Origin of the sequence: Xylanibacter rarus, from assembly GCF_001275135.1 — a bacterium.
Classification (GTDB): domain Bacteria; phylum Bacteroidota; class Bacteroidia; order Bacteroidales; family Bacteroidaceae; genus Prevotella; species Prevotella rara.
Genome location: NZ_LFQU01000024.1, coordinates 1 through 54,382, shown reverse-complemented (window position 1 = coordinate 54,382; position 54,382 = coordinate 1). Strand labels below are relative to the sequence as shown.

22 protein-coding genes and 3 pseudogenes are annotated in these 54,382 nt (G+C 49.5%); 8 read left to right on the top strand and 17 right to left on the bottom strand.

Features of this window, described 5'->3' with window-relative positions; translation table 11 throughout:
* The first annotated feature begins 682 nt into the window (after positions 1 to 682).
* The 6 genes from ACU52_RS11490 (at position 683) to ACU52_RS11465 (ending at position 11,292) form a co-directional block, all read left to right on the top strand.
* Positions 683 to 1,030, top strand: coding sequence for a hypothetical protein (locus tag ACU52_RS11490; RefSeq protein WP_053398873.1), 348 nt, complete (start codon positions 683 to 685; stop codon positions 1,028 to 1,030).
* A gap of 114 nt (positions 1,031 to 1,144) precedes the next feature.
* The gene (locus ACU52_RS11485) at positions 1,145 to 3,454 is read left to right on the top strand and encodes a TonB-dependent receptor (RefSeq protein WP_053398872.1); all 2,310 of its coding nucleotides are present in this window, start codon (positions 1,145 to 1,147) and stop codon (positions 3,452 to 3,454) included.
* A gap of 65 nt (positions 3,455 to 3,519) precedes the next feature.
* Positions 3,520 to 3,723 (top strand): cysteine peptidase family C39 domain-containing protein, encoded by a 204-nt coding sequence (locus tag ACU52_RS15920; RefSeq protein WP_053398871.1) that lies wholly within the window; start codon positions 3,520 to 3,522, stop codon positions 3,721 to 3,723.
* Between the two features lie 716 nt (positions 3,724 to 4,439).
* Positions 4,440 to 5,663 carry a peptidase T gene (gene pepT, locus ACU52_RS11475; protein ID WP_053398870.1) on the top strand — a complete coding sequence of 408 codons (1,224 nt, stop codon included), beginning with the start codon at positions 4,440 to 4,442 and terminating at the stop codon, positions 5,661 to 5,663.
* Positions 5,664 to 5,950: 287 nt separating this feature from the next.
* Positions 5,951 to 8,227 carry a cation:proton antiporter gene (locus tag ACU52_RS11470; protein WP_053398869.1) on the top strand — a complete coding sequence of 759 codons (2,277 nt, stop codon included), beginning with the start codon at positions 5,951 to 5,953 and terminating at the stop codon, positions 8,225 to 8,227.
* 233 nt (positions 8,228 to 8,460) lie between these two features.
* On the top strand, positions 8,461 to 11,292 hold the full coding sequence (locus tag ACU52_RS11465; RefSeq protein ID WP_053398868.1) for a putative LPS assembly protein LptD: 2,832 nt from the start codon (positions 8,461 to 8,463) through the stop codon (positions 11,290 to 11,292).
* A gap of 845 nt (positions 11,293 to 12,137) precedes the next feature.
* Here the strand turns inward: ACU52_RS11465 and ACU52_RS11460 are convergent.
* Positions 12,138 to 14,845: pseudogene (locus tag ACU52_RS11460) on the bottom strand (family 78 glycoside hydrolase catalytic domain).
* A 372-nt stretch (positions 14,846 to 15,217) separates the two neighbouring features.
* Between ACU52_RS11460 and ACU52_RS11455 the strand changes: the two are divergent.
* Together ACU52_RS11455 and ACU52_RS11450 are read left to right on the top strand one after the other, a co-directional pair.
* Positions 15,218 to 16,450, top strand: a complete 1,233-nt coding sequence (locus ACU52_RS11455; RefSeq protein ID WP_021855011.1) for a Cof-type HAD-IIB family hydrolase — start codon at positions 15,218 to 15,220, stop codon at positions 16,448 to 16,450.
* A gap of 145 nt (positions 16,451 to 16,595) precedes the next feature.
* Positions 16,596 to 17,768 (top strand): iron-containing alcohol dehydrogenase, encoded by a 1,173-nt coding sequence (locus tag ACU52_RS11450; protein ID WP_053398867.1) that lies wholly within the window; start codon positions 16,596 to 16,598, stop codon positions 17,766 to 17,768.
* A 248-nt stretch (positions 17,769 to 18,016) separates the two neighbouring features.
* Here ACU52_RS11450 and ACU52_RS11445 read toward each other — a convergent pair whose 3' ends face one another.
* The 16 genes and pseudogenes from ACU52_RS11445 to ACU52_RS11375 all read right to left on the bottom strand — a co-directional run.
* Entirely contained in the window at positions 18,017 to 20,236 is a 2,220-nt protein-coding gene (locus ACU52_RS11445; protein ID WP_147630853.1) for a DUF5703 domain-containing protein, read from the bottom strand.
* Positions 20,237 to 20,473: 237 nt separating this feature from the next.
* The gene (locus tag ACU52_RS11440) at positions 20,474 to 22,039 is read right to left on the bottom strand and encodes an ATP-binding protein (RefSeq protein ID WP_053398865.1); all 1,566 of its coding nucleotides are present in this window, start codon (positions 22,037 to 22,039) and stop codon (positions 20,474 to 20,476) included.
* Positions 22,040 to 22,956: 917 nt separating this feature from the next.
* Positions 22,957 to 24,366, bottom strand: a complete 1,410-nt coding sequence (locus ACU52_RS15160; RefSeq protein WP_239684919.1) for a sialate O-acetylesterase — start codon at positions 24,364 to 24,366, stop codon at positions 22,957 to 22,959.
* Between the two features lie 45 nt (positions 24,367 to 24,411).
* Positions 24,412 to 27,543, bottom strand: a pseudogene (locus tag ACU52_RS11435) (glycosyl hydrolase); the annotation flags it as partial.
* Positions 27,543 to 30,353 (bottom strand): glycoside hydrolase family 2, encoded by a 2,811-nt coding sequence (locus tag ACU52_RS11430; protein WP_053398864.1) that lies wholly within the window; start codon positions 30,351 to 30,353, stop codon positions 27,543 to 27,545. The gene ACU52_RS11430 and the pseudogene ACU52_RS11435, both read right to left, overlap by 1 nt.
* 10 nt (positions 30,354 to 30,363) lie before the next feature.
* Positions 30,364 to 33,450: pseudogene (locus tag ACU52_RS11425) on the bottom strand (glycoside hydrolase family 2 TIM barrel-domain containing protein).
* Between the two features lie 335 nt (positions 33,451 to 33,785).
* Positions 33,786 to 37,829: a beta-d-glucuronidase/beta-L-arabinofuranosidase gene (locus ACU52_RS11420; protein ID WP_053398863.1), complete on the bottom strand. Its 4,044-nt coding sequence runs from the start codon at positions 37,827 to 37,829 to the stop codon at positions 33,786 to 33,788.
* Positions 37,830 to 37,847: 18 nt separating this feature from the next.
* On the bottom strand, positions 37,848 to 40,490 hold the full coding sequence (locus ACU52_RS11415) for an alpha-d-galacturonidase (RefSeq protein ID WP_053398862.1): 2,643 nt from the start codon (positions 40,488 to 40,490) through the stop codon (positions 37,848 to 37,850).
* Positions 40,487 to 42,568: an alpha-L-rhamnosidase-related protein gene (locus tag ACU52_RS11410; protein WP_053398861.1), complete on the bottom strand. Its 2,082-nt coding sequence runs from the start codon at positions 42,566 to 42,568 to the stop codon at positions 40,487 to 40,489. The genes ACU52_RS11415 and ACU52_RS11410 overlap by 4 nt, the downstream gene beginning before the upstream one ends.
* Positions 42,552 to 43,928: an MFS transporter gene (locus ACU52_RS11405; RefSeq protein WP_053398860.1), complete on the bottom strand. Its 1,377-nt coding sequence runs from the start codon at positions 43,926 to 43,928 to the stop codon at positions 42,552 to 42,554. Before ACU52_RS11405 ends, ACU52_RS11410 begins: the two co-directional genes overlap by 17 nt.
* Before the next feature lie 70 nt (positions 43,929 to 43,998).
* Entirely contained in the window at positions 43,999 to 45,759 is a 1,761-nt protein-coding gene (locus ACU52_RS11400) for a right-handed parallel beta-helix repeat-containing protein (protein WP_053398859.1), read from the bottom strand.
* Entirely contained in the window at positions 45,738 to 47,819 is a 2,082-nt protein-coding gene (locus tag ACU52_RS11395) for an aceric acid hydrolase (RefSeq protein ID WP_053398858.1), read from the bottom strand. Before ACU52_RS11395 ends, ACU52_RS11400 begins: the two co-directional genes overlap by 22 nt.
* Before the next feature lie 36 nt (positions 47,820 to 47,855).
* Complete coding sequence (locus tag ACU52_RS11390; protein WP_053398857.1) at positions 47,856 to 48,521, bottom strand: DUF3826 domain-containing protein; 666 nt, start codon at positions 48,519 to 48,521, stop codon at positions 47,856 to 47,858.
* The gene (locus ACU52_RS11385) at positions 48,518 to 49,384 is read right to left on the bottom strand and encodes a sugar phosphate isomerase/epimerase family protein (protein ID WP_053398856.1); all 867 of its coding nucleotides are present in this window, start codon (positions 49,382 to 49,384) and stop codon (positions 48,518 to 48,520) included. Before ACU52_RS11385 ends, ACU52_RS11390 begins: the two co-directional genes overlap by 4 nt.
* A gap of 450 nt (positions 49,385 to 49,834) precedes the next feature.
* Positions 49,835 to 51,781 carry a RagB/SusD family nutrient uptake outer membrane protein gene (locus tag ACU52_RS11380; protein WP_053398855.1) on the bottom strand — a complete coding sequence of 649 codons (1,947 nt, stop codon included), beginning with the start codon at positions 51,779 to 51,781 and terminating at the stop codon, positions 49,835 to 49,837.
* 13 nt (positions 51,782 to 51,794) lie between these two features.
* Positions 51,795 to 54,382, bottom strand: a 2,588-nt coding sequence (locus ACU52_RS11375; protein ID WP_053398854.1) for a SusC/RagA family TonB-linked outer membrane protein, incomplete at its 5' end; no start/stop codon positions are given.

Below are 54,382 nucleotides of genomic sequence, written 5' to 3'. Positions count from 1 at the left end.
GTGATTTTCGGTTGAAGGCAAGAATTCCGTAAAACGGATTTTAGCCATTGCAACATAACCTGAATAAAATAATCTTTCGAACACTAGTGATATGCTATCCGACAGCATTAAGTATCAGGATCTGTGATCCGAAATTCATACAAAAATTAAAATAGGAAGCAAGCGGATTGAAAATCCTTATACTTAATTCCGGCAGATTGCAAATCAGCCGGCACATTAGCTTTGTTGGTTCATATCGGTTGTACAGGCGGTTAAATGAAAAGTGAAATAACAATAATCCACAAGAGTATCGAATTTTTCACTCTTCACTTTTCGTTCTTCACTTAAACATGCTCCTTTAACCACTGAAAGTTTTATTTTCTCTTTTCCGGGTATGCATACTGTCTAATTTTTATACACCACTGTCCAAGTTTTAGACATGTACGCAAATGGGGTGTTAGTCTATCTTTCTGATATACAGCAAAATACGTTTTATGGCATAGTTTTGGCAGTTTAAATATTGTACAAATTAGAAAATTGCCCATAAAAGCACAACCTTAGTGTCTGCCGACTTGCAGTTAGCCTTGCATCCCGTATGCATACACATAACAGACGAGGTAATATTTAATCCATATCTTTCAAAAACACGATATGGAAAATCGTATATAAAAATATTGACAGAAAGAACAATAAAATTATAAATATGAAAAAACTTACAATACCAATTATCATGCTTCTTGCACATACAAAAGCCAATACACAGCAGATAAAAGGCAAGGTGGTAAAGAATCTATGTATGTCTATGGAATATTCCAGCATGGCACTGATAAAAACAGCTGACTCGAATCTGATAACAAGAGAACTTACGGACAAAGAAGGTAAATTTGTTGTAAACGACACTAAATACAACGATACTCTGACTGTGAGAACAACACCGCTGGGTTATGAAACGGCTTATGCCGACATACCGCTGAACAGAAAATCCTTATACTCAATTCCGGCAGATTTTCTGTTGAATTCAATTACTCGTACAAATCAAACGGTATATTAACCTTTGTGGCTACATATCAAATTGCACGGGTATAATTTAAATTGACTAAGGCAAGATAACAATACCTGTATTGTATGCCTTAAATATAACTTTCAACAAAAAAGATAATGAATTATGAGAACATTTGCTTTAATTTTTATATTAATACTAACGTCAACGTTGTACGCACAAAACAATACAATAGTTTTAGATGGAACCGTTCAGGATGATAAAAACAGGTCTATATCCAATGCGACAATAATTATTTCATCAAAAAACGACAGCAAGGCCACATTTCAGACAGTATCCAATAAAGAAGGCAAATTTAAGATAAAAAACATATCGATTGGCTACTACAACATGAAGGTATCCCATTTGGAATATGAGACCTATAATAATGATTTATCATTGAAAAAAGACACATCCACCAATGTGCTCCTCATGACTAAAGTTTCAGAAATGCTCGATGAAGTTATAGTCATGGCAAAATATTCAGACATAAAACCAAACGGAGAAACAAGTATTCGTGTGAAAGGAAACCCTCTTGCCAAGGGGAAAACTCTGTCTGAATTTTTACAGTTTATACGCGACCTTGATGTCTCAAACGATGAAATAAATGTCCGCGGACGTAAAAACACGTTATACTATCTTGACAATCAGCCAATATCGTTTGAACAGCTGAAAAACATTCAGCCGTCAATGATAGCGCACATAGACATCATTCCACATGCGGATGCCTCCTACGGCATTAATGCAACAGGAGGTGTTATAAAGATATTTTTACGTGAAGAAGGAGGCGTTCTCGGATCAGTTACACTTGCAGGTAAAGCAGACTACAATGGAATAAAAAGCACGAGCCCCATGGCCACCATTTTGTATAACCGCGGAAAATTTAGCGTGAAGAACTTTTTATCAGGAGTTCCTTATAGCCGCTCAACATCAATGTTCGAACAACAGACAGAAACAGCACAAAACAAGACTGTTACTGATACAAAAAATAATAACCGTTTCAAAAGTTTGAGAGACAACCTTTCATTAAGGTATTCTTTCAATAAAGTAACGTGGCTTGATGTTTACGGTGGAACTGATTTCAGCTGGCTCCGCTCCGGCCAAAACAGCACGGACGGCAATAATATTCTTTCAACATCAGGGAAAAATAAAATTTCTGGATATAATGCCGGCATACAATATCAGCAAGGTTTTGGAAAAGACAGCCTCAACTATTTTAGATTACGTGCAGAATATTCAAAAAACAAAGAAAACGGGAATGCTGATTATTTATATAACGGCATTGCTGATAATGCTGCGCTAAAAAGCAATTCAGACCACTTTTCTGTGCAACCAATAGTACATTTTAAAACAACAGCCAACTCAGGCTTAAACATCGGATTGGAATATTACTATCTTATAGACAGACACGAAGACAATGGAACCACAACTCTTGGATATATTCCTACCGGGCACTATACAAATAAAGGATATGATTATGGCGCATGGATTGATTACAATATTTTAATAAAAAAGAAATTCTATGTGTATTTTGCGCTACAATATCACGGCACACAGAACATATACAGTGATTATAGGTCGCCTGAGAATAGCACAAGGAGTTGGGAAGACGGTGTATATCCGTCGTTATTCGCACAATGGCTTATAAACTCAGCAAAAGGACGTTATTTGACATTCGGGTTTAAGCACTATTATTCATTACCCAATTATAATTACCGGATTCCTTCCGTCGTATGGCAAAGCAACAACCTTTATAGTATAGGTAATACAAATCTGAAGAAAGAGAACTTTTACAATATGGAAATATATTATTCTTTTAATTCAAACTGGCTTGCCAGTTATAATCTGACTTATTGTGATGACGCGATAAGAATCATGACCTATCAAGACGAAACCCGCAACGGGACTTATTATACAAAGCCAGAGAATAAGGGAATATCCGTAACTCATACTTTTAGAATTGGATATACAACTAAGCCATTTAAATTTTGGTATAACAAAAACGGATTGTATGTTACACTTACACATGAAAGTATGCCAGGAAAAAGCATAAACAATGCAAGTATATTTTTCAGAAGCGATAACAATTTCACTTTATGCCGGTGGCTGGATTTAACACTGGGAATACAGGCAGAGAACAAAGGTAAATCACTTGAATATGATTATAACGGCGGATTCTGGCTGAACGCAGGAGCATATATGTCATTTTTCAACAATAATCTAAATGTAGCATTAAAATGCAACCAGCTGATATACACACGCAATAAAAAAACGATATATGGCAGCGACTGGACTTCAATACAAAAGAACTTGTCACACAACACACAGATAAATCTGCAGGTTACATGGAACTTCAATGCAGGAAAGAAAATAAGAAATAAAAATCTACCTTCTGTAAACAGTATGCAAAGGAATGTACCAACATTGATGAAATAAAAATGAAAGACTTTAAGATATACCTTCAGCACGACGTGCAGTAGTGCTGCACAGTATGCTTGTGTATGATATGCAGCCAATATGGGGCAGATTACAGCTTCGACAGTCTGTCGAAGCTGTGCTTCGCCACGTCAGAAAGCGTGTCGCTTGCTATTAGGGTGACCCATATTTGGATCTTGATGGCAATGCACCTTGATGCCACCCTTCTTCCTGCTCGTCTTAGGATGCCGCTCGACACCCTTGAATATAGCGTTGGAGAAAAGACTTAGCGTTGTTGAATCGGTGATTTTCAGCCGTCTAATCCACTCTTCACTGCCATTCCTACGGCTGTCCAACGAAATGTGTACTTTTACCCATGGTTAAATCTTTTTTTTGTTTGGCGACTTCAAAAGATAACCAAAATGGCTGACATCATTCTAGATGCCAACCCTTAATTTTAATGGGTTATCGGATTGTTTACCGGACAGTAATAACATTAAAATAATGTAGTTCACATCAAAAGCGGGCCAGGATAACTGAAAGGCAGCATTTGTGAAGCCACTGTGGGCGTTGAATAAAAACTCAACACGGCACAATACTTCACAAAATGCCGCCGCGATATTTTATCAACAGCAAAGACACCAAGCATCACACTGGCAATGACAGCGGCAGCAACGACATCATATAGGTACAGTCTACGCTGCAATTGTCATTAACCAGAGGAAATTCACAATGAACGCCAAACTATGTTACGCACAATGCATGAGACATGGCACAATGCATCTACATGAAGATTTTTTATGTCTGTCAGCAATATTAATCTCAGACAGAAACGACAAGGATGCTTACAATACGTAAAAAGTTAAACAGTTAAGACTAATTAACCTGTAAAAACACTGACGTATCTCAATAAAATTTCATATATTTGCATTCTGATAACCCGCACCATGATATGGTGGGGTGTAGCATGTACTTTTGAAAAACAACTGAATAATATAAAAATATCATGGACATAGTTGAAAGATTTTTGAATTACGTAAGCTTCGACACACAGTCGGCCGAAGACAGCCAGACCGTGCCGAGCACAGCCAAACAGCTTGATTTTGCAAAATATCTCAGAGATGAACTCAAGGACGAGGGCTTTGATGATGTTGAGATGGATGACAACGGCTACGTTTATGCCACACTGAAATCTAACATCAAGAAGGAAGTTCCTACTATAGGTTTCATCAGCCACTACGACACGTCTCCAGACTGCAGCGGCAAGGATGTGAAGCCTCGCATTGTCAAGAACTACGACGGAAAGGACATCGAACTGTCACCGGGCATAATATCATCAACAAAGAAATTCCCCGAACTGCTGCAGCATGTAGGCGAAGACCTTATCGTTACCGACGGCCACACTCTGCTGGGAGCTGACGACAAGGCTGGTATAGCCGAAATCGTACAGGCCATGTGCTGGTTGCGCGACCATAAGGAGATTCCTCACGGCGACATACGCATGGGCTTCAATCCTGACGAGGAGATTGGCATGGGCGCTCACCACTTTGACGTTGAGAAGTTTGGATGTGAATGGGCATACACAATGGACGGCGGCGACCTGGGCGACCTCGAGTTTGAAAACTTCAACGCTGCTTCTGCCAAGATAAACATTAAGGGCGTTAGCGTTCATCCGGGATATGCCAAGGGCAAGATGATAAACGCCAACCGCTTGGCTGCCGAGTTTGCAGCAATGCTGCCGGCTGACGAGACACCGGAGACAACAGAAGGTTATGAAGGATTCTATCATCTGCTGGGCATCGAGTCGAACATAGAGAACGCCAAGCTGTCTTATATCATCCGCGACCACGACCGCGATAAGTTTGAGGAGCGCAAGGCCTTCATCGAGAAATGCGTTGTTGAGATGAACAAGAAGTATGGCGAAGGCACTGTTACTGCTGACGTGAAAGACCAGTATTACAACATGAAGGAGATGATAGATCCGAAGATGCACGTTATCGACATCGTGCTCAAGGCCATGCAGGACAGCGGTGTGCCTCCTAAGGTAGAGCCTATCCGCGGCGGAACCGACGGAGCTCAGCTGTCGTTCAAGGGTCTGCCGTGTCCTAATATCTTTGCCGGCGGCGTAAACTTCCATGGACCTTACGAGTTTATTTCTGTTCAGGTTATGGAAAAGGCCATGCAGGTAATCGTGAAGATATGTGAGATTACGGCCGAATATAACGACTGATAACATATCGTGCAGCATGCGCGCACGCCTTGTCTTGCCGTTGCATGGCATAATTCAGCCTGCATGCGGTATGGCCGGCGACGACATGCGGCAGTGGCATCATAAGCGGCACGCCTTAGCACATTGCGGTGTAAGGTGAGCCGCCACTTATACAAATACTTTTACAGGACTGAAAGCAGAATGTGGTTTTGTGTCTTGCCTGTATATAATCATGCAGGAGACAGTGTTGATAACTTCTGCTTTCAGCCCTGAACATTTAAACATATTGACAAAAACAGACAGTAAGAATGGGCGAACTTCCACACCTCGTGAAAGACCTGGCACTTATTCTTGTGGTGGCAGGCATAGTGACCATAGTTTTCAAGAAGCTTAAACAGCCGCTTGTGCTGGGGTATGTCGTGGCAGGATTCTTGGTAAGTCCGCACATGCCTTACATAATGTCGGTGGCTGACAGGGCCGACATCAGCACGTGGGGCGACATAGGCGTGATGTTCCTGCTCTTTTCGTTAGGTCTGGATTTCTCGTTCAAGAAGATACTTAAGATGGGCGCTTCGCCCATAATCTCCACGTGTTCCATCGTGTTCTGCATGATGATGCTGGGCATAGTCACGGGGCATCTGTTCGGCTGGAGCCGTATGGACAGCATCTTTCTCGGCGGTATGCTCGCCATGAGTTCCACCACCATTATATATAAAGCCTTCGACGACCTTGGCCTTAGGCAGCAGCGCTTTGCCGGACTGGTTATGAGCGTGCTGATACTTGAGGACATACTGGCCATTGTCATGATGGTTATGCTCTCGGCCATAGCCAACGGGTCGAATCCCGACGGAGGACAGATGATAGGCAGCCTGATGAAGATAGGCTTCTTTCTCATCCTGTGGTTTGTGGTGGGTATCTTCCTTATTCCGCTCATGCTTAGGTCAATGCGTAAGTTTATCAACAACGAGACGCTGCTCATCGTGGCTCTCGGTCTGTGCTGCGCCATGGCCGTACTGTCTACCAAGGTAGGCTTCAGCAGCGCCTTCGGGGCATTTGTCATGGGCTCAATCCTTGCCGAGACTATAGAGGCCGAGCGCATAATAAAGGTTGTAGAGCCTGTGAAGAATCTTTTCGGAGCCGTGTTCTTCGTGTCTGTCGGCATGCTTGTCGATCCCGCCATTCTTGTAGAATATTCATGGCCGATAGTAACTCTTGTGCTTGTAATTATTCTCGGGCAGGTTATTTTTGGCAGTTTGAGCTTCCTTATCGGCGGCCAGTCGCTCAAGTCGGCCATGCAGTGCGGTTTCTCCATGGCTCAGATAGGCGAGTTTTCGTTCATCATAGCCTCGCTTGGTCTTTCGCTCGGGGTCATCGGCAAGTTCCTTTATCCCGTTGTGGTTGCCGTTTCTGTGATAACCACTTTCCTTACACCCTATATGATACGCATGGCCACCCCAGCTTACGGCATGCTCGAACGCCGTCTGCCCAAAAAGTGGATTATGGCCATGAACAATCTTACGCTTGCCAAGCAGACCACGCAGCCTGAGGCAAAATGGCGCACCCTGATAAAGCAGATGGTGCGCATTACGGTGATTTATTCCATACTTTCGGGCGCATCCATAGCCCTTATGTTCACCTTCTTCCTGCCTTTCGTGCATCAGCTTCTGCCTCACTGGTGGGCAAATGCGGCATGCGGACTGCTCACGCTGCTGTTTATATCTCCTTTCCTGAGGGCTATAATGATGAAGAAAAACCACAGTGAGGAGTTTAAAGCTCTTTGGAACAGCAATCCCTACAACCGTCTGCCGCTCATTCTGACAATCATTGTGAGAGTGGCCGTGGCTTCGGCGTTTGTGTTCTATATATGCTATTATCTTACACGCTTCACCAATGCGCTGATGATAAGCATAGCGCTTGCTGCCGTGGCACTTATGATAATATCGCGCTCGCTGAAGAAGAGAAGCATAAAGATGGAGCGCTTGTTCATGCAGAACCTGCGTTCAAGAGAGATTGTTGCCGAGGTGATGGGCCGTAGGCGTCCGCTGTATGAAGGCCGCCTGCTCGACCGCGACGTGCATATCTCTGATTTCACCATTCCCGAAGATTCTCTATGGGCAGGCAAGATGCTGCGCGAGCTGGAGTTCAGAAACAGATATGGGGTGCACATCAGCAGCATATTGCGTGGCAGCCAGAGAATAAACATCCCAAACGGAGGAACAATATTATTTCCCGGAGACAACATTCAGGCTATCGGCAGCGACGACCAGCTTACAGCCTTCAGCGAGGCCTTGAACACCGAGCTGCATGATAAAGACCCGGAGATAGAGAAGCGCGAGATGAAACTCCACCAAGTGGTGATAAACCGCAACGGCATCTTTGCGGGCAAGACGCTGCGTGACAGCGGCATACGTGATGTGTACAACTGTATGGTCGTAGGACTCGAGGAAGGCAAGGAGAACCTCTCGCAGATGGACCCGTCGCACAAGCTGCGTCACGGCGAGGCTATCTGGATTGTCGGCGAGCAGGACGACATAGAGCGCTTCTGCAGGGACAACGACCATGCGTCTGACTGCACGGCAGGCTGACCTTGTTCATGTCGCAAACAGCTATTGGGCTGGCAGGGCGGGCCAATGGCTTCTTAGATGCAAAAATGCATAACCGTCTAAGGCACAGATATATGTGCCGATTATGTTTTCATATTTGTATAAATGCTGGTGCAATAGGCATACGGGTGCACGTAAAACGTTAAATATTAAATAAAAAGGCGATTTTGGTGTGCTATTAGGTTTAATTTCTGTAAATTTGCACCCTGCATTATATGAGAACTAAAACCGTAATATTTGTATTGCTGTTTGCCTTCATATTTGTGATGGCAGACACCTCCTTGCCTTTGTTCAAGGAAAATGACAACGGGCGCGCGCAGAACGACTCTCTGAGTGTGGGCGACACGGTGTCGTCTGACTCCGTTCCGGCAGATTCGACAGATAAGTCAGGCGAGCCCGACACCACCAACATGGACTCGCTTCAACTCGCCATATATCACCATAACAAACAGGTGGACGACTCGATCAGGCTCGACAGCATAAACCGCAAGAAGTCGGGAGCGTTAGACGCCCCCGTAACCTTCTCGTCTGAAGACTCTATGGTCTATGATGCAAAGAGCAAGGTGGCGAGGCTATACGGCAACTCAAACGTGAAATATCAGAACATGGACCTCAGCAGCGACCGCATACAGATGAGCCTCGACAGCAGTCTGGTGCGTGCAACGGGTACTGCCGACTCAACCGGAGCCATATCCGGCACTCCGGTGTTCACCATGGGACAGGACAAATATGAGAGCGACACCATGGCCTTCAACTTCAAGACCAAGAAAGGCTTTATATATAATGTATATACTGAGCAGGAAGACGGCTACCTGTCGAGCCAGCACTCAAAGCGCGACTCGAGCGGAGTGCTCTATCTTGAGCATGGACGCTACACCACATGCGACCAGCCTCACCCTGACTTCTACATAGCCCTGTCGCGTGCAAAGGTGCGCCCCGGCAAGGATGTAGTGTTCGGTCCGGCCTATCTCGTAGTGGCAGATGTGCCGCTGCCGCTGGCCATTCCTTACGGATTCTTTCCGTTCACCAAGAGCTATTCAAGCGGATTCATCATGCCGAGCTACGGAGACGAGAGCTCGCGCGGCTTCTATCTGCGTGACGGAGGATATTATTTTGCGATGAGCGACAAGTGGGACCTTAAGCTGCTTGGCGAAATTTACACAAAGGGATCGTGGGGATTGTCAGTGGCAAGCAACTACCGCAAGCGCTACCGCTATAACGGAAGTTTCTTCTTCAGCTACCAGAACACCAAGAACGGCGACAAGGGTATGCCCGACTATACCGAACAGACCAGCTTCAAGCTGCAGTGGAGTCATCGTCAGGATCCTAAGTCAAACCCCTTCAGCAGCCTTTCGGCGAGCGTCAACTTTGCATCTACGAGCTATGAGCGCAACAACCTCAACAGTATGTATAATCCGCAGAGCTACACGCAGAGTCTGCGAACATCAAGCGTCAACTGGAGCACATCGTTCTCGAGCCTTGGCATGACCATCAGCGGATCGGCCAACCTCAGTCAGAACATGATAGACTCTACCGTGAGCCTCACGCTGCCTGACCTCAACATTTCTGTGAGCCGCTTTTATCCGTTCAAGCGCAAGCACATGGCCGGCAAAGAGCGCTGGTATGAAAAGATTTCTATGAGCTATACCGGACAGTTCAGCAACTCTATCGATACGAAGGAAGACAAGCTCTTCAAGTCGAACCTCATAAAAGACTGGCGCAACGCTTTCCAGCACAATATTCCTATCAACGCCAACTTCACGCTGTTCAACTATATCAACATCAACCCCTCGTTCAACTTCACCGACCGCATGTACTCCAACAAGGTGATGAAGTCGTGGGATGAGCAGGCACAGACAGAGCGCGCCGACACAACATACGGATTCTACAACGTATACAACTGGAGCATGAGCATCGGTGCCTCAACAAAGATGTACGGCTTCTGGGTTCCGTCGAAGAAGATTTTCGGCGACAAGATACAGGCCATACGCCACGTGCTGACGCCTCAGGTTACGTTCAGCTATGCGCCCGACTGCGGCTCGAGATACTATGAGACCTACCAGAAGACCGATGCCGACGGCAATGTAAGCCTCGTTGAATATTCACCATTTGAGAACGGCTTGTTCAATGTGCCGTCGAGGGGAAAGACGGGAAGCGTAACCTTCGACCTGTCGAACAACATTGAGATGAAGGTGAAGTCGGACAAAGACTCTACCGGATACAAGAAACTCAGCATTATAGACGAACTCGGATTCAACATGGGCTACAACATGGCCGCAAAGGAGAAACCTTGGAGCGACCTTACCGTAAGGCTCAGGCTGAAATGGTGGAAGAACTATACATTTAACCTCAATGCCGTGTTTGCAACCTATGCTTACGAGCTTGACGATAACGGAAGACCATACGTCAGCAACCATACAGAGTACAGCAAGGGCCGCTTTGGCCGCTTCCAGGGTCTGTCGCAGAACATATCGTTCACCCTTAATCCCGAAAAGCTGAAGAAATGGTTCGGCGGAGGAGATGACGAAGAAGACGCCACGGAGGATGATAACAACACGGAGGACGACGACACCGGAATAGAGTCGAACGTTGACGACGACATGGTGAACGGACAGAATGGTGCAAGAAAGAAGAATGCAGGCAAGGCCGAGACCGACGCAGACGGATACATGAAGTTCTCAATGCCATGGTCGCTCACATTCGGCTACGGAATAACGATGCGTGAGAACACAAGCGGAAAGTTCAACACCAAGACCATGCGCTATCCTTACGCATTTACGCAGACCCTGAACTTCAGCGGAAACATACGCATCAGCGACGGATGGAACATCAGCTTCTCTTCCGGTTACGACTTTGAGAACCATGACCTGTCTATGACCACTGCATCGCTGAGCCGCGACCTCCACTGTTTCAACATGAGCTGCTCTGTGGTGCTGGCTCCATACACATCTTACAACTTCTCGTTCAGATGTAATGCCGCCACTCTTACCGATGCACTTAAATACGACAAGCGCAGCGGCTACAGCAACGCCGTGCAGTGGTATTGATGTGAGGCGCAACCGCGTTAAACTTTAACATTGAGCTGAAATAACAGTATTATAATAACAAGCCAGCTCGTTACATCCTTATTTATAGTCAGTATTTCCTGATGATGGATGTAGCGAGTTGGCTTTTTTTATTCTTTATTTTCTGTATAGCTGCCGGCTATATATCAGACAGCTGTAATGCCTCTGTCGGCTTTAGTCTCTATCTGTCATTTTGTCCAAAATATGATGCTTTATTTCATACCTGCCGGCATCGGTTGATACAGATGTTGGCGGAGCATGGGCAGGCCAATGATTTGCCTTTGTTCTGTCAGATCCGTGCTATGTCTACAGACCGAAAATTGCTGTAGAATTTTTTTTAGGTCAAAAAACTGAAAGTAAAATATGTCTTCGTTGTTAACGGAAGGTCTGAACTGCGGTTTGCATTATACGGACTGTAAGCAAAATGACGTGATTAGGTTTCAAATCATTAACCTATCGTTTACGGGTCGTAAGTGGGCCGTTTTTGATGCAAAAGTGGCCGTTTTTTTGTCGTAAATGAATGGCTTTTTGTGGCAAGTCCGGTGTCCTTTGGTCTGTTAAGGTGGGCATGACAAAAACTTATTATTTATTCTTGTGCCAGTGTCGCCTCATTTTGCCGGAAATGTGGGGCAGGCTGTGGGGTGCTGAGAGGGCTGTTAGGATAAGTCGTAATAATCTTGCACATGTAAAATAACAAACCGGGCAAAACATGTTGTGGATAATGTTCTGCCCGGTTTTATTATGTTTCAGATTTTCTTATTGGCCATATAGGCTTCAGATGCCCGTCAGGTGTTGTTGCCGTCAGGGCCGTCTGTATGGATATGCATTCAGAAGTTGAACGTGTGTTTGCCCGATCCAACCTGCTTTTCGGTGCCGTCGGGCAGCACTATGGTGGCGTCTGAGCCTACGGGTATGTCAACGGTGAGCGAACTGCGTGTGCAGCTGACGCTGATTTTGCCGTAGAGCGACTCTGTGCTTGCATTGACATATTTGAGGTCGCCCACGAGCGTTGGCTTTATCAGCAAGTGGCGCAGTCCGTAGGTGCCTGGGCGGTTTTGATGCCTGCGAGAGTCTTGAAGAGCCATTCGTCTATCTGTCCCATCATGAAGTGGTTGAGCGACGAGCCTTGGTTGGGGTCCCACTGCTCGGTCAGCGTCGTGGCGCCGTGGCGCAGCTGGAAGCCGTAGCCCGGCGTCTCATAATGGTTCAGCATGGAGTAGAGCAGGTCGTTGAGTCCGTTCTGCGCAAGCGTCTGAAACAGATAGCGGTTGCCCACGTCGCCCGTTGTCAGGCGTGTGCCGTGTGCCTTGATGTCGGCCACGAGACTGTTGAGCACGCCCTGCTTGTTGTTGCCCGTAAGTCCGAGATACAGCGGCAGGGCGTTGGATGTCTGGCTGCCCGTGCCGTAGGTGCATGAGTCGGCTTTGAAGAAGCGGCTGTTGAAGGCATCCGTGGCGTATGCCAGCAGCTTGGAGTATTTGTCTGCGTCGGCCGTGTTGCCCGTCATGCGTGCGGCGCGCGTCATCAGTTGTAGGTCGAAGATGTAGTGGGCCGTTGCCACAAGTGGTACGGGAGTGTTCTTTGAGAAGCCTGCACGCCATGGACCATAGTCGTACCAGTCGCCAAGTCCGTGGCTCACAATGCCGCTGTCGGCGCGCGACGTCAGATAGTCGACATATCGGCTCATGGCTCCGTAGTTGGCGGTGATGAGCGTGCTGTCGCCATACTGCTCATAATACATGAACGGCATGATGATGAGCGTGCTGCCCCATTCGGGCGAGTCGTCAAACAGATTGCCGAACGACACATACTGTGGCGCCGTGGTGGGCACCATGCCGTCTGATTTCTGTGTGTCGGTTATGTCGCGTATCACCTTTGGCGCAAAGCGCGTCATGTCGTAGTTGTAGAGAAGGCTTGGGCCGCACAGATGGTCTTGCTCTAGCCATCCCAGCTTTTCGCGGTGAGGGCAGTCGGTCAGCACGGCCTGCATGTTGCTGCGCTCAGCCCTTTCTATGAGGCGGTGAGTCTTGGTGAACAGCTCGTTTGAACATTCAAACGACGACACCTCTCTGGCAGAGTTGTAAACGAAGCAGCTGCTGAGTTTCTTCAGTACGGGCAGCCCCTGCGGGTTTGGCTCTCCCTCGCGCACCGCCCCCTCCACCTGTATGTAGCGGAAGCCGTAGTAGGAAAAGCGCGGATGCCATGTCTCCGTGCCGTCGCTGCCCAGGGTATATTCGTAATAATGCTGGCGTCCGGTCTGCCTCTGGTCGCAGGCTCCCTGCTGAGTGAGCTTCTCGGCCACGAGCATTGTAACCTTTTGTCCGCGCTTGCCTTCGATTGTTATTTCGGGAAATCCTGCAAGATTCTGTCCCATGTCGGCAACAATCACAGACGGGTCTATTTCTCGTTTTGTGGCCTTTGACGCTGCTGCCAGCGAATCTGTATGTATCTTCATCCACGACTTCACGCCGTAGCGCTCCATTATCTTCACGGGCTGTGCAGTCTGTGGCGTCAGCGTGCCCGTTGGTCCCTCCACCTGCACGGCGTCATGCCATCTGCTGTCGTCGAATCCGGGCATATCGCAGCCGGGCTGGCAGAGCCTTGCGTCGTAAGATTCGCCTCCGTATATGCTGTTGAATGTTATCGGGCTCAGCGTGTACTTCCAGTCTTCGCCGCTCTTTATCACCTGGCGGCTGCCGTCGCTGAAGTTTATTTCCATGCGCATAATCATCTGCGGCGGGCCGAAGCTGGTCTGCAGCTTGCTGTAGCGGCCCATGCGCTGCACGTTGAAGAATCCGTTGCCCAGCAGCACGCTTATGGCGTTGCGCCCCTCTGCGAGTAGCTGTGTCACGTCGTAGGTGTTGTAGTAGACGGTCTTGCTGTATTCGCTCCAAAGCGGGGCAAATTCGCTGTCGCCGACCTTACGTCCGTTTATCTTCATCTCGTAGTGTCCCAGTCCGCTTATGTACACCACGGCATCTGTAATCTTCCTCTTGCCGGTGCTGAACTCTTTTCTCAGTATTATGCTTTTAGCCGACAGCGTGTCGGTGTCTTGCCATTTTGTCTTGAAGCTGTCTTTCTTGAACACTGAGTTTGCCCATCGTCCTTCGGGCAGCTTTGCGTCCGCTTTGGTTATGGCTCCAATCCATTTAGCCCCGAGGTCTTCGGGCACCACTCTCACATATTGTCTCTGGCTCCATGCCGACTTCTTGCCGGCGGCGTCCCACACGCACACCTGCCAGTAGTAGCCGTGGCGGTTGCCTTTCAGCGGCGGCAGCGATATCAGCTGGCTCTCGGCCGATGCCGTCTTGCCCGAGTCGTAGACACTTTTGCCGGTTATGTTCTCAAAAATCCTTATGCGGTAGGCAGTCTGCCTGTCGCCGTTGGTGTCGGCCTTCATCTGCCAGCCCACGCGTATGTCGCCGGCTGTTACGGCCAGTCCGTCCTGATAGTTGCACGTAAGTTTCGTAACGGTGAGCTTCGCGCTCATGCTGCACGATACGAGCAGAAGGATAGATAACAGAAAATTTCTCATCTCTTTCAGTGTTTGTGCCCTTGCCTTTGCGGCAGGGCTGCGTTGAATTTGTCTTATTTATATGATGACGCCTTCAGTTGTCGGTTGTAACTTCTTTTGCGGCAGCTTTGTCGACTTTTGAACGTAAATTTGCTCTCTGCACCTTTGGCAACCCTTTTTTAGATATATTTATAAAGGTGGAGGCAAAGGCGCGGCATTCCTTAAAAAACTGAAACGCCGTTACAAAAATAGCCTGATAAGTGAGAATATGAAAATGTTTTTACGTATTTTTGTAAGAAAGATAAAGGCCGTGCCGCCTGCCGGCTGAAGCAGCATACGGCGGCAGGATATGAGCTTTGTCTTGTTTTGACATAACCCTTAAAACATTGAGCTATGAAATATAAGATGCTTGTTCTGGACGTTGACGGAACATTGTTGAACGACAACAAGGAGGTAAGCAAGCGCACGCTGGCAACGCTGCGCAAGGTTCAGCAGATGGGCGTGCGAATAATGCTGGCGTCAGGGCGTCCGACATACGGACTGCTCGGACTGGCCAAGATGCTCGAGCTTGACACCTACAACGGATATGTGATGGCGTATAACGGCGGACAGGTTATAAGGGCTGCTGACGGCGAAGTGATATTTGAGCGCCGCATTAATCCCGAACTGATACCTTATCTTGAGAAGAAGGCCGACAAAAACGGATTTGGCATCCTTACTTATAATGAGGACTGTATTGTTACGAACATGCCTGACAATCCGCACATCAAGGCCGAAGCCGAGCTCAACGGCATGAAGATTGTCTATGAGGAGCATTTCTCCATAGCCATCGACTTCATTCCGTGCAAGTGCATGCTTGTCAGCGACGACGAGGAGGCTCTCGTAGGACTGGAGAACCACTGGAAGCGCCGTCTCGACGGTGTGCTCGACGTGTTCCGCTCAGAGCCGTTCTTTCTCGAGGTGGTAGGCTGCCGCGTCAACAAGGCCAACACGCTGGCTGCCGTAATGGAGATGGAGGGCATAAAGACAGACGACATCGTAGTCTTCGGCGATGGCGTGGCTGATGTTACCATGTTGCAGCTGGCAAGTCTCGGAATAGCCATGGGCAATGCGCCAGGATCTGTGAAGCGTTGTGCCGACTATATCACACTGTCTAACAATGAAGACGGTGTGGCTGTGGCTGTTGAGAAGGCGTTCTTGGCTGAGGTGCGTCCGAGCGAGATTCCGCTTGATGAACTCAATGCCCAGTCGAAATCTACGCTTATGGGCAACCTCGGCATACAGTACACCTATGCCTCTCACGACCGCGTTGAGGCCACTATGCCTGTTGACCACCGCAACCGTCAGCCGTTCGGCATCCTGCATGGCGGAGCCACGCTTGCGTTGGCAGAGACAGTGGCAGGGTTTGGCTCTATGATAATATGTAATCCCGACGAGTATGTTGTCGGAATGCAGGTAAGCGGCAACCATATATCTTCGGCCCATGAGGGCGATACGGTGCGTGCCGTGGGCACCATTGTGCATAAGGGCCGCTCGTCTCATGTGTGGAATGTCGACGTGTTCACGTCTACCGGCAAACTCGTTTCATCGGTGCGCGTAGTGAACAGCGTCATGAAGCGTAAATAGGCAGACATTGCAATCAGGAGTATAATGTTTTTATATAAGCATAAAGCTGCTTGTCGGTTTTAATTTAAAATTAAATTCATATTTATTCTTTTGTTTGTAATAGATTTATTATATTTGCTTTTGAAAACTTTAAATTAATACGATCATGAACAAGAACCTTGTATTTAATCTGCACATTCCTACAAAATTATTGTTCGGATGCGGCGAACTCAGAAGGCTGGCAACAGAAAATTTGCCTGGTAAGAAAGCGTTGATTGTTATTTCTGGCGGAACTTCAATGAAGAAGTATGGCTATTTAGATAAAGTGGTAGGCTATCTTAAGGAGAATAATGTTGAGAGCGTTGTCTTTGATAAGATTCTTCCCAACCCGATCAAGCAGCATGTAATGGAGGCAGCTGCGCTGTGCCGTGAAGAGAAGTGCGACTTCGTCATCGGTCTTGGCGGCGGAAGCTCTATCGACTCTGCAAAGAGCATCGCCATAATGGCATGCAACGAGGGCGATTACTGGGACTATATTGCCGGAGGTACAGGCAAGAACAAGCCCGTTGAGAAGGCTCTGCCTATTATTGCCATCCCAACAACGGCCGGCACAGGTACAGAGGTTGACCCTTGGACTGTTATTACCCATGAGACAGCTCACGAGAAGATTGGTTTTGGCTGCAAGCTGACATTCCCGACAATGTCTATTGTTGACCCAGAACTCATGCTCAGCATCCCGCCAAGACTTACGGCTTATCAGGGCTTTGACGCATTCTTCCATGCAGCTGAGGGCTACATAGCAAACTGTGCCACTCCGATAAGTGACCTTTATGCTCTCGAGGCTATCCGTCTTATCTACAAGTATCTGCCTGTGGCAGTGGCTGACGGACGCAACTTGAAGGCAAGGACAAAGGTTGCATGGGCAAGTACGTTGGCCGGTATGGTTGAGTCTACATCAAGCTGTACGTCAGAACATTCAATGGAGCATGCCATGAGTGCCCTTTATCCTGAACTGCCTCACGGCGCAGGACTGATTTGTCTGTCGCAGTCTTATTTTGAGACATTCCGCAATGACAGTATGAAGCGCTACATGAAGATGGCAGAGGCCATGACTATGGAGCCGAGTAAGCGTCCGTCTGACTTTATTGATGCTCTCGTCAAGATGCAGAAGGCCTGCAAGGTTGACGACTTGAAGTTGAGCGACTGGGGCATTAAGAAAGAGGATCTTCCTGAAATGGTTAAGAATGCAAAGGAAACCATGGGAGGCTTGTTCCAGCTTGACCCGCGCATGCTGACAGAAGACGAAATACTTGCTATTTATGAGAAGGCATACCGCTAAACCGATGCGGTGATATGATATGAAACAAGGCCTTGCGCAAAACCGATGCGCAAGGCCTTGTTTATTGTCTCAATACAGTTTGAATGTATGATGTCGTAGCGTGTCAACGTGTATTGTCCGTCTCTTTTTGCTGTTATAGGTTGCTTGTGCTTTGGCATATATGCGGCTTTCATGGTTAGTCTTGCCGCAGCTTACGCATCATTATACATTCTTCTTTTATTGTTTATCTTGTGGCAGACAAGTGGTTTTTATTTTGTTTTCTCTGTCTCAACCTTTATATTTCCGTCCTTTATCTCCGCATTGACTATTCTTCCGCCTGTCGCATGAAGTCTGAATTTCACGTTCCATTCGCGCGGCCATGCCTGGAAGAGTAGCAGTTGACCGTCGGGTGTTTCCTGAAGCAGCATTTCCTGCAAGCCTATCATGGCTGCACCACCGCGGTTGCAGTCGGGTGCCCAGTCATAGCCAGGGTCCCAGAAGGCAGGGAAGCGGTAAGGCCCGTCGGCAAATTTCTCAAGGTTAAGGCGTGCCGCATCGTCGGTAAGGCCGAGGCATGCAGCCCAGATATTGTCTTGTTTCCAGCCGATGTGTGTGCGCATCTTTAGTGCGTGCGGATCTTTAAGATAAGTGTTGCGTGCAATATTTAATCCGGGGCGCCCCATGCCGTATATTCGCCATGGGAATACCGGATACAGTTGCGGCGTCTCAACGTTCTGTATTCTGGCCCATACAATGGCAGGGGCTATGCATGTGTCGCCCTCGATGGTGCGCAGCGGCATGTCGGGTATGCGGCTTATGAAAGTAGAGTCAAGGGCATAAGCAGATGTGTCTTGTATGCCTTTGGCTGCCTTGTATGCTTCAAACTGCTCTGTCACCGTGCGCAATGCTGCCACCACGCTCGACGGGTTGTATGCCATTTTGTATGTCTCGCATCCGGATGAAGGGTAGAGTATAAGCTTTCCTTCACCGTCGAGCGCCTTTACTCCGCGCTGTTTTGCAAGATACTGATAATGTTCGTCAAAGAATTGCAGGCATTGTACAATCAGCGGTTCATACTTCGTGATGTCCATTCCGGTGTAAAAGTGCGCCTGTAGTATCATTGAGCAGAATTCCAATGATGTGTCCCACTGATATTCAAGCCATGCGTTTCGCTCCATACCGTAGTCGTCGCCGGGCTTGTGCTTGCCGTATTCGGCAGGATTTGGCAGTCCGAAGTTTTCTATCTGTTCGGTAAACGACGCCCCGCCGTGTCCCCAATAATGCTTTGTGCGTGCAACGGCCGTGGGCAGCAGTCGCAGATATGTGTCAAACTGCGATGCCATCATGTCTGTATCTCCACTCTTTAGCATAGGCCAGTAAACCAGTCGCTGGTTCTGAGCCGTCATGGTTCCGCCTCCCCATTTGCGGTAGTCTGGTGTGAAAGGCGTCTTCGGGTCTACGTATACGGGGTCGAAGGTGAACAGTCCGCCGTTGAATTTAGAGGGCCATTCTCCGTAGGCGTTGCATCCGAGCATATAGCGGAACAGTTCGTAGTTGCGCAGTATGCCTTGCCATTTGCTCGTCGGATTGTCCGTGTTGTCGTTTCTGTCGGCCGGTATGATATAACTTCTTTGCCAGTAAGCATGCCACCATGCAGCACTTCTTCTTTTCGACTCTTTCGCTGTAGGTATTTTCGGGGCCTTGTCGCCGTCATATAGGTTTAGCGTTATCGTGGATTTCTTTATGTCTTCAGCCTTAAAGTTCCATGCACGGAAGTCTGTTGAGGCATAGGTGCCATCGGTAGTGCCGCAGAAAGTGAAGCCTGGGGCAACGAGTTCACCACCGAATCGCAGGCCGCCGATGGGGTTGTACAGATTGTTTTTAATGCCGTCTAGGTTTTCTTTGTTTACAGTAAAGTCGAACACAGTCTGTTCGCGGTTCTTGTGCCAGAAAACAAGTGTGTTGCCCTTTGCACGTATCGAATCCTGATATGTGGTGCAGTCCTTTGGCAAATTCCATTTGTATGAGCACTGCTGGCATTCGGCTTTTGTAACAGGTCTGTCTTTATATCGCCAGCTTTCATAGCTTAGGGTGGCGTCTGTCTTTGTCTTTGAACTTATCTCTGCAAACACGGCAGATGTCTCCACATCTGCCCACAGGCGTATTTCTGTGTCTTTTCCCTTTATGTAAACAGCGCCGTCGTCAAGCTTCAGAGTCTGGCTGAAGCCTGCATCTGCACCGTTAAACGGGTTGGGCGTAAGGCGCAGTCTCAGTCGTCCGGCTTTCAGCAGTGTGTTGTTCTCGTCGAACATTCCGCTACGTGCCACGTATATCATTACGTCGCCGTTCTCCACCCATACGTTCATGCCCACGTCGTGTCCGCCGCATGGCATTGATTCAGATGAATTTTTGCTCTGTGTCGTCCATGTGTAGTCTGCCGGAACATAGTCTTTCCCTCTTGCCGCTTTACCGGCTGCATCTGCCGGCATGCTTGTTGTCACTGCTGTTAAGACAACTGCAAGCACCAACATCGCATAGTAAGTGAAATGTGACAGACGGCCGTGCCGGTTTGCGTTTAAGGCAAAATGTTTTTCTTGACTTGTTTTTTCGATAGCGTTCTGTAGTACGTTTTTTTCATATTGCTTTTATCAAAAGTAGGAAATTATCGTTTGTTATCTTTTTTCGGTAGGCTATTGCGGTTGAAATGCCATTTTGAACGTTCTGTTTCAGACACAAATCCAGTCGGATATAGTCCCCGTCTCCGACGAGAAGCTGGCGCCGATCTTGAACACACGGCGGCTGTCTGATTCGTATTCGCGCGCATAGCCCTTGTCTTCAATCTGACTGAGAGCCTCGTCTGCCGTGCCGTCGAGCTTGAACTCAAAGATATAGACATACTGCGGAGTCTCAACCACGCAGTCAACACGCCCCTGGCTCTGCACTTTCTCCGTGTAAACGGTGTAGACGCTGATAAGCCGCATGATGAGATAGAACGTGTACTGGAAATAACGTTCGCGCTCCGCCTCATTCTCCTTGCGGCGCATGGTGTAGGGGATGCTCGACAGGAAGGAGGTAAACAGCGTGTGCAGACTGTCGGCCTCGCCGGCCTCCATGGCGTCAATCACATCGAATATCCAGCCGTTGAGACGCTCGCGCGGCTGAAGATACGAAGAGGCTATCATCGTGAGAAATCCCTTCTTTACCTCGTCGTTGGGGAAGTCGAGAAGGAATGTGTTGTGGCGCATGTTGTAGTCCTTTATCGTGAGGTAGCCGCTCTGATATATCATAGGCAGCGGGCGCTCCACGTCGGCTTTATAGTCTATGAACTCCTCCATGGCGTAATATTTGCCCGTAAGCTCGTTCATGTTCTCGTTGAAGTGTGCAAGTAGGCGGATAAGATAGGTAGGAGTGCCCGAGCGGAACCAGTAGTCGTCAACGCTAAGACTGTCAAGAGCGTTGAGCAGACTGAAAGGATTGTAGACGCCCTTCATACGCTTGCTGAAGTGATAGCCGTCATACTGGCGTCTGAGCCTCTGGCGCATCTCATCCGGAGTGCATTGGTATTCAACGGCAAGGTCGGATATAGGACTGCTGAAATAATGCTCAAGTTCATCCTGCGTTATGCCGCACAGCGTCTCGTAGCGTGCATCCATGCTGATGTCCTTGGGCTGGTTGAAGCCGCTGAACACGCTGACCTGCGAGAACTTGGTTACGCCCGTTAGGAGGACAAACTGCAGATGGGCGTCGGCTCCCTTGAACACGGAGTAGAAGGCCTTGAGAACGTTGCGGTGTCGGTCTTCAAGCTCGCGGCTCATGTCAAGCACGTCGAGTATCGGTTTGTCATACTCGTCTATCAACACCACAGCGCGGCGGCCTGTCTTGGCATGCGCAGCCTCCAGAATCTTTATGAACCTTCCGCCAAGGTCGAGCGTGTCTCCGTCAGACACCACGCCGTATTCTTTCTCCCAATCGGAAACATAACCGTTTATACGTTTCTCCAGAACACCGGCCTGCGTGAAGTCGGAGCCGTTGAAGTCAACATGGAACACAGGATAAACGTTCCACTCCTTCTCCATGCCGTCGATGGCAAGACCCTTGAAAAGATCCTTGCGGCCAAGGTAGTAGTTCTTCAGCGTAGACACAAGCAGACTCTTTCCGAAGCGGCGCGGACGGCTCAGAAAGTAGATTTTTCCTTCATGCGTGAGGTCATAAATCATGTCCGTCTTGTCTACATAAACGTATCCGTCTTCTATTATCTGATCGAAGCTCTGTATTCCTATTGGGTATTTCATCTTTGCGTTTCTCCTTTATATGATAGTTCTCTGAATGAACGGCCTGTGGCTCGTCTGATATGCCAATATAGTGAAAGGCGAGAGCAACGCAAAAACAAAAATGCGTTTCTGGTATTAGCATTGCCGAGCCGCATCCTATATATTTTAATGCAAATATACGCAATTTTGTTTGAATACAGACATTGTAGGGCATGCGAAAAACAAAAATAATGGCTGTGTGTGAACTGAGTTATAAGCGTCAGTGAACGAATGGCGATAAGGCCAGGCGTCAAGATGAAAAAATTGGCTAAGATGGCAGAAAAATTGCGTTGAATTTTATATGTTATGAGGCTTGATAATGTAATAAAAAATTACCATTTGGGATACGTTTGACGCTTCCAGAATAGCGATGCTCTGCGCATCAGTGTGATTTTATGCGAAAAAGGCTCAAAATCGTGTGTTTTTGCTAAGTTGTTGACTTACAGCTTCTTATGTGATTTTAGACTTAAAACCCAGACCGTTAAAAAATATTACTCTGCCGTTTACGGTGCAAAAGTGGGCCTTTTACGCTGCATTACATGCCTGTTTTTCACTCGTTAGCCATGCTTTTGCATCAAAAAATCCATGCTTTTGGCCCGTTATTTTGTCTGATATTCAAATAAATGTTAATGATGTGCCTTGTTTAATGCTTCTACATTAACATAAATTTAATGTCCGTTTTCTAGATTGAAAAATATTTTTGTCATGACTTTTTACCTAAATATGATATCGGAATTTCGGGGCATATCAATATTGTCTGCATGAAAAAATCATACTCAGAAAACATGGTTGACAGAAAAGCAAAATCGTTACATTTATGAGTTGCCTTACATCCGGCAGTCATAAGTGTAACGATTTTGCTTATAATGAATGATGTCTGTAACGTTGTTACGGCAGGATTATTCGTCCCAGTTGTCTGTGCGGAACGAGCTTACGGGCAGGCCGTCGCAGAACAGATCGCCGTCGGCCCAGTCTTTGAAGGCGTATCTTACGGCCACAGGCTTCTTCACAGAGTCGCTCTTTACGTACATCTTGCTGCGCTCTATCCATGCTTTTGCGGGATGGAACACGCGGTCTTCGCCTGCCACTTCAAACAGGTCGCTCTTCAGTCCGTTGCGTCCGTATATCCACATGTTGGCGCGGTTGAACGTAACCACGGCCGTGTCGTTCTTGAACGTTACGTCCTTATAGTATGCGCTTTCGGCTGTCAGACCCTCAACACCGTAGGTCTTGCTCAGTGCGAGCAGTGCGAGGCGCATGCCGGCAAGGTTCTTCTTGCGTGGATGTATGCCGTATTCAAGTCCGGCATCCATAAGCACAGCCATGCCGCAGTTGGTGTTCATCAGTTCGGCCTTTGCCTGCTGTTCGCGCAGCAGGGCGCTGTTTATCGTATAGTTGATCAGCTTATAGTCGTAAGGAGCAATCTGGCAGTAGTAGAACGGGAAGTCGCCCAGTCCCCACTGTGAGCGCCAGCCTTTAATCATTGCCGTCATCATGTCGGCGTAAGTCTGGTAACGCGTAACGTTGTCTTCGCCCTGATACCATATCACTCCGCGCATGGTGTAGCCGATGAGCGGATGAAGCATGCCGTTGTATAGCACTGTCGGCGTGCGGTTTTTCGACTTTATGTCTTCAGGCGATGCCGGAATCTTGGCGTCTGGAAAAGCCTTCAGCCAGTCGGCTGTCATCCATGCCTCGCAGGCAGAGCCGCCCCATGCAGCAACGATAAGTCCTACGGGCACGTTGAGAGCCTGGCGCAGTTCGTGGCCGAAGTAGTAAGCCGTTGCGCTGAACTCACGCACTGATGCCGGGCAAGCCTCTTTCCATGAACCGCTTACGGTGTCTACGACGCTGAATTGGCTGTTGCGCTTCACTGTAAACAGGCGCAGATTGCTGTCGCTGCTGTGCAGTATGTCCTCAACGGCGTTTTCTACAGGCTGATTCTTAAAGCCTTTCATCGGCATCTCCATGTTGCTCTGTCCCGAGCATATCCACACTTCGCCTATAAGGATATTGTTTAGAACGGTTTTCTCGCCGTCGCTTAGTGTGATAGAGTAGGGGCCGCCTGCTTCGGGAGTGCTTACCGATGCCTTCCATTTTCCGTTGCTGTCGGCCTTCACTGAGTATGTTTTCTTGTTCCACGACGTAGTGATTTTCACAGTGGCAGATGCCTTTGCCTCTCCCCACAGGTTGGCGTTAGTCTCGCGCTGCATCACCATTCCGTCTGCGAACATCTTTGGTAGCGTAACCTTCGCGCTGATGCCAGTAGCGGCAAACATGGCACCAAGGATTAATGCAAGTCTTTTCATGTAGTATATATGTTTAATTTTACTTTTAATTTTACTTTTAATTACCACCGGTCCCACCAGTCCTGCCGGCAGCAGTTCCTTGCTTGCGCGGCGGTATTTGCCGTTAGTCCAAATGCCTTCAAACGGCGGAGTGCCCTGGTCGTTGCCCTGCAGGGCGTTTGCCCATGTGTTCACTACAACTATTTTCAGCTCGTTCTTGCCCTTCTTCACAGCCGGTGTTATGTCAACGTTGTATGGAGGCATCCATGCCGTTCCGCATATCTTTCCGTTTACATACACTGTGGCAATGTCGGCTACTTCGCCAAGGTCGATGAATACGCTGCCCTCAGGCTTGCCCTTATACTTGAATGTTGTTTCGTATGTGGCGTGTCCCGAGTAGAATTTTACGCTCTGGTCGTCGGCCTTGCTCCAGTCGAAGAGCTTTTCCGTGGTTACCTGTTTACCGGTTTTCTCAAACTTCACGGTCCATTTCTTGTCGTCAAGGCTTATAGCCGTGTCATATTTGCTCATGTCAGGCATGTCTTCGGCATCAATATTTTGGTCGGTCAGCACAACAAAGAGCGATGCTCCGGCAGTCAGTGTAAGCTGGTTTTGTGCGTTATACACTTTTCCTGTCATCGGGTCGGCAATATATTTGTTGGCTTTTACGGCTCTGAACTCAGGTACAAAGGTTACAGTACTGTCGGTTTGGTTGCTCATGAAGTAGATGTCGGCATCGTCGGCATGGCGATGAACATAGTCGATACCTTCAGGCAGCGTGATGTCGCGCTTGATGCCTATTGACGAAAGGTCGCTCTGTGTCCATGGCTTGCGTATCACGCGTGCGCCTTTAGCCTCGAGCGAGTCTATCACGTTCCAGCATGTAATGATGCGGTCGGGGTTCATCGGGCGTGCCTGCGGAATAACGAGTGCACCATATTTTGTGCCGCCTTCTGTTACAATCATGCCGTTCTCAACGCGGGCTTTTGTCAGCACGTCGTGGTTGAACGAGTCGTAGCGGTAGCCTCTCAGCGGATTGGTCCATGCGTCGGCCTTGGTCATGTTGGCAGTGTGTGTAACTCCTACAGGACTAACTTCTAGCGGCTGGCCAACGTTTGCCAGTCTGGCTTTTTCGCGCTGAATGTCCTTTTCACTGAAAAGTCCGGGCAGCGAACTTACAAGACGTTCGGGCAGCAATGCTCTTCTCGGTGTCTCGTTGCCTGTGTATACTGCAATATCGGCCACATTGCTGCCATATTGCAGCAGCGCCTGACAGCGCTTTATGTAGTCGGTGAAGGCTGGCATCTCGCGCCACCATGTGTTGTCGCGCTGAAAGAATGTGCCTATGCCGTCGAGCGTCATGCCCGGTGCGCGGTCTGTCCATGGGTTGTGAGTGTTCACATGGAACACAATGCTGTTTATTCCGAGACAGTAGTTGCGGTCGAGCAGCGGTTTCAGCAGGGCGAAATCCTCGTCCCATGTGCCCCTTACTTCTGTGAAACCTTCGGCCTGTATGATGTTCTTTCCATATATATGAGCTCCGCTTACGGCGTCAAGCATGTCGTTGGGTTTGTCGTGAGTAGGACTGTTGAGCCAGAACTCGCCCATCGGATAGTCGGTGTGCTGATAGTGCAGCAGGCCGTCGCTCACCATTGTAGGCGAAACACATTCGGCTGAAAGGGTGCATCCGTATTTCTTTCCGAGCTTTTTAACCTCGTCAAAGAACACGTCGTTGATAAGTTCGGCAATGGTAAGGCGTATGTCGCGCAGTACAGCGTCCGACTTGTCAGAAGACTCCATCGGCACTCCGGCATAGAGCGGAAGCCACGGCATGAGGTCGTAGCCGCGGCGGCGCTTAAATTCATCAGCGAAGTTGCTGCTCCAGTTTTGGCTGCCGCACTCCCAACTGTCAACGTGCAGACGTGTCAGCACACGCTTTACGACATCTTTGGGAGCATGGTTGTATATGGCGCCAAACCAGTTGTCAAACTGCTTGTTTATGGCTTCGCGCGAGAACTTGTCGCACTCCAGTCCGCGTCCTCCGCCGCCGGTGGCGTTGGTGTGTCCTGTCGATGTATGGCCTATTCTGAGTATGTGCCACTTGCCTTTCGGAAGGTTTACGGTTACATCTTTGCCTGTTTGATTAGATGAGATAAACTTGTCCGAAAGGTTTATCATTTCGCTTAAAGACACGCACTCGTTGTCGGCAATGGGGAACTTCTTTGACACGCGCCACACCTTTCCCGACTTGCCTTCATATCCGTCAACTACGGGTTCTGAGCCAAGAACGATGCCTGCAATCTTAAGGTTGGGCTTCCATTTTGCCGCATCCATGTCTTCCGAACCAGGGTCGCTGCCTTCGGGAGTCCAGTGAAACTTAAAGAAACGTGCCTTTGTGGCCGGTATTGCATAAGTGGCATAAGCGTCGGTGTTCTGCCATCCCTGTCTTGCCGGACTTATTTCTCTCACGAACTTATAGTCTTTTCCGTTGTCAGAGGCATACACCTTGAAGCGGTGAGCCTGATAGTTGTTGCCTCCCGTAACTATTTCAACGCTGCGCAGGGTGTAGGGCTTGTCGTAAGACATGATGATGTCACACGGCTCTGAAGAGCGGAACGGGAATGTTACTGAAGCCTTTGGCTTGCGGTCGTCGGCGTATTCGGCCGGATATGCGTAAACGGCAATGTCCTCATAATAGTCTTTGTATGCCTTGGGCTGCGATAAAGTGAGGCTCTGCTTGCCGCCAGACACAACGGTATCTGACCATACAATGCGCTGCATCGACTCTGCCGGAGTGATCCAAGGACCGCCGCCTAGTGCGAAACCGTCAGAGAAGTGTATGCCCATCTGCAGTTTCAGACTGTCTGCCGTGCGGAATACTGTGTCCATACGCTTCCACCATTCGGGCGAGAGCTGCCGTGCTGTGCCGTTATATCCCTTGCCGTCCGTCGTGTCCTTTATCGGCATCAGATAGAAGCCTGCAATGCCTGCGTCGTGCATTGCTTCAAGGTCTAACTTGATACCTTCGTCGCTTACGCATCCGTACATCCAGTACCAGAAAGTCCAGGGATAAGTCTCTGGGGCAGGGGCCATGAAACGTTTATACCATTCAGGAGCGCACTCCTGAATGGCTTTATGTGAGAATGCGTTTGCGCAAGTGGCGAACGCAAGTATTATCGAAAAGAGTTTTTTCATCATTATTCAAAGTGTAAGGTTACTTCTCCGGTATAGCTTCCGCGTGCCCATACAGGCTGTGCCGAAGGACCGTTGAGGTCTGTGGTGTTCACCTTGTTTCTTACTGCCGGTATGACCTGCATCATGCTTATGCCTGTTTCGGGCAGTGTGTAGAGCAGTTGGTCGCGTCCGTCGCGCGGCTGATAAACTCCTACATATTCCTTGTCGGTGCCAGGCTGCAGAGTTATTGTGCCGTTCTTGGTCTTCAGCTTCATCCACTGCACGCCGGCAAAGTAACCCTTGAACTCAGGATAAGTGAAGCTTTCGCCCGGAACGGGGTCGTTGTATTCGTTGCTCCATACTCCAAGCTGCGGACCATGCAGTCTGTTCTTCCATACACGGTAAGGACCGTGGCCGAGCCATTGCTTGCTCAGTACGTCAGACTCAGGCAGATTGAACATTACGCCCATGAGGTCGACAACGCCGTTGAAGTTGTATGTATAAACAAGACGTGCCCCGCCGTCGGGTGCGATACGCCATTCAGCTTTCTGAAGTGAGCCGAGTTTGTAGTCGGCAGTTACTATAAGGGTGTCGTTCTGTCCGTCTTTGCAGCTCAGTCCGGCAAATGTTCCCTGGTCTTCATAGGCGGTGTAGGTGGTCTTTTTCTTCTCAGCTTCAGGGTCGTCGTGGTTATAGAACTGGTCGAATGAGCGGTCGGCGCGGCGATAAGCAAAGAATTTCGGGCCGCCGTTGAACTTATATTCGCTCTTGCCGGTGGTTACGCTGCTAAGTGTTCCGTCTGTCTCTGAGAATGTGTAGGTAACGTTTCCTGCCTTCACCGTGTTGCCGTTCATAACAGGTTTGCCGGCCTTTGCAGCCTTAACCTGCAGTTTGTCGGCGTCTTTCAGCTTGAACACCCATGTGTAAAGTTCCTCACCATACTGGTCTGTCGCCTTTATGCTGAGTGCATCTGCATTGTCGGGAGCAGCAGGAATCTTTATTTCGCCCTTGCTGTCGGCTGCTATGTCGGCGCCGTTTACAGTGCCCTGTTTTACTGTCTTGGTTTCTGCTCCGTCGTATTTTACGTAAGAATAATCAAACTTGCAGCCCTTGAGCGACAGGAAGTTATATCTGTTCTCAACGTTGAGTGTGCCGTTGAAATTGTCCGGCATTGATATCTGCACAGGGCTCCATATCTGTTTCACGGTGTAGTAGCTGCCTTCCTTCTCGCGGTGAGGACCAACGATGCCGTCGGCTCCGTAGTTGCCCACGTTGTCAATCATGCCGTTCATGTCTGTTCTTACAACGCCCTCGTCAACCAGTGCCCAGATAAATCCTCCGGCACATCTCGGCCATGAGCGCATCAGTTCCCAATAGTCATACAGTCCGGCACCTGCTCCGCCGTCATAAAGAGCATGCAGAAACTCTGTAGGCATGAATATTTCAGGCTTGCGCATATACTCTTCGCTCTCGCCGTAAGAGCGGTAGTGCATTGTCTCATAGCCGCTGAAGTTGCCCTGCGGATGCAGCACCGGACGCTTCTGAATGTCCCATTTGTGGAACTCGCCGTCAAGTTCGGTGTTCCATCCCTTCTCGTTTCCGTTGCTCCACCATATTATAGAAGGATGATTAACGTCGCGTATAACCATCTCACGGATAAGTTTCTGTCCGTTGATAGTTTCGTGATGGCCATGCCATCCGCTTAGTTCGTCCATCACATAGAGGCCGAGGCTGTCGCAGGCATCATAAAACTCAGGGTCGGCAGGATAGTGAGAAAGGCGCACGGCATTCATGTTCATGGCCTTCATCAGTTTCACGTCGTCGATGTTTCTCTGCGGAGTTAGCGTGCGTCCTGTCTCCGGCCAGAAGCTGTGACGGTTCACACCGCGTATGTTCACCTTCTTTCCGTTGATGTAAAGTCCGTCGCCTGCTCTTGTCTCTATTGTGCGGAAGCCGAATTTGTCCTGCTCGATGTGCAGCGTCTTGCCGTTCTTGTCGATGAGTGCGAAACTCACTTTATAGCGGTTAGGCGTTTCTGCCGTCCACAGTTTAGGACTCTTCACGCTGAACGAAACGTTGGCTTCGTTGCCGCCTGTCCTAACGTCTGTGGTGTTCTCTGCCACCTTCTTGCCGCTCATGTCGCTGATAGTGGTCTTCACCTTTGCGTCTTCGAGCGTGTGGTTAAGCAGCACATAGGCGTTGAATGTGCCGTCGGCCTTGGCGTCAATGGCTGTGCGCTCGATGTTGATGGCAGGCTTGCAGACGATGAACACAGGGCGGAAGATGCCGCCGAAGTTCCAGTAGTCGGCACGGCGCTCGGCAAGATTCACGCCGGCGTTGGTGCTCTCCTTGCTCACGGTAACTTCAAGCAGGTTCTTCTTTTTGCCGAAGAACACGCGGTCGCTCACGTCGTAGGTGATGCGATAGAATGCTCCCTGGTGCATAGAGCCGGCCTTACGCTTGTTTATCTTCACCTCTGTGTCGGTCATCGAGGCTTCGAAAACGAGCTCGATGTGATGGTTTGCCCATTCTTCGGGCAAGGTGAACTCATACTTATACATGCCTTTCTCATCGGCAATGCCGTCGGGAAAAGCCTTTCCATAGAACTTCATGCCATACTGATAGTTGCCGAAGCCCTGAAGCTCCCAGCAAGAGGGGACACCAATCTTGGTCCACTTGCCCGAGTTGTTACCACCGGTGCAGAAGAAGTCCCACTGCACCATGTCGTCGCTTCCGCGTCCGCTCAGATACTGGCGTTGCGTGTAGACGCTGCTTTGGGCCATTGATGTCATGGCCGCAAAGAGCGAGAGTGCTGAAATTAAAATCTTTTTCATATCTGTATTTTTATTTAATCTTGGTGAAACGGAGGTGCAGCGAGTAGGGCTGCTGCTTGATGGCATACTTCGTGAGCACGCCGGGGCCGCAACTGCTGTTGCCAAGTCCCATCACGGCGGCGTTGATGTTGAGGTAAACATGGTCTTCAACCTTCAGGTCGCAGTCGTGCGCCGTGTTGTAGAGCTGCATGTCAGAGTAGGGCAGGGCAGAGAAAGAGAATGGCTTGCCGCTCTCTGTCGTAACCTTCCATCCGTTGCCCTTGCTGTCTGTCAGCGTAAGTTCTGCCACCTGTTCGTGGTTGCCGCTGTCCTGCGGACGCGGATAGTGGACATACTGCTTGTCGACAGTTGAGTTCCAGCGACCGATGCATGCTGCCTCAAGACGGTCGGGGTAAGTGTCCTGCATGCCCATGCCATACCAGCTGATGTTAGTGTATGACGCCGGCATCACGAATGTGTTGCCCACGCACGGTAGCGGCGGCAGTTCTCCGCTCGGTGTGTATGTTGCCTTAAAGTCTACCGAACCGTTTGCGTCTACGGTATAGCTGTAGTCGGTACGTATATAGCCTTTGACATACTTGCAGGTGTAAGAAGCCTTGACGCTCACAGTTCCGTCTGTGTTTCTCGTTGCCTTCACCGGCTCGTTCTCAACTATTTCGGCTGAGTCGAGACGGTTTCTTTTCCAGTCTTTTGCTATCCAGTTGCCGAAGCCTTTGTCGTTGTCGGTCGGTGCACGGAAGAATCTTGGCTTTACGTTCTATATCCACTGCTTTGCAGCCTCAATGTCGGCATCCTTGTTCTTCTTGAGTTCAGCGGCCTTGAAGGCTGTCGCGAGCTTGTCGTTGAGCACAAACTGGCTGTGCATGATCTCATGTCCTGCCTTTGCCCAGCTTGCGTCGTTCTTCAGCGTTACGCTTATGTTGAGGCGCACGTCGGCATCGTCAGAATATTTAAGTTGAGGCAATGTGAAGTCTTTCAGCTCGCCTTTCTTCTTTAACTTGCCGTTCTCTGTGATATTCCATGTAAAGCGGTAATTGTTTATATCAACGTGTTCGTCGCGCTTTATAACGTTAATGCGGTTGCCGTCGAGCGTCAGTTTAAGAGGCGCATAAACCTGCTTTACCTCATAATATTTAGGTGTTGTCTGTCTGTCGGACGACACGATGCCCTTCACGCAGAATGCACCGAGGTTAGGCGCGTCGCCGAAGTCGCCGCCGTATGCCACCATAGTCTTGCCGTCATCGCGCTTCTTGAATATGCCTTCGTCGGCCCATTCCCATATAAAACCGCCGAGCATGCGCGGATTGCTGTATATCTCGTCCCAGTATTCCTTGAAGTTTCCGAGGGCGTTACCCATAGCGTGGGCATATTCGCTCGTCACTACGGGGCGGTTGTCGCCTTTCTTCTCGGCAATGCTCAGCAGGCGTTCCCAGCGCGCGTTCTCAGGGCGCTCCATGTTGTTGTCCTTCACTCCGGGGTTAAGATATTCCTCCTGCACGCGCGGATAGAAGCGGCTTATCACGTCTACCGTGGCCGGGTCGTTGCTGTCGGGGCCCTGCGCTCCTTCGTAATGAATGAAGCGTGTGGGGTCGTATTCCTTTATCCATGCACCGGTAACCGCGAAGTTGGGGCCCCAGCCCGACTCGTTGCCGAGCGACCAGAACACCACGCAGGGGTAGTTGCGGTCGCGGATTACGAGGCGCTGTGTGCGGTCTATAAAGGCAGCTGCCCACGAAGGCTCGCTTGCCAGCTTGCCGCGCAGTCCGTGTTCCTCTATGTCGGCCTCGTCCATGACGTATATTCCGTATTTGTCGCACAGCTCATACCAGCGCGTGTCGTTGGGATAATGGCATGTGCGCACGGCATTAATGTTGCACTGCTTCAGCAGCATTATATCCTGCAGCATGCGCTCCTCTGTCATCACCTTGCCCGTTATGGGGTCCATCTCGTGGCGGTTTACGCCGCGCAGGCGCACCTGCTTGCCGTTGACGAGGAAGCGGCCGTCCTTAATTTCGAGTTTGCGGAAGCCCACCTTTGTCTCTGCACGCTCTATGGTGTTGCCAGCCTTGTCTACCAAGGCCAGCTTGAGCGTGTACAGATAAGGCGTCTCTGCCGACCACTTATGCGGATTCTTCACCTCTGCCTTGAGCCATCCGTAGGCGGCATATCCGCGCTGCGGGTTGCGCGCATTCATTATCTTTGCCTTGTTGTCGAGGTTGAGCATCGTGGCGGCATCCTCTTTCATGGTGCTGTCGAGCACAGCCTTGCCCTCGGCGTCATACAGCTGCGCCTCGATGTGATAGCCCTCGCCGCGCTGGCTGCCAATGACTTCTAGTTCGGGATGAACCACGAGTGTGGCGTTGGTGTATGTGTCGTCGAGAATGGTGCGCACGCCAAAGTCGCGTATGCGTATCTGCGGCGTGGCATATAGATACACGCTGCGGTGTATGCCTCCAATGCGCCACATGTCCTGATCCTCGAGATAGCTGCCGTCTGAATATTTCAGAACTTTCAGCGCTATGAGGTTAGTGCCGCTGTTGAGGTAGGGCGTGAGCCTGAACTCTGCCGGCTCCATGCTGCCCTGCGAGTAGCCCACCTGCTTGCCGTTGACATAAATGTAGAATGCGCTCGACACGGAGCCGAAGTGGACATACACCTCCTTGCCGCTCCATGATGCCGGAATGGTGAACGTGCGGCGGTAGCAGCCCGTGGGGTTGCGCTCTATGAACGAAGTGTATTTCTGTTTGGGTTCGCCCATAACGTAGGGCGGATTAATCTTGAACACGTAGCCTGAACTGCAATAAATCGGCGTGCCGTAGCCGTTCATCTCCCAGTCGCCCGGCACTGGAAACGTTGTCCAGCCGCTGTCGTTGAAGTCGGTCTGATAAAAATTCTCCGGCTGCATGTCGGGCGTCTTGGTCCAGTTGAACTTCCACTGTCCGTCGAGCGTCATGGTCATGTCGCCCGGAGCAGTAAGATATGGCGTAAACGCCGCCCTTGCCGGTTCGCGGTTTATAGAGAGCACATACTGGTTTTCCCAGTCGTGGCCTTGTGCCATTGCCATGCACGAGCATAAGGCAAGTGTGGCTGTCATCAGGATGTTTCTCATTTGTCTGTATCTTCTTTTATGTTATTTTTCAGGGTTTCGGTGCATCGTTGTCATGCGTCCTTGTCATGTATCTTTCCTTTTAAGTTTTGCGATACATGTCAGCCGTTTTGTAAAAGGCGTCCTTTTGCACCCTAAAAGGTATGCTTTTACCGTCTAAAAGGGCATCTTTTGCAGTCTAAAAGACGGCCTTTTGCAACGTGTTGAAAATCAGTGCGTTGTGCATCCGATTAAAAACGTTGCTGCCGCAACGGCAAAACAGCCCTTCAACAGCAGTAGGGCCGTATGCCGTGGCGGCTTGAGTTGGCAGCCGGCAGAGCCGGTCTTTATTCGATAGTCAGTTTGTCAAACAACATTTTCTCAATGCCTTCGCCGCTCAGTGTCACTATGTAGCTGCCGGCATTGGTCTGCGAGCCGGTGGTGATGCTGGTGTTGCGCCTCTTGGTTTTCTTTTCAGGCGTCTTTACAAACGTTATGTCGTCTTCCTTATACACCACGCCGTTGAGGTCGGTTATCTTCACGTGCAGCGTGCGCTCGGCCTCGGGGTTGTAGTAGCGGAAGCGCAGGGCATAAACCTTTGCCACACCTACGTTGTAGTTCCATGTCATCACTCCGTTGTTTATCATTCCCTCCACGCTTATCGAGCTGTTGCTGCGCGGCGGCAGCAGGCTGTCGGGCGTGTTGGTGAGTATGTCGCTGTCAAAGTTTTTCCACATCTCCGGCTCGTTCTCCTCGGGATAGTCGGCAGCCGCAGTAGAGTCTGTTGTGGCTATGGCTATGGCCGATATTATGGCCTGTCCGGCGTTCACCTTGGGGAAGTTGATGTTTATGCGGTAGTCAGAGTTGTGTATGTTCACCACGCGCTTGTATGGCTTGGCATATCTTGCCTGTGCCCAGAGGTCGAGGTTTCTGATATACGTGCTGTCGTTGATGCCCACGTCAAACAGGCGCAGACCTTCGCAGTCGGTTGTCTCGCTTGCGCCTGCTCCATACCACGGCTCAATGAAATAGAGCTCTATGCGGTAGTTGCCCGGCTTGGCGGGGAAGCTGTATGACAGTTCGTGGCGGCCGAAGCGCGATGTGCGGAACAGAGGCGACACGGCAAGGCCGTTGTTGCATGTCTGGCTGGCCTGATACGGACTGGCCTCCTTGGGGAACTTGCTGCCCCATGATTTAGACCATTTTGTGTTGTCCTGCATCCACACCGTGCCGAACTTGTCGGTGTAAGAGTCGCCGCCGCAGTTGATGTTGTAAAGATAGTTGTAGCCTTTCAGTGGTTTCAGCATGCTTTCGTCCCAGTCCTTGTATGACGGCAGGGCTATCGAGTCTTCTGCCACGGCCTTGCCGTTGTGATAAGCCGTAGCCTTGATGATGTCGCCGTCGAGGCTTATGCCAGACCATCTGAAGAGCGACGTCGTGTCGGCCTTCACCTTTGTTTCGGCCCACTTGCCGCAGCTAAGTCTTACAGAGTCGCAGTTGCTGTAGACGCGCACGCTGTCTTCAGAGATGTTAGGCACGATATATACGGTCTGTTCGTCGTCGGCCTTGACATAGCGCGACTTATACATATAGAAGGCGTCTGTAGGCTGCTCCCATGTGGTGAAGAGTCCTTTGTGGTTAAACGGACCCACCTTGTCGATGCGTCGCAGGCCCTCGTCGGGCTGACGGCGGCCGGGGTTGTCGTGGCTCTGCAGCACCCAGAGGAACTGTCCGCATACGCTGTCTTTTACGCTCTCGGCCAGCTGTGCCTTGCGCTCCAGTATGTCGCAGAATTTCTCCTCGGTGTATCTTTCGCCCGTATGGTTGCCCACGGTGCGCCATGCGCCATATTCGCCGTTGAGCAGCTGGTCGGGCTGTTTCAGCTCGTTGCCGTAGTTTTCAATCTTTCCTCCGTAGGTTCCGCTCCAGTTCTGCACCACGTTCCAGTCTGTACCTTCGCCTCCGTTGCATGTCGTTATCAGGCGCATGGTGCCGCATGTCGGGTCGAGCTTGCGTATTATGTCAGAACATTCCTTGGCAAAGTCGGCCGGCAGGGTGCTTTCGTTCTGCAGTCCCCACAGTATTATCGACGGCGAGTTGCGGCGCTCCTTCACCCATTGGATAAGATGGCGCTTGAAGCTCTCTCTGAACTGAGGCGTGTCATACCATATATGGGCTGAGAACTGCGGCCACCACAGCAGTCCCTCCTTGTCGATAAGCTCCTGATATCTGAGGTTGTGCGGCTGATGGGCGTCTCTGAAGGCGTTGAATCCGGCGCTCTTCACCTCCTTTATGCGTGCGTCTATCTGCCTGTCGGAGAAAGCGTGGCTCTGTCCGAACATGTGTTCGTATTCGCATACGCCGTTGATAAACACGGGCTTGCCGTTCAGATAGAAGCGCTGATCGCCGTCGTTGCGTGTCAGCGGCCAGCTTGCTGTCCTTACACCGAACGGAGTTACGAGGTCGTCGGTGGCCTTGTTGTTGCGCTTTATAATGCTGCTGAGCTTGTAGAGATAAGGCTTCTCTATGCTCCAAAGATTAGGATTGCTTATCGGAGCCGACTGTCTTATGGTCTTGGTCTCGCCCGGTTTCAGCGTTATGTTCTCTGTGAGGCGTATCACCTGCTTGCCGTTTTGCTCGCATATCTTGCTAGTCAGGCTTACAGAAGCGGTGTCAGTGCCGTAGTTGCGCACTTCTGTGTCTACGAATATACTGTCAGCCGTGGCATTGTTCCATACGTGCACGCCGAAGGGTTCTATCCTCACCTTGTCTGTTATTTCAAGTACCACGGGGCGGTAAATGCCGAACGGCTGTGAACCTTCGCTGAAGCCCCATTCAGAGCTGCATCCGCCGCACACCCACGGCATGTCGGTTATGCCCTTCGGATGGTTCACCCTTACTTCAAGCTGGTTTTCGTCGCCCTTGCGTACATATTTTGTTATATCAATGGTTTTGGTCGTGCGGCCAATGTCGTAGGTGCCTATTTTCTTGCCGTTGAGCGTCACTTCGGCGTATGTTCCTACGCCCTCAAAGCGCAGGAAGTATTCTTTGTCCTCCATGTTGGGCGCAAGGAAAAACTTCTTGAAGTCGGCTCTGCCGTGCAGGTTGCCGTGCTCTTTCTGCAGCGCGCCGTAATAGTCGTCAAGATTGTAGGGTATGTCGGTTCTGAACTTGTTGCGGCCGTAGCTCACTTCCCAGTTGTCGTTGAGCGACGTTATAAAGCGCTTGCCCGTTGCGTTGGGCTTGGGGAAGCTGACTTCGCTCTGTCCCATGGGCTTGCTTGTTGCCAGGGCGATGCCTCGCTGTTCAGAGTTGTTTACGGCACAATAGAAGTGATATACCACGCCGTTATGGTAGATCACGGAGCTCTTGTGAGCGAACATCTCGTCGTAAGACTTCGACGGCACAATGAGGTCTTCACCCTTCCAGTCGGTCCAGTGAATCATGTCGTAGCTGGCCGCGAAGGTGTTGAACGCGTTATATTCGCGTGTAGGGTTGAAGGCCGAGAAGTAGAACATTACATATAGGTTGCCCATCTTCACTATCTGCGCGTCGCCGGTTATTGTTCCGTCGCTGTCGTGTGCGAATATGGGGTTGTCCTTGTATCTGTGCCACTTCCTCATGTCGTTCGAGAAGGCAATGCCTATGCGTTCGCCTTTTGGATGAGTGGCGTCTTTTCCGCCGGCATTGTAGAACATCATGAACTGGTAGCCAAACTTCTTTTTGTCTACTCTGTACACCGTACTCTTGTATTGAGTCAGCTGCTCCCACCATTGGGCATTCTTGTCGTCATACGACAGTATGGGCTTCTTGTAGGTTTCCCACAGGTGCGCCTTGGTGATGTCCTCTTTGGTTGAGGCCAGACCTATGCTCAGCGGAGCGTTCACGGCCTCGTAGCCGGTGCCCTGTCCGCCGATGTAAGTCATCCAATAGCGGTCCTTGAATTTCTCAATGTTGTAGCTGCCGCCCCATTCATAGTCGATAAGTGCCGGAAAACCGCCGCGCTGGTTCATGTCCCAGCCCTCGCTGCCGAATGCCAGTATGCGTCCGAGAGTGGTCCAGTGGAGCAGGTCGTCGCTCTTGGCAAGCCACGTCTCGTAGCCCCTTCCGTTCGTGCCGTTAGAGCCGTTGTAGCACACATAGGTCATATACCAGCTGTTGCCTTCTCTGAACACGGTGGGGCAGTCTATTTTCCGGTCGTTGCTTTCGGGAGCAACGACCAGACCATATTTATACGGAGTTCGTGCGGCTTCATACACCTTCTGCATCTCTTTCTGGCTCACGACAGTCTGCACAACGGGCTTTGCCTTTGCACGTCGTCTGCTGCGGCTCTGTGCGCTTGCGTCGGTGCATATCAGCAGCATCAAAACTAACAGGATGTTCTTTACCATTATTATTCTTCAGCAGTGTTATTTCATGAATAGCCAGTCTACCTCGTTGCTGCCGCCGTTGAGTTTGGCGTCTCTTATCTTGAGGTCTGTGGCTGTAAATCCGGCAACCATTATAATGCCCTTGGGCAGGTTTATCACGTGGCGTCCGGGGTTAAGATGATATGCATGAATGTTTACTATAGGCATGTTAGACATGCTTATGGCGTTGGTTATCAGCGCCTCAGCCTGTCCGAACTCATTGCCGGTGGCGTCGGTCTCGAGTTTTGGAGGACTGGCAAACTTGTTCTGGTCGTCGATGAAGAAGCCTACAAGCATCTTGACGGGCTTGCTGGTTTCAAACTCAACCTTGCCTCCCACGATGCGCGTTGTGTCGCGGTTGAGCACAAGAGCCTTGAGTCCTTCAAGTTCAGGAGCAAGCGAATCGATAGCCTCGTCGCGGTTTTCAAACAGCTTGGCGCCCTTGGTCAGCGTAACGGTCTTGTAGTTGCTTATCAGTTTTACGTCAGCATTTACGGCCTTGGGATATTTCTCGTTCTTGCTGTTAGCATCATCCGGAGAAGTAAGTTTCACGATGTTGCTCTTCAGACTGTTAAGCTCGTCCTCATAAACAGGAATCATCTCTTCCCATGTCTTGAACTTGCCTCCGTCACCGCCTACAGGTATGCGGCGCTGTGAGGTCTGCATGCTGTTGGCATAGAGATATGTGTCCTTTGTTCTCTCGGCCAGTTTCTTGTAGTATTCGTTACTCTTCTCGAGCAGCGGAACGGCCTTTTTCAGGTATTCTACATCCTTGCTCCACTTGTAGTTGAGCACCTGTTGTGCGCCGAGAACCTTGTATTTAAACGAATATGCAAACTCTTTGTAGCACTCCATGTCGTTCACAAGACGCTCAAACTCGTCTTTGTTCTTTGTAATCTTGTCGCTGAGATTGCTTATTGCTGCCACAGCTTTGTCGCCGTGTTCAACACACTGGTCTACTATGTCTAGCGGAAGTTCGCCCACGTGCTTTTCGTGCTTCCATTCTTTCTCAACATATTCAATGAGCTTTTCGCCGGCAGGGCCACAGCTCTGGTAGAACTCCTCATAAACCGTATACTTATAAGGATTTACGAGCTGGCTGGCTTTCATGCCGAGCAACAGACACTGGCGGTTGCCCTCTGTGATGCCGAATCGGCGTATAAGTTTAGGTGCAATCTCGCCGCTTTCGTCATAAGCCTTGAGAATATGTCTTGCAGTGAGTGTGTCTGTGCCGTAATAGTCTGCCAGAACCTTCTGCCAATACACATTGTCATTGTCTCTCTGGCTCTTCCATGCGTAGCGTCCCCATGCCGAATACCACATCCAGTCGCGGTCTATCTGCAGCTGACGCTCACCGTTGGGGAGCTTGTCGGCTGTGTAAGGCCAGTCCCAGTAGTTTGCCTGAGGATAAAGGTGCAGACCGTTTGCGCCATGAACTCTGTGCATGGCTTTCACCGCCTTGTCGACAAAGGCTGGCGAGCTCCATCTCCACGGCTCGAGGTTGGCAAGAATATGCACGTTGCTTATGTGTATCGGAGCCACGCTGCTGAGCTGTCTCTGAGTCTCTCCCCATGGGCCTCCCGGCTCATATGTGGTGAGCGATTCGCCCGTATATTTTGTCATTGTGTAAATGTTCTTGTAGAGCGGAAGCGACTCACGCAACACGCGTGGACCGTCTGTATCGTGCGAACGCAGGATGATAGGCGGCTCATCTGTTCTGCCAGACGCTTTCAGACCGTCCTTAATGCCCGGTATGATGGTATTTTTCATCCATTCAACGTCGTCTTCTATCGTAGCCATAGCTTCGCCGAGGCATACAAGGAAGCCCACATTTGGGTATTTCTGGATGAAGGCCGAAATGCTCTTGCGTGTGTAATCGCTGATAAGCGGAGTGATGGGGCGGTTGCGGTCCTGTGTGGCGATGCCGTAATGGTCGGCAAAGGGTTTCGACAGAATGATGTTGTAGAACATCTGTATTACACGTATACCGCGCTTTGCAGCCTCTGTTGTAAGGAAGGAGAACATCTCCTGGTTCTTAGCCATTGTGGCATCGTCAACTTCGGCGGCAAAAGGATAGTCTTCAAGTTTTACAAGTGAAGCAAACGGATGACCGTTCCACAGGAACACGGCGTTCATGTTGTCTGCTGCGAGCATGTCGAGATATTTTATCCACAGCTCCTTGTCGTAGAACCAAGGGAAGTTCTCGGGTGTGTAAGGATATTCGTAAACTTTGTGCCCTGGCAGGTATACTGTCTTCTGAAGGCCCACGCATGCTCCGCGTATTTTCATTTCGGGTGCGTCAACAATGATTGTGGGTATTTCCAGGTTGCCGTTGAGCTTATAATACTCGAGCAGTCGGTTAGCGCCATATATGGCACCCGACGCGTCGTTGCCGATGATGTTTATTGTCTTGCCTTTTCTCTTTATTGTGAATCCTTCCTGCGGCAGGTCGGCCGGATTTTCGGCCACACCGATTTTAATCTTGTATCCCTTTTGCATTGAAGGCACATAACTGTTGATCAGAGATGCCGCATACTCCGTCTGCGGCACTGCCGGGTTATGTTCAACTTTCGTTACAGAGGTTCCACAACTCGATAATGCTATCACCAGTCCTGATGCAATTATGCTTCGAATGTTTCTCATAATTTAATTGTAATTTCTTTTCCTGATGGTATTTCTATGTTTCTTTTTCCGTTTTCCAATATAAGTGTTCCATGGCCGCCGTCACTCTTTACAGTAACCGAATTGCTGTCCATTTTCACGTAGATGGAGCCGAACGGAGCCGGCACGGTGCCTTCCATCCATTCGAGTCCGCCGAGAGCCGGTTCGACGGTATATTCCTCATAGCCGGGCTTTGTGGGCTTCACGCCGAGATAATATTTGCCGAGCAGATATATCGGGCTTGCTCCCCATGCGTGGCAGAGACTCTTGCCGTATGGGCGGCCATACATCGCCAGTTTCTCGGTTCCGTGTTCGTCAGGGTTGTATTTCTCCCAGAATGATGTTGCACCTTCCTTGAGCATGCCTCCCCAATAGTCTTTTATCTCTTTCATAACCTTGTCCTGCTCGTTCAGCATGCACAGGGCTTCAAGTTCGTAGAAGCGCATGTAGGGTGTTGTTATTCTGAGAACGTCCTCGTTGAGGATTACAGAATTCTTCACGGTCTGCTGTCTTTTCTCGTCAAGATAGCCGAATATTATGGCGAACATGTTGGGGTAGCGGAACACGTCTTCGCTCTGCTTTCCGTTAAGACGGTTGTGTACGAGTGCCTGTTTATCGTCGTTCCAGAAGAACTGCATCAGTTTGTTGCCAAGTTCGTCGGCTTTTTCCTGATATGCGTTTCCTTCCTCGTCGTTGCCGGTAAGTTTGGCCACGGCAGCAATAGCCTCAAGAGACTTTCTGAAAAGAATCTGCTCAAAGGCGAGCTGTCCGTGCTTGTCCATGGGTTTGTCTGCCCAATCGACGAACACCCAGTCGCCGTCCATGCCCTCAACCATACCGTCTTCGTCTGTTCTGCCGAGCACGTAGTCCATGTAGGTCTTCATCGTAGGATATATCTGCGTTAGGAAATGGCGGTCGCCACTGTACAGATAATAGTCGTATACAGAGTTAAACCAGAAGAAGGTGTAGTCCATTATGGTGTTTATGTGGCTAGTTATAGGAGCCTTGCCTGCAAGCAGCCATGTGGTTCGTTTCACCATGTCGTTGTCATTGAACAGATAGTAGTTCATCAGATAGCTCTGTGTTGCATCGCCGCTCCACACCCATCTGTCGCGCTTTATGCCGTCAATGAAAAACTCGCGTGTGGTTAGCTGCATTGTGTATGCGCCGATTTCCCATATTCTGTTAAGTTCTTCATCGTTGCATCTGAACGTTCCTTTCTCTTCTTCGGGCATAAATTCATAGTCCATGCTTACGCCGCTTAGAGAGCATCCTTCTGTCTCAACGCAGATAAACCTGAATGCCTTGCTGTTGCCGAGCACGTATTCGTCAGCGAGTTCTGTTGTCTGGTTTGTAGCCAAATCAGTTACTACGCCATTGCATACTTCAAGTTTGTCGAGTGTTTCGCAGTGGTATTTGTCCGTGGCTTCTTCCTTGCTCTCGCCGTAGTAGATGTTTATCGTGCCGTTGCCTTTTATGCCTTTCAGTATGGCATAGCCGAAAGTCTCTTTTCCGAAGTCGTATACGTTGCCGTCGGCAGCCACGGCTTCATGGCGTTCGCGCTCAAGTTTAAACTGTGACGGGCGCTGTTCTATGTTGTCAAAGTTATAGAATCCTGCCGGCATATATACGGTAGATGACGTGTCGCTGGCCTTGCCGCTCTCGTCAATCCACTCTTTGTCCTCAAATGTTACGTTCCATGTGCTGTCAGTCTTCACCGTCTTTCCGTCAACATAAAGTGCCGGCGGGGTGCATTGGTTGTGCACCTTGATGTTTATGCGGTGCTTTCCTGCAGCCAAAGTAATTTTCTTGGGCATGCCGAAAAGCATCTTTCCGTCAATCTTTATGTTGTAAGAGCCTTCGGCCTCGATCTTCAGTTCTTCGTCTTCTGTAAGGTCAACGGCCTTGCTGAACTCTACGGTTACATAGTGACTGTCCTGTTTCCAGAACGGCGGAAAATACGCACCGCGGTCTGTGCGGCGGTTGTTCATCTTGTTGCCGAGCCATATCTCATAGTCGCCCGGATACCATATCCATGTTGCTTTATATGTTGTCGCCATATCTTTCTTTTGTTATTTGTTCAAGTGTTTTGCCCTGTGTCTTAGGTGCCCATACCGTGCCTATGATGAGGGATATTATGAAGAATGCCATCATTATATATCCTGCGATGGTGAAGCCTTCGCCGTTCTTGCCGTAGATGTGAACAAAGTAGAGTCCCCATACGGCTGATACGCCTCTTACGATGAAGAACATGATGCCCTGTGCCGCTGCCCTGTATTTGGCAGGGAACAGCTCTGATGCCCATAGAGCATAGAATGTCTGTACGGATATTCCGGCCTGGATTGCCCACAAAAGTGTGAACACAACGAGACCTGTCATGCTGGTGATGCCTATAGTTACAATAATCAACCAAGCCAAAACACCCATGCTTACGCCTATTGCAAAGAGCATGCGCTGGTTGACACGGTCGATAATCAGCGAGCAGACAAATGTCATGATGATGATGACCACCCACTGTCCGGCAGCAAACATGTTTGCCATCTCATTGCTTAGACCGCCTGCCGTCTCATATATGTGCGGCTGGAAGAAACCCATGACAGAACATACAAGGTTCCATGTGAGATACATTCCTGCCAAGAACAGCATAGAACGCACGCAAACCTTGTTTGAGAAGAGTTCGCCAAATGAAGAGAACACTCCGTGTTTCTTTGTGTCGTCCTTTGCTTCAGCAGCCTTTGCAGCTTTCCATTCTGCACTTTCGTCGAGGCGGCGTTGCAGCTGCCATGCTATGAATGCAACGATGAAGAGAGATGCGAACACGATGCGTGAACTGAACACGTTTAGTGCCGCGCCCTGTGCCTCGCCGCCTGTTATGAGGTTGGCCACGTATTCAACAAAAGGAAACAGCATTCCTCCGGTGTCGCCTGCTCCTCCTGTTGCCGGTGCCAGCAATGTTCCGATGATAAGAATGATAAGAGGGCCGATGCCCCATGCCATCTGTGATATGCAGATGTTGCGTCCGCGGTTTGCCGTCTCAGAACTTTCTGAAATATAAGTCCATGATGCCGGTACGCCTACGCCGACAGATATACCTGTTACGAGAAAGCCTAAAAGCAGAATGGGGAAGTTGACGGCCAGCATGATTATTGCCACGCCGAGCATATACACAAGCATGTTATATGTGTAGATGGCTTTGCGTCCGTATTTGTCTGCGAGAAATCCTCCAATAATTGCTCCTATTGCTGCACCGAGGCAGTTGGCGCTTATGGCGTTGAGCCATCCTAAATGAGATTCGCTAAGGTCGAGATAATTCTGCCAAAGCGTCAGGCCGCTGGCTCCGGCCACTATTGCTCCCGCGTCGAGATAGTTTGTCAGCGACACGGCTATGGTGCTTTTTAAGCTTCCTTTACTTTTTCCCATATTATTAGATTTGTAAATAGATTCGTTTATTTGTTTTACTGATTAATTCGTTTAAAGGTATTATGGCCTGTTATTCAGCCATAATACCTGCATTTGCCTTTATGCTGTCGGCCACGTTCGGGCCGTTGTTCTCCCATGTGTTGCCGGGTCCGTTGGCGTTTTTCAGATATTTCTCGCTCGGAGTCCAGTTGTTTCTTACGGTTATGTAAGAAGAGCCTTCGTCAGTATACAGATAGAACCAGTGGTTCGGGTCGTGTGCATAGCTCGGCGAGTAGATGTCTCTCACCACATTTTCTTCGATAAACGAGTGAGGCTGAGAGCCGAGAGTGTAGATTCCGGCTGTATCATACATGTGCTTGGCATAATGATGGATGAGGTTGCCTTTAATCAGGTTGTTAGACATAGAGCATACTTGCTGATTCCAGCCCCATCCCATGCTGATGCCTGTGTATGACACTTCGCTGATTTCGTTATGGCATATCTTTATGTCTTTCACAAAACCAGCACCTATGCCCACGCATCCCCAGTCTTCGTTCGACACGTCTGTTATGAGGTTATTGGTTATGTTCAGGTCTGTGCATATAATCCTGCGGTCTGACGGATCATAAGGAAGATGGGCCTCGTGAGCCTCCGGACCGAAGCTTCCGGCCAAAATGCCGTTGCCTCCCATGTCGCTGAACTTGCAGCGGTCAACGGTTCCACCTTTTATATATGTATGATAGTCGAGACCTGTTGACGCATTGTGCTCAAAGCTGCACTTTGTGAATGATACGTTTTCGGCACAGTTGAGGCTGACTGCCGCTGCCGGACGGCCCACCCATCCCTGGTTGTCGAGCTTGTGGTCGCCGTTGGGACGTATCATCTTCGGTCTGAGCTTGTAGGCCTCAGTCATGTACATACCGGCCTGAAGTGGGGCGTGTCCGCTTATAGACGGGCGCATCCATGTTGCATAGCTAAATGTTATGCCTTCAAAAGTTACGTCTTTTACGGGATTGTCGGGCGTGCCTTCCACTTTCAACAGAGTTCCCACTGCAGGCACAATCACCTCGGCCGTGTTCATGTTTTCGCCTTTGCGGGGAATGTAGTACAGCTTAGATGCTTTGGCATCGAGATACCATTCGCCTTCGCTGTCAAGCAGTTCCTTAGCGTTGGTGAGGTAGAAGGCCGAGTTGCGCCCGTCTGATGTAACCATTGGCGATGGCCAAGGGTGCATGAAGTGGATGTGACTTTCGGGCTGATGGAATGTCACGGCAGCGCTGTCGCCGGCTATCTTAACCGACTTTATGCGCAGGTTGGCCACACACCACATTTCGTGAAGCACCATTTCAGCATATTTGGCGTTCACTATTTTCTTTACGGCCTTTGCCGGCACATATATTGTTTCTTTTGCCTTGTCGAGACTTCTTATTCTGAACATGTCGCTGAAGTCTTCAACGTCACGTGCGCGTATGGCTTTCTTGCCGTTTACCCACATCTGTCTGAACTCTAGCGGACGGCCGTTGAAGTCGGGTACGTCGGCCACGTACATCTTGCCTTGTTTGTGCCAGTTGGTTATCTTTACGCCACCGCTTATCGTCACATTGCCGTCGGCAACAATGCGTGTGCCGTTGTCTTCGGGTCTTACAATGATGGGCTGATTAAGGCTGTATGTGCCTTCCGCCAGGCGTATGGTTATGTCCTTTGCGTTGTTCAGGCGTCTTTCTTCTCTAGCCTGCTGCAAGGCTTTCTCTATAGCATATGCGCCCGGCTTGACAATCAAGTCGGTCGCATAGATGTTTATTCCGGCAAAAGCTGCGGATATTAGTGTTATTAATATTCTGCGGGTATCCATACTGTCATTTCGCTCTTGCCTCTGTTACCCCATGCATAATAGGGTATAAGGCGTATTTTCACTTTATTCTTGTCTTTGCTCACTTCTCTGTAAAGAGTGTTGTTCCATGACTTCTCGCTGCGGTTTACGGCTTCTGTCTCAAGCGCCATGATGCGGCTTCCTTCTATGTTTGTCTCTACGGGCACAAACTTTGCGTCTACCGGTATGGCTATGTTGTCAATGTCAACGCCGTTGAGGTCGTTGCTCTCGAGACAGTATATAATAGGTCCGCGCTGTACGGCCACCTGGCCGCGGCACTCTTCAACCAGCGGATTTGCCTCAACGAGCTTTGTCTCCATAGGCATTTCGAGTCTTACAACGTCGCCTTTTTTCCATGTGCGTGTAACAGCTGCATACGATTCGCTCTTGATGTCAGTGTTGACAGGTTCGCCGTTTACTGTTATCTTGGCGTCATTGCACCATGCCGGAATTCTCAGCTTCAGCATGAAATCTTTTTTGCCTTTCAGCTTTGTCACGTTGAGGGCGATGCTTCCGTTCCACGGATAGTCGGTTTCCTGTGTTAGAGTTATTTCGCCTATTCCGTCAAGCTTTGTCGTGAGAGTGTTTGCGCCATACAGATTGACGTAAATCTCTTTTTTGCCTACGCTGTAAGCATAGTCCTGAGCCTCGCAGAGTGTGCGCAGCGTGTTCGGCGGACAGCAGAAACAGCTGATGTATTCTGTACGCTCTTTGGGCCAGCGCAGCTTATACGGCAGCTCATCTGACATTCTCAGCGGGTTGGTGTAGAAATATTTCTTACCGTCGAGACTTATGCCGCACAAAATGCTGTTGAACAGGCAGTTTTCCACCAGGTCAGTGTATTTTGCGTCTGCTGTGTTCTGGAACAGACGCCAGTTGAGCAGCATGTTGCCAATGTTGGCGCAGGTTTCGTTGTGTGCGGTAGAGTGGGGCAGCTGATATGGGCGGCCGTAGCTCTGGTGTACTTTTTGTATAAGGTCTGGCTTATATTCAGTACCGTCGGGCGAAGTGCCGTCATACAGTGCGCCGCAGGCTCCGTTGATATACATCTTGCGGTAGACGATGTCGTTCCATATTGAGTCGAGGTTTTTTTTCAGCTGTGCCTCGCCGTCCTCAACATAAAGGTCGGCAACGCCGGCATACAGATAGTTGGCTCTGACCGAATGTCCCATGGCATTGTACTGCTGGCGGAACGGTATGCGGTCCTGGTTGTCGTCTGTGCCGTTCTTTACGCTGTCGCGTATGTTTATCAGCTGTTTCGACAGCTCGAGATATTTCGGATTGCCTGTCTCACGGTAAATTTCGGTTATGGCCATATAGTGTGAGGGGCAGATTACTCCTTTCTCGAGTGCGTCGGCCGACGGATTCATGTAGAAGTCATACAGGCAGTCGGCAGCCTTTATCGCGCAGTCGAGCAGAGTGGTCTTGCCTGTTGCGCGGTGGTGGATAATTCCGGCAGTGATGAGATGTCCCAGATTGTAGGCCTCAAAGTTGAGCGGATTGCCGAAGCGGCCGTCCTTGCTTGTGCCTACTTTTGTGCCAATGGTCTCGTTCTCTTTCTCTTCGTCCTGAAGTGCCTTCTTGTTGATTTCAGCTATTACCACAGGTGTGTGCAGATAGCCGTCTGGACGCTGGGCCTTTGCTATAAGCTCTATCACGCGGTCCATTATCTTTTCAAGTTCAGGGTCTTTGTTGACTGCATATACCGCAGCTACGGCCTCGAGCCACTTATACATGTCGCCGTCGTGGAACGGAGGTCCATGACGCTTGCCTTTCTTCTCGCCGGCTGCAATCATGAAGTTGTTGTAACTGTGGCCTTTGTCTGACTTCCATGTCTCCCACATGCTCTGCAGCGAAGTGCCGCTGAACACGCCAAAGCGCTCACCCCAGAAGCCGCCTGTCCATTTTACGGCGCTTATAGGGGTGGAGTTTATTATGGCATACTTGCTGTTGCGTGTGTCTGTTATGCCATTCTGCTGTGCCATGACCGGTGTGGCTGCGGCTGCAGAAATCAGAATATTTATCAGAATAGATTTTTTCATTATATATCTTCGAGGTATAAATGTTTTTTAGATGCGTTACAGTGTGCCTCCGCGTGCCTTAACGCGTTTAGCCCATTCCTCACGCTCTTTCTGCAGATTATATCCGCGCTTGCTTAGGTAGTTGTTGATTCTTCCTTTGTATTTTCCGAAGGCTTCGTGCTTCTTCTTAGAGCTTTCTGCATCGATGGCATATTCGCGTGCTTCTTTAAGCCATGCCAGAATCTGCTTCTTCTCTTCATCTTTCAGAGTAGGAATCATGTCACACTGAGCGTCGTATGTAACCTTTACGACGTTGTAGGTCATCACGTCCTTAACTGTCTCAATCTGAGCATCGTCAAGGAACAAAGACAAGTCGGCAATAAATCCTGCATGTGAACGGTAAAGTTTCTGGTCTTTCTGACTTTCTGCGAAGTTCTGTGCGAGTTTCTTGTCGTCGCCGGCAAGTGAAGAAGCAACTTTCTTCAGGCTGTCTCTTTCTTCGTAAATGTCATTAAGAATAAAATATCTGTTTGCAACAATGTTTCTGACTTGTTCGCCCTTGTCTGTTCCGGTTATGTTCAGTGCGTCAGTTACTTTCTGCGCTCTTCCCAGAATGGTGTTAACATAGTTCTGGTCGCGGCCGTTAGAGTTTAACTGGATTGTTTGAGCGTAATTTGTTCCGAATGTTATAAGCGATACAAAAATAGTTAAAATTTTTTTCATTGCATTATCTCTTTTAAGTATTTAACATTTTCGCCATAGTTTTTCTTTACGTTGCGAACCTGATTTACGTCGCGGCTGCGCTCAACAAAGAGCCAGCCAGACCATCCTGCCTTGTCGAGGGCCTTTTTTATCTTTTTCATGTTCACAGCCTTGTCGTTTCTGAGCCATACACCGTCCGTGTTGCTTGCGTGTATGGCACAGATGCGGTCTTTGCCGAGTTTTTCTATCTCTTTTGCTATGTTTCTTTTGTTTTCTATAGCTGTCTGGAATTTGTAGAATATCTTAATTCCTTCTGAATTTATCTCATCAAGCAGCTTTATGTTGCCTTCTGCATCGAGCGGGGTGTCTATTCCGATCACTTTGCCGCGAGCTTTGGCCATCTCGCCTATTTCGTGCAGACGCCACACTATCTGCTGGCGCAGCGGCAGTGAGTCGGTCCAGTTGTTGCCGCATCCTCCAAGGGGCAGAAATGCCACGTTGGCTCCCATGGCGTCCATCGTGTTGAGACAGTCTTGTATCAGCCAGCGCCAACTCTCTTTCTTTGCAAAACTTTGTCCGTAGAAGCCGGACATTGCAACGGCTCCAACCTTTATGCCGAAACTGTCGGCCGTGTGGTTAAAGAGTTTCACCATCTTGGGGTCGCGCATCTTGTTGTCGAACGAGTTGCGCATGCCCAGGCCTCCCATGTCCATTTCTATGCCGTCGCATCCCAGTTCTTTGGCCAGCTTAAACTCGCCCAGTTTCTGGCGCTTCAGCACCATCCAGTCACACACTCCGATTTGATAGCGCTGTTGCGCTAAAACCGATTCAGGAACAATAATTCCTGCCGTTAATATTAATAATGTAATAAATAAACGTTTCATAATTATTTTACAGACGTGCCATGGCCTGTTTTGTACTATTTATTTGAGACCTATTTGTGATTGTGTTAGCCGTTAATAATGTTTTTCTACTTCATTTTTTGATAAACAAGGCAAAGTGACATTGAAGGCTCCATTATAATATTTTGTGTTGATAAAGTTTTTGTGTTATATGTTTCTATGTGCACGGTTCATTATCACAGATGCTTTTGTGTTTACATTGTGGCGGAATGGATTGTTGTGTTTCGTTTGTTGCAGGCTGCTTTTCCTGCCATAGGTTAATCTGTAGCTTTCAGTAAACGTGGGCGCCGGCATATTGCTGATGAAATGAAAAATAAAAGGAGATATGCCAACACGGCATATCTCCTTCCTAACTTTACCATAAATAAAAACCTGTAGAAACACTTTACCTGTTATGTAGTGCTTACATGCAGATTTGGGGATAAATACTCATCAATATCCAGGATTCTGGAATTCTGCCTTCTCTTCTTCTGTCATTTCCATAGCGTCGAGCTGGCTCTGTGGAATAGGACGAAGATAGTGCTCCTTATTGATGGTTCTTGTATATGTCTGTGGTGTAACGTCTGTAGCGTTCATGCCGGCGATTGTATAAGTGCCAGCGCGCTCAGCCCATGTCTGTGTACGAACGAGGTCGAACCAGCGGTGACCTTCGCCGAAGTATTCGCGGCTCAGCTCATCGAGAATGTAGTCGATTGTGATCTCCTGCGGAGTGGCATCTGTCATCTCTTTGCTGAAGTCGGCTACATAATAGTCGTTCTTTGCATTGCTGAAGCTCCATTTACCTGCACGTGCACGGATAACGTTTATCAGGTCGCGTGCTGAATAGCCCGGCTGTGTTGCTGCACCCTTAACTGCTGCCTCTGCTGCTGCGAAGTAGAGCTCAGAGAACTTCAGAATCGGGAACGGACGTGTGCTGGCTGCATTAGGCTGACCAACTGTTCCGTTGTTGTCTGTGCGATACGGACCAAGTTTCCACAGAATAGGATATTTCAGACGACTTATGGCTGAAGGACCAACTACATAGTCAGCGCGTCCCGGCAATATGCCGCCACCGACAGAGTTTTCGTTTACATATTCGATGTTAGGATCGTCATTGTCGATGAATGAGAGTACTGCATCGCCTACGCTGATAGGAAGTCCGTTGGCATTATAGGCTTGAGTAAGTGTTCCGTAGTTTGCCTGGTCGAGATTCCAGTTAGCGCGCAATACGGTTGTAAATGTACCGTCGTAACGAGAGTCATGAGTCTTGTCGGCAAAGATATTCTTAAACACTTCCTGTGTAGGAGCCATACGTGTCCATGGGCGTCCGAGGTCTTGAGTTGCAGCGCGGAGTACAGGAGTAAATGAAGCACCGTTGTCTGCTCTTTTGGCTGTCATGTTAGGATAGTTCCATGTAACCATCCAGCCTGCAAAGTTGTCAGGAGCGCTTCCGCTTCCGTAGCTGAGCGAACCGCCGTTGAACTCTTCGCTGTTTTCAGTGTGGTCAGCATAGAGCAGCATTTCGTTGTTGCGGTCGTTTGAACCTACGTTTACGTCATAGAATGTTGGCTGCAGTGCAAACGGGCCAGGGTTCTGTATTCCCTCGAGTGCAATGTCGTAAGCCTTCTGGAAATACCACTGTGCGTCGTGGCCGTCCGGGTCAACGCGGTCGCATACGGGGTATGTCGGGATGTCTTTTGGATTCTCAAGCCACCATCCGTATGTAAGATAAGCCTGAGCCAGCACCAGACGTGCAGCAGTCTTTGTAAGTCCGCCAGTTACGCGTCCTGTTTCCGGCAGATTGGTTACTGCTGTGATGAGGTCGGGGAATATGGCCTTTGTGTAAACCTCAGGCACTGTGTTGCGCTTTGAAACGCGAGAAGGAGATGTGTTGAACTTAAGTTCGCCTGCTCCGAGGTCGAGTGGCACACCGCCGAATGTCTGAACGAGGCGGAAGTAGTCGAATGCACGGAAGAATCTTGCCTCGCTGATAAGGCTTTCGTCCATGCCTGAAGCCATACCGTTCTCGATGATGCCGCTGGCAGAGTTGATGTATGTGAACACGTTGTTCCACAAAGCGTCTGCGCGGCATGACTGTGATGTCAGTGAGCCCACTCCTGAGAGGTCGGCATCCTTGAAGTTGCCGTCAGCGTCGTGGCCGTAGGTGTATTCGTCGGTACCTGTTTCGCAGATGTTGTAGTAGTAAGCGTATCCGTATGTGTCTCTCAGATGTGAATAGAGTGCGGTCAGACCGCCTTCTATTCCTTCTTCTGTTCCGAAGAAACTTGGATCGTACTTAGTACGAGGCTGCTCGTCAAGGATATCAGAGCATGAACCGAGCATCAGTAATCCTAACGATGCTATTCCGAGGTTCCTTATTTTTATTAAAAGCGTATTCATGGTTATTTGTTTTTTAGAAAGTCAGATTTATACCAAATAAGAAATTACGTGTGGCAGGAGTGTTATAGCCGACAACCGGAAGTTTGTGTGAGCCTGTGTAGCCTTCCATTGTTACAGCCATAGTGCTGTTATCGTTACTCATGGTATTTGTCTCCGGGTCAAGACCGCACTCGTTTGTGAACGGAGAGAACAGTACGAACGGATTCTGCACTGTGAAGTAAGCACGCAGCTTGCTGATGCCGAAGTTCTTGACAGCCTTCAGCTTGGCGAAGTCGTAGCCGAGAGTGATGGCACGTACTTTCAGATAGCCTGCATCGAAGTATCCGAGTGTGCTTCCGTACTTAGGATTGTCGCTTGACATTATACCACCCGGTTTCGGGTATTTTGCGTCAGTGTTGTCCTCTGTCCAGTAGTCAACGTCGATCTGTCCGCGACGTCCTGACAACATGTTGAGGTAACCGTTAGAAGAGTGGAGTGTACTGATGAGTGTACCGCCAATCTGGAATGCACCGATTACAGTGAAGTCGAAGCCTTTGTAGCCTACTGTTGTGTTGAAACCACCGATGAGGTCAGGTTCCATGTCGATAACCTGCATGTCTTCCTGGTTGATCTGACGTGTAGGAGTTCCGTCCTCGTTGTAGTCGCCAGTATATTCAACCTTGATCATACCTACGTTTCCGCCCGGTTCAAGAATGTTGAGATACGGGTCGCCTTCCTGCCACAAGCCAATCTTCTTGTAGTCGTAGATAACGTCGATAGGATGACCTACGAACCAGCGGTTGCCAACATCTTCAGTTGCACCTGAAGCAAGTTCAACAAGTTCGTTGTGGTTTACGTAGAAGTTTACGCCTGCATCCCATGTCCATCCGTTCTTGTTGTCGATGATGACACCGTTCAAGCTCATTTCGAATCCCTTGTTGCGTGTCTTACCGATGTTGGCCATATAGCTGCCCACACCTGATGTTGCCGGCAGAGATACGCTCAGCAGAAGGTCGTTGGTGTTCTGTACGTAGTACTCCATCGTACCGCTGAGTCGGCCGCCGAAGAGTGAGAAGTCAAGACCGAAGTTCCATGTAGATGAATACTCCCATCCGAGTTCCTCGTTAGGCAGTGTAGAAACATAGTATCCGCGGAGGAATCCTGTGCTTGCAGGACCGAAGTTGTAAGGACGTGTGCTGAGTGCGCCGAGTGTAGAATACGGGTCGATACTCTGGTTAGATGTTTCACCATAACCAACGCGCAGCTTCAGGTTGTCGAGCCAGTCGAACTTCTGCATGAACTTCTCGCGTGAGATGTTCCAACCTACTGATACGGCAGGATATGTGTGCCACTGATGACCTTTGGCCAGACGTGAAGAAGCGTCGGCACGTACTGCGGCAGAAATCATATACTTGTTGTCGTATGTATACATGATACGGCCCATCCATGACATAAGTCCGCTCTGCCAGTAGTTCTGGTTGTTGGGATTGACAGAAACCTCGTCTGTTGCAGAACCGATGTTGTAATACTGGAAGTATTCAGCCGGGATGCCGCGGCCTGACATGTATGTACGCTCGAATGTAGTCTGCTCGGCAGAGTAGAGGCCTGTGAAGTTAACGTGGTGCTTCTCAGCAAATGTGCGGTCGTAAGTCAAGAGGTTTTCAACAACCCAGTTTCTTGTTACGTCCTGCTGTACAGAAGCACTGTTGATGGCGTCGGGGTTGGTGTTGTTTACACCTGTGCCTGTGAACACACCGTTCTTTGCTGTACGGTAGTTCAAACCTACGTTTACGCGATAGCTCAGGCCCTCGATCCACGGACATTTAACTTCAGCGAACATGGTGTTGTATGAACCAAGACCCTTGTCCTCGTTGAGCCATACGTCCTTAAGGTCTTCAGCTACGCTCTTTGTCAGCACGAATGTCTCATCGAGAGGCATGCGCACCGTGCGCTTCAGGTTGCCGTTCTCATCATAAGGAGATGCAAGAGGGCTCATAGACAGCACGTTGTAGATGCTGATGTTGCTGCCCTTTGTCTCGCGGTAGCTGGTGTTGGTAGAAAGACCGAAGCGGAAATACTTGCCCACGCTCTGGTCGAAGTTACCTCTGATAGATATACGGTCGTAGCCCTGTGTCGGGATGACAGCCTCGTCGTGATAGTAGCCTGCGCCGAAGCTGTAGCTTCCGCCCTGAGTTCCGCCCTGTATGCTTACGTCGTGGCTGTGGGTGATACCTGTGCGGTAGAACAGATCCTGCCAGTCGGTGTCTGTGTCGTCGCTCTCGTCGAGAGAGTTTGTATACAGGCCGGCATACTTACGCATCTCGGCATATTTCTTTCCGTTCATCATAGGATATTTGTGGAACACGGTCTTGAAACCGATGTATGCGTTGTAGCTTACCTTGGCAGGTGAGCCCTGCATACCCTTTACGGTTGTGATGAGGATAACACCGTTGGCACCGCGGCTACCATAGATGGCTGTTGCCGAAGCGTCCTTCAGAATATCCATCGACTTGATGTCGCCCGGATTGATATCAGAGAGCTGACCCATGAACGGAATACCGTCGAGCACAATCAGCGGGTCGTTGCTGGCGTTGAGCGAGCGCTGACCGCGGATACGGATCC

Coding starts and splice junctions, on each gene's coding strand:
- pepT (WP_053398870.1), top strand. CDS start 4,440: ATGGACATAGTTGAAAGATTTTTGAATTACGTAAGCTTCGACACACAG.
- ACU52_RS15920 (WP_053398871.1), top strand. CDS start 3,520: ATGATATGCAGCCAATATGGGGCAGATTACAGCTTCGACAGTCTGTCG.
- ACU52_RS11405 (WP_053398860.1), bottom strand. CDS start 43,928: ATGGGAAAAAGTAAAGGAAGCTTAAAAAGCACCATAGCCGTGTCGCTG.
- ACU52_RS15160 (WP_239684919.1), bottom strand. CDS start 24,366: ATGAAAAGACTTGCATTAATCCTTGGTGCCATGTTTGCCGCTACTGGC.
- ACU52_RS11395 (WP_053398858.1), bottom strand. CDS start 47,819: ATGAAAAAATCTATTCTGATAAATATTCTGATTTCTGCAGCCGCAGCC.
- ACU52_RS11485 (WP_053398872.1), top strand. CDS start 1,145: ATGAGAACATTTGCTTTAATTTTTATATTAATACTAACGTCAACGTTG.
- ACU52_RS11465 (WP_053398868.1), top strand. CDS start 8,461: ATGAGAACTAAAACCGTAATATTTGTATTGCTGTTTGCCTTCATATTT.
- ACU52_RS11390 (WP_053398857.1), bottom strand. CDS start 48,521: ATGAAAAAAATTTTAACTATTTTTGTATCGCTTATAACATTCGGAACA.
- ACU52_RS11445 (WP_147630853.1), bottom strand. CDS start 20,236: ATGCCGGCAGATGCAGCCGGTAAAGCGGCAAGAGGGAAAGACTATGTT.
- ACU52_RS11415 (WP_053398862.1), bottom strand. CDS start 40,490: ATGAGAAACATTCGAAGCATAATTGCATCAGGACTGGTGATAGCATTA.
- ACU52_RS11420 (WP_053398863.1), bottom strand. CDS start 37,829: ATGGTAAAGAACATCCTGTTAGTTTTGATGCTGCTGATATGCACCGAC.
- ACU52_RS11380 (WP_053398855.1), bottom strand. CDS start 51,781: ATGAATACGCTTTTAATAAAAATAAGGAACCTCGGAATAGCATCGTTA.
- ACU52_RS11385 (WP_053398856.1), bottom strand. CDS start 49,384: ATGAAACGTTTATTTATTACATTATTAATATTAACGGCAGGAATTATT.
- ACU52_RS11430 (WP_053398864.1), bottom strand. CDS start 30,353: ATGAAAAAGATTTTAATTTCAGCACTCTCGCTCTTTGCGGCCATGACA.
- ACU52_RS11455 (WP_021855011.1), top strand. CDS start 15,218: ATGAAATATAAGATGCTTGTTCTGGACGTTGACGGAACATTGTTGAAC.
- ACU52_RS11490 (WP_053398873.1), top strand. CDS start 683: ATGAAAAAACTTACAATACCAATTATCATGCTTCTTGCACATACAAAA.
- ACU52_RS11410 (WP_053398861.1), bottom strand. CDS start 42,568: ATGGCGACAACATATAAAGCAACATGGATATGGTATCCGGGCGACTAT.
- ACU52_RS11470 (WP_053398869.1), top strand. CDS start 5,951: ATGGGCGAACTTCCACACCTCGTGAAAGACCTGGCACTTATTCTTGTG.
- ACU52_RS11440 (WP_053398865.1), bottom strand. CDS start 22,039: ATGAAATACCCAATAGGAATACAGAGCTTCGATCAGATAATAGAAGAC.
- ACU52_RS11450 (WP_053398867.1), top strand. CDS start 16,596: ATGAACAAGAACCTTGTATTTAATCTGCACATTCCTACAAAATTATTG.
- ACU52_RS11400 (WP_053398859.1), bottom strand. CDS start 45,759: ATGGATACCCGCAGAATATTAATAACACTAATATCCGCAGCTTTTGCC.